The organism is Ahrensia kielensis DSM 5890 (assembly GCF_000374465.1).
GTDB lineage: Bacteria > Pseudomonadota > Alphaproteobacteria > Rhizobiales > Rhizobiaceae > Ahrensia > Ahrensia kielensis.
Window position 1 is genome coordinate 396,117 of sequence record NZ_KB894530.1, and the last position, 57,671, is coordinate 453,787.

Below are 57,671 nucleotides of genomic sequence, written 5' to 3' on the forward strand. Positions count from 1 at the left end.
TTCATACACACAAATGCTAGGTCAATATTTTCTAGCGCGCGCATTTCTGGCGTGTCTTCGGTGTCGCCGGAAATATAGATCGTAAAACCATCAAATCTGAGTACATAACCATTGTCGCGGCCCTTTGGGTGAAATTGAAGCCGCTCTTCAGTCGTATTATAGGCTGGTATCGCTGAAATTTTGAGACCGTTAAACTCTGTATCCTCGCCATTTGCGATAGCAGATGCTTTTGATTTCAAATCATCAGGCAACATATCCAACACAGCGGGATTGGTGATCAGTTTCGTTTTGTCGGTCGCCAACGCGCTAAGTGTTTCAGCATTATAATGATCGCCATGTTCATGGGTAATCAAAATCAAATCTGGCGATGGAAAATCAGCATAGGCTGAAGCGTCATCAACCGCATCGACATAGATCGTGCCAACTGGCGTTTCCATAACGAAAGATGCGTGCGCAACGGGATGGACGATAATATCGCCGGCGTTCGAGTTAAACACATCGCTTGCATGGCCAGCGGCACGGGCAGCATAGGGCAAAAATGTCACCGCCGCTGTCATTGCAGCGCTACGGTGAATGAACTGACGTCTTGAAATGGACATGAAGAGCTCCCTTTGGTGTTGATCTTGATGATATGGCGCAGCTCTTTGAAAAGACAACGCGACCCAGTTCAACTCTTCGAGAGCTTATCGCTTTATATTTTAAGACTCTTGCGGTTTCGCCTTAAAATCTTTTGCCAATAGATAGAGCTCAACACTTTCAGACCGGCTCGATGGCGGCTTAATATGGGCAACGGTTTTGAAGTTGGCTTTCAGCAAATCAAGCAGCGCTTTCTCGGTGCCGCCCTGAAAGGTTTTTGCCAAGAAATGCCCACCCGGCTTTAACACTTTGATTGCAAAGTCTGCGGCAACTTCAACAAGATACATTGTGCGCATATGGTCGGTATTTCTGTGCCCAACTGTTGGCGCTGCCATGTCAGACAATACGATATCAGGTGCAGCGCCGAGCGCTTCTATCAGCGCGTCCGGTGCATCATCATCCAAAAAGTCTTTTTGAAAAACGTGGACACCTGGCATTTGGTCCATTTCAAGAAAATCGATAGCAACAATAGATTTATTCTCATCTGACGAGCCACATCTATTAACCGCCACTTGGCACCAACCACCCGGAGCAGCACCCAGATCGATAATCTTAGAGCCTTTTTTCAAAATCTTATGTTTGTCGTCAATCTCAATCAGCTTATAGGCCGCACGAGAGCGCATGCCTTCTGCTTTGGCGCGTTGAACATAAGGGTCATTCAGCTGGCGCTCAATCCAACGACGTGACGAAGGTTTAAGCTTCTGCCCTCTTTTGACATGAGCATTGATAGACCGACCGCTAATTGACGCCGCACGGCGCTCGCTTCCAGACTTCTTTTTCATCGGTTTGGCCCCTGCCTATTCTTTGATTTCCAATTGCGGTTATAACCCCGATTGCGTCTGCGCCAAGCGCCATCTGATGCCATCATCTCGGTCAATATACCTTCGCGTAACCCACGATCTGCAACGCGCAAGCGCTCTGAAGGCCAAGCTTTGCGAATTGCTTCTAAAATTGCACAGCCCGCCAAGACCAAATCTGCGCGGTCTGAACCTATACAAGCATTGGCCGAACGTTCCGCAAAAGTCCAATTGAGAAGTTTATGATTAATCGCATCCACCTGGTTCGATGACATCCACAATCCATCAACACGGCGGCGATCATAGCGCGGTAAATCAAGATGAATACCCGCCAAAGTGGTTACGGTTCCTGATGTGCCAATAAGGTGAAAATCGTCGTCAATAACACTTCTTGCGCCAAATGAGCTACTTGCCATGAGATCGGCATCGCCATGCTCATGGAGCAGGTTCAATGCATAGTCGACCATATCATCAAACTTGGCGTGGGTGACATTTTCACCGCCAAATTTTTCCGCCATCGTGACCACGCCAACGGGCAGCGATGTCCACGCACGGATATGATTGGCAAGGCGGCCACCACGGTGATTTTCAGCGTTGACCAGTGCTATCTCAGAAGAACCGCCACCAATATCAAACAGGATGATAGATTTTGCGCTTCGGTCAACCAGCGACGAACAACCCGATACGGCTAGGCGCGCTTCCGTTTCCCGATCGACGACTTCAAGCTTTAAGCCTGTTTCCTGTTCGACGCGCAAAAGAAAATCACCGCCATTGACCGCAGATCGGCAAGCCTCCGTTGCGATCAATCGCGCCTTTTGAATTGGCCGTGCATAAAGCTTGTCGCGGCAGACCTTTAAAGCTTCAATGGCTCTATCCATTGCCGCATCAGACAAGCGGCCCGTTGCGCCAAATCCCTCGCCCAAGCGTACAATGCGCGAGAATGCATCAATCACGCGAAAACTGCCCGGCTTGGTTGGAACAGCAATCAACAAGCGGCAATTATTTGTGCCCAGATCAAGTGCCGCATAAGCGTCATTTGAATGATGGACGATAGGACGCGCTGCGTTTGGATGTGCTTTACCATTATGAAGGTCAGCTGCCCCATTACCAAGCTTTGCACCACCAATGCTTGCTCCACTTTCAACGGCACCATTGGATGATTGCGAAGGTTGATGACCTACGTTAGCGCCACCACGTCTTCTGCGACGTTTGCGTCTCCGCTTCTTTGACTTTTGTCCGTCAGACACGTCACTGCCGGTATCTGGCAAACTAGGTGCAGGCCTCTCATTGTGAGAACGCACCTCTTTTGCCTGACCCGAGCCATCTGCAGAAGAGGCCACTTGGCTCTTACCTGCAACAGCTTCGGGACGCCGAGCTTGTCGATCAGCACTGAAATTTTCAGATACTGATCCCGATGACGAGGCTGACATATCGGGGATAGACCCCGATTTGCCAGTATTAGTCACGTTCATACCTCTCACGCGGTGCAGCCATAGGCGCAACACACGTTTAATGTTCAAGTTGATAAGAGGGTAACAGCCAAGGCGTGAATCGCCAATATGAAATTTACAAATAAGATATTTGCATTTCGATATTAAGATGACTATATCACGCGGCGTTGAGCATCTGATTACTCATGCTCTTGGGGAATAGGTTAACGGTAGACCCGCAGACTCTGACTCTGTTAGTCCTGGTTCGAATCCAGGTTCCCCAGCCAACAAATTAAAGCAACAAAATCAATCACATAGTGACTTTATAAAGATGCCTTTTGGGCGCCTGCATGTTACATTATGTTGCAACTGGCTCCCCTTGGTTTTCAAGGATTTTCAATCAGTCCCCGCAAATCCATGCGACATATACGCGACATAGAATAGATCGAAATTCAGTGTGTGCTAAGCCAAAGCTTGCCAGATCGAATTAAAGCATTACGTTTGGTCAAATTTTCGCATGAAGAGAAACAAACGTATGAGTGAATACTTCCACGTCGTTATTACCTTGAAGTCTGATAAAACTAGGGCAATTTGTTTATTTAGTGATCTATCGATAAGAGAATTAAAAAGTTGCTTCCTGCGTCCTTATGCAAAGAATTCGACAATAATTTCTGGAAATAAACTTTTTGCGTTTTCAGATATCCATTATATTTATATTGTGAAGACTGAAAACGACAAAGAAACTAGCTTGCATCAACTTCAAAACTCTAGCAATGAATCCATTGATCGGCTGAACAGCGAATCGAAGAGTGCCTATTTTCTTTTAATGGGTTACGGATATAAAGATGAAGACCTTATCTATACGGGTGAAGACGTCACTAAACAGTATATATCAGAGCCTCCAGGCAGTGGAACAGCACTTTCCAAACTGATGAACGTTTTGCAGAACCCGTAGATTGTTGCGCTGGAGGCCGGGCTGATACTGACAATAATAGCAGCGCTTTTCTGAGCATAGGCTTTCAGCTGGAGGATGAATGAACAAATACACGAAGGGCGCATCCGTAGTCACAGTTATTTATGTTGGAGCCATATACTGTTGATTTTCAGCAGATTTTGACCCATTTTTTCATTTGAACCTGTCCCACCTAAGCAGGTGCAACTAGCTACGGGTAAAAAGCTTTTCGCATTGAAGGTGGATCAGGACGTAACGGCAAACTGGATCAATCTCACCCGACAATCAACACCTAGTAGGCAGATGAGGGATTGTATTTGAAGCTCTAATGCCCATTTGCAACGAGGAAGCGGCGGGCAATGCGATCTGCTGCTTAATGCACAAAGGATTTAGAATATGAAAGCCGCTGTTTTTAATACATATACAGGCCCAGTCGAGATAATTGATGTGCCGGTCCCTGAACTTGCCGCGGACTCAGTTTTGATCGATGTACATGCCGCTAGTATAAACCCGATCGATAATATTTTACGTGAAGGTTACCTAAAGGATATGATCCCGCTGACGTTTCCCCATGTGATGAGCTACGATGTTAGCGGTGTTATCACTGCTGTTGGCACTGATGTAACGGGTTTCAAGACTGGCGATGCAGTCTTCGCGCGCGCCCACCAAGAAGATGCAGGTGCACTTGCCGAAGTTGCACGTGTCAAAGCCAGCGCACTAGCACTCAAACCTGCTAACCTTAGCCACTTAGAGGCTGCGTCAATTCCGCTGGCAGGTCTGACCGCTTGGCAGGCATTGATCGACAAGGCAGATCTCAAACATGGCCAGAAGGTGCTGATCCACGCAGGATCGGGCGGCGTTGGCACACTGGCTATTCAGATCGCTAAATACTTAGGAGCGCTTGTTGCGACAACTGTTAGCGCGCGCAATTCAAAATTGGTAAGCTCATTGGGTGCTGATGTCGTGATCGACTACAAGGAACAGGACTTTACCGAGGTCATCGCAGATTATGATGTAGTATTTGACATGTCTGGCGGCGAAGTCATGGAAAACTCATTCAAGGTGCTCAAAAAGGGCGGACATCTTGTGTCAATCAAGGGGCAAGATACGGATGATTTAGCAACCAAATATGGCGTGTCTTTTGATTGGTTCTTTATGGAGCCCAATGGCGACCAGCTAACTAAGCTGGCAGACATGACCACTAAGGGCACGCTGAAACCGGTTATTGACAGCACCTATGCGTTTACCGACGCAGCGAAGGCCTATGATAAATTGGCTGAGGGCCATGCCGTCGGTAAAATCGTCATCGATATGAAAGCTGCCTGACCGTTACTGTAACTTTTTTAGTCTAAATTCGGTGCTGGCGCTAAGCTGGCACCGATCTTCATCGACGACTTTATCCGAGAATATTAAAGCTAAAGAGTGCTTTATCACAGGCAGGCCGCATAACGTTGCGGCCGGCTTCGCGCAGCACAACTCCTGTGCTTCCCAATATTGGGTCTCTGGAATATCCTTCGTGGTTAAGGCTCAAGCGAAAAATGTTCCGCTTGAGAGAATTATTAGTTATATCAATAACTTATCTTTAATCCCGTTATGAGATCGAATTTCTCGCAACTCTTAAATTTTCGCGTGTCCATTCGATTTCACGATCATAAACTTCTTTTGGACTACCCTCATAAGGTAACCAATGCTCTACGATGAGGCTCATATCGGACAGTTGATCTTTTAAAGCATCAAACACAAAACCTATATCCGTACGGCCTTGCCCAAGCGGACGTCCAGAAATGGTAAATCCAGCACCATAAAAATCCGGAATTATATCGTAATCTTTTAAATGAAGATTGATCGTGAATGGAGCCAGAAGCTTGATCGTCTCTTCTGGCCACTCTTTTGCGCAAATCGAATTTGCAACATCGAGGCAGACCCCAAGGCAATCGTCATTGACCGCTTCAAGTAATGTCACCATCCGTTGGGATGGATAGTTAAAGTGGTTTTCAATAGCGATCTTGCAACCAATTTCCCGCGCAGTAGCAAGCAGTGGCCGAAATGCAGCCGCCAAATCCTCTATAGAAGTCGCGGCATCTTCACCGTCCAGCGCTATGCGTAAAATGGGAGCGTTAATCCGTTTGGCAATATCCAAATACACACGAACTTGTTCCGCATCAAAAGACTGTGTGCCCAGCTCCAAAATCACATTGTGTTGACGCGCCTTTTCAGCCAGCGCATCAATTTCTTCAATGGATAGTTTATCTAACGGCAGATTGTCCGCATATTGCACAACAGCGCAACCTTCAGAAATACCAAAATCTAAAACATCCATCGCTGTCATTGGTTTTTCGGGCACACGATCTTTGTGCCCGATTGACCAACGGAAGCAATAAGTTCCAAGTCCTATTTTCATAGTAACGCCTTGATCAAATCACGATAAGTGTTCTGAGGACGGCCACCTTTAATAAGTTGCTGGATCTTGTCCTTACCAATTTTATCAAGAAGAGAATCGAGATCTTCCATGATCTCAAATGTTGACGCAATTGCCTCAACATTATCACCCGAACGCGTGAATACATCATACGCAACCCAGCCATCATAGCCAATTTCACGCATGTAATGCAGAGTTTCTAGCGTTTCCCAAAGGTGCACGGATGCAGGAAGCATATCCCAATCGGCACCGCGATCATTGTCATTAAAGTGAATGTAGAAAAGGCGGCCAGCTTCATTCGCCACTGCAATTTCTGCACCAGGGCTTTCACCAGCAATTAGTGCATGGCCGACATCCATCGTTACGCCAACGTGCTTGGCGCCAACCCGGTCACAGAAATGCAGAGTGCGGCCCATAGACGGCAAGATAATATGGTTCTTAGATTCATACGCTTTGTACTCGATGCAAATTTTAATGTCATCGCGATGCGCTGCAGCTTGTTGAAAGCACTCAATCATCCAACGCCATTGTTTGATATGATCAACTTGGAATGCATAATCCCAGCCATCAATAAGCGGGCACACTGTGATCATTTCAGCACCAAGGTCTGCAGCCAAATCCATAGCTGTGATCAAATATTGTGTTGCTTCTTGGCGAATAGCGGCATCAGGATTTGTGAAGGAACCATCGCGGAATTTGTCTTCTGTCTTCACGTTTACATTGACTGCAGATACAGCCAAACCGCTTTCCTTCATTGCTTTGGCACCAGAACCGTCATGCCCCAAATCTTGCGGGTAAACCGGTTCAACACCATGAGTACGTGGAATTGATTTAGCGATAGACAGACGCTCTTCGAAAGTGCGGTCTACCTGAAATTGGTGGAAGCGATCACGATAACCACCAATTGTGCCGAGAAGTATTGAGTTTTTATAAGACATAATAATCCTTTAGATGTCAGAAATTATAAAATTGTTTGGGAATGAACAGGACAATTTCAGGGAACAGAGTGATGAGCGTCAGCACAACCAACTGAACCAAGAGAAACGGGAAAATTGCCTTGCAGATCTGAGTGATCGATATATCAGCGATCCCGCTTGCAATGTATAAAGAGAGCCCTACAGGCGGCGTGACGGTGCCAATCATCAAGTTCACAGTCATCATCACACCGAAGAAGACTGGATCGATACCGAATGACGTAACCACTGGTAACAGCACCGGTGTGAAAACGATAATTGCTGAACCACCATCTAAAAAGCAGCCTGCTATAAGCAACAGAATGTTAATAACGAGCAATAAAATGAGAACATTGGTAATGTGATCTGAAAACCAATCAGACAAAAGAAGTGGAAGTTGCTCAATTGTCAGCACGTACCCTACGAGGTTCGCTACACCGACAATTACCATTACCACTGCCGTGTTAAGCCCTGCAGAATAAAACAGTTCAGGCAATTGGCTAAAGCTCAATTCACGGTACCAGAAGAGGCCAACGAGCAGTGCATATACTGTTGCCACCACAGCAGCTTCTGTAGCTGTGAAAACACCGCCTAAGATACCACCAACGATGATGATAGGCATCACAAGTGCGCCAGCAGCAGCAATAAAAGACTTCCATAAACCAGCGTAAGTAAATGGTTCAGCTTCTATGTCCCAGTTGCTTCTTTTTGCTTTTGTATAAATCAACACCATCAAGCCGATTGTCATCATAAGGCCAGGAATAATCCCCCCCATGAAGAGCGCGCCAATCGACACGCCGGACACGACACCATACAGCACCAAAGGAATGGATGGCGGAATGATCGGCCCAATCACACCTGATGCGGCTACGACTGCGGCAGAAAATGATGCGTCGTATCCACGGCGCTTCATCATAGGGATCATCGTTGAGCCAATGGCCGTTGTATCGGCAACTGCAGAACCTGATATCCCTGCAAATATCGTTGATGCGATCACAGCAACATGACCAAGCCCGCCGGAAATCCAGCCCACAAGGTAGGATGAAAAATTGACAAGCCGCCGCGAAATACCGCCATGTTCCATCAACGCTCCAGCCGCCATAAAGAAAGGGATAGCCAGCATTGGAAAGCTGTCTAAGCCTGCATAGACGCGCTGCATAACCAATTGTGGAGACAACAAATCGATAGATGCAAGAACCACCATGGCTGCAGCACCAAGACTGAATATAATTGGTGTTCCGAGAAGTAAAAGAACAAAAAAGACGCCAAAAAGTAGAACTAAAGAGCTCATGATTCATCACCTATAATGGCTTGGCGGGTATGCTTAATCATGACAACGAATAGCCAGATCATCATGAGCGTTACGGAAATGAGAATAATTCCAAAAACGACGCCCATAGGAAATTGTAAGCTAGGCGTGCGCTGATCCCATTCTCTTATTAGAGTAGCGTATCCGCCTCGCATCAAATAGTAGCTACAAATCAAGCCAACCAAGGAGGCAAGAACCGCAGCAACATGCTGCAGCCGCCCCTGAAGCATCTCCGTAAATATTGTTACAGTTAGATGCTGTTCGCGGCGCGCTAAAATAGCAGCTCCTAAAAAGACAATGCAGATAAACAGTAATCTTGCGACTTCCTCAGACCAGCCCAATGAGAATGAAAATATATAGCGGGATGTGATCTGTAGAAAAACGACCAACACCATTCCCGCCATTCCTAGAATGATAGACCATTTCATACAGGAGATGATCGCTTCTTCGACGCGCACGAGCGCGCCGAAGAATTTGTTCTTATTTAAAGAAACCATTGCCGTTAGCCATCATCGCGAACGGCATCAATAAGTTCCATCCAGCGCTTTGCGCCATCACCAAACTCTTTGATTGCATCTTCCCGCAATGGTGCAACTTTAGCAGCAAAAGCATCGCGGTCAGGCCGTGTAACTTTCATACCTTCTTTTTCTAATTCAGAAAGCAGAGAGGCATCGTCGGCAGCAACTTTTGCACGCTGCACCACAGCAGCATCAAGAACGGCTTGGCGAATAATATCTTGATATTCAGGTTTCACCTTCTCCCATAGGTCCTCAGAATAAAGAACCATGTGCGTTAGGTGAAGATGACCTGTCAAAGCCAGATGTTCATTTACTTCCGAAAATTTGGCATTGTAGATATTGGAAAGTGGGTTTTCTTGTCCATCAACAACACCCTGCTCCATTGCCGTATATAATTCGTTGAACGCCATTGGCGTCGCATTGGCGCCCATCATTTCTAGGGTACGCAAATGATAGGTGGATTTAGGTGTTCGAATTTTAAGACCTTGAAGATCGTCAGGACCATTAATGGCAGTCTTTGAATTTGTTAGGTGGCGCATACCAGCTTCAAAATAGCCGAGCAACTCAACGCCATGTTCTCCAACCTTGGCCGCAACCTCTTCTCCAAGTTCTCCAGCAAACGCGCGGAATGAATGCTCGCGGTCCTTAAAAAGATAACCAATTTCAAGCGCACCCATTTCAGGCACCCAAGAGCCGAAAAATCCGGTCGTAACCCAAGTCATTTCCAACGTACCAGAGCGCAACTGCTCAACCATTTCGCGCTGGTTTCCCAGCTGGCTATCGGTAAAAACGCGCACTTCAATGTCACCGTTAGAACGCTCTTCAACAAGGCGCTTAATTTCTCGTGCACCAACATTTTCAGGGTGATCCCCCGGCGAAACAGTACCGATCTTCATGACCAATTCTGCAGCGAATGCTGGTCCTGCCATTGCAGTTGCTGCGAGTAACGCAACACTAAATATCTTGAGTTTCATATCGACTTCCTCCCGTTAAATTGAAATTTGGATACGAATTATTGGCTCATATCCCAGCGCTCATTTTGAGCGTCGTATTCGCGAGACCACTTGTATGGTGCTCAATAATGGCGAGCATTTCCTCTGTGGTCCTATCCCAGTGCTGGCGATATAATCTCTCCAACGCTTGAGAATCTCGATTGAGCAGAGCTTCGTACATCTGCCGGTGCTCTACTGTGGATTGCATAGGTAAATCGCGGATATGCAGCACGAAATAACGTGCCCGGTCCGTTAGCCCCCGCTGCGCATGATACATATCGGCCAAGCGCTTATTCCCGCATTTATCAACGACAGCAAAGTGACATCGCGTATCAGCAAGCACCCAAGCATCGCGATCTTTAGCTTGCATCGCGCGCTCCATCTCTTCGACGGCGCCTTTTATGATAGCCAAAACCTCATCACGGTTTTCACTCTTGGCGATCAGCAGAGCCGCCTCCAGTTCCAAAGCTTTGGTAACTTGGTGAATATCGCGAACATCTTCCAAGCGTAGCGGCATAACTCTCATGCCTTTACGTGGAACGATCTGAACAAGCTGTTCCAACTGCAAACGCAAAATTGCTTCGCGAACAGGCGTTCGGCTGAGATCGAACTTCTCACATAACTCGCGATCAGACCAAAGCGATTCAGAGACGAGAACATTCGTCAGCACTGCGCGGCGCAGAACGTTATAGGCCTTATCGGCAAGGGAACTTGTATTGGTGATATCTGTTTTCATGTTTTATGTAATATATTACATAAAACATCGTGTAAACCCCCCATTAGGAATCCACATTCAAATTCCAATCAAGTCATTGTTATATCAATAGAATTTGTATTCCGTTATTTCTTTATAAGACATATCGGGGGTAAGTTTCGCGCTTGGGAAACTAACGTTATTAGGCGCATCAGGCCAATTTTGCGCTTCTAAACAAAGCCCCGAACACGGGCCATAGGACTGACCATCAAGGCCACCGCCAACAGTTGGGATTTTATATCCATTGTAGAAATGCAATCCGGTTTGCGTAGTCCATACTTCCATAGTGGGGCTATCTGGCGCCGACAGCCGAGCCGCGAAATGCGGCGTTTCTCGGCTTTTACGTGCCAAGGCATAGGTATGATTATACAGGTAGGGTGAAGATTGCTTGGCATCTGCAATTTGACGTGGATGCATAAAATCAAACGGCGTGCTCGCAACAGGAGAAATTTCACCCGTTGGCAACACCGACCCATCATGCGGCAAATAATGATCCGCTGCGATTTCAAGAGTATGGTCATTTGTATCACCATGCCCTTTCAGATTGAAATACGGATGATGGCACATGTTTAACAAGGTGGTTTTACTTGTTGTAGCTGTGAAAGTGAGCCGTAGAATATGCTCATCAACGATCTCATAGGTTGCGCTCACATTGAGCTCGCCAGGATATCCGCCTGCACCATCAGGGCTTTGCAATAAAAATTCGACGGATGAAGCGCTTTTGTTGCCGACCCTCCAGCTTTGAGATGAAAAGCCGTTGCTCCCGCCATGTGAATGATGAGGAGCGCTATTGGTTTCTAGCGTTAAGTTCTGCCCATCGACTTGCGTCTTACCAAGAGCAATTCGGTTCGCATATCGACCAACAACTGCCCCAGCAAAAACACCAGAGTGCACAGCATAATCTTTAGGATTGTTCCATCCATGAATGAGAGGTGCATCTATACCTTTAATACGCATATCAACCAACGTGGCACCGAACGGCATAACTACCACATGGAGATGCTCGCTATCGAGCGAAATTAAGCCAAAGGCATTCATAGTATTTCCGATCATGATAATTGATTGCTGTTCATGAAATGCTCATCATCAAGATTGATGAACAGAAAGCAGCTTTACTCAAGTGAGAGGCCGACTCATTTCTTGCGATTTATTATGTGATCTATTGGCGCTTTTGCAAGCGCCCCTCGTTGATTGAAAGCGCCTTACAAATATAGCCGCAACTCGGGCCTCTATGTTGCCCTCGTAGCGTCGGTCATCGGATCGGCAAGCTCACGAGCACTCGGCAGTCTACTAGATGGCAATAGGCCTGGCTGCCGTTCAATCATTCGGTGCACGACAGCTGGTTTACCTTCAATATGCAATCTGCGCACCTCCTCAAAGTTTTCTGCATCAGCCTTAGTGCGTCGCTGTGAAACGCACTCCCAAGAATGCGTTCACACAACTGATGCGCGTAAATTCGCACGAAGTTTAAAATGCATTTGGTCTTGATTTAGCACCAAATGGCCTACTGCCCATAAAAACTTCTCGGCGGCACCTCACTCCAAACATACACATTTAACTGCCACCCAGCTGACGGAGAGATCAAGTCCGGCGCAACTTAAGCTCATCAGAATCAAGACCTTACCCAACAGCCCCTGCTCTAATAACGACACATAAAGCCAGCGCCAGAAATGCGGGCTGTAACTCTGGCTTGATATTCATTGGTAGGATCAATAGAAATTGATTCGTCCTACCAATGGGAAATTCTGAAAAGCGCCATTGGTAAGAAGACACATTTGGGAGGCTGGTTTTGAAAGATAAGATTGGTTCATGGCGCTCTGGGGCTGCTTACGCCGCAGAAACTATTGGCACAGCAATTCTTAGCGGTGACTACCGTGAAGGTGAGCGCCTACCATTAGAAGCCGATCTGGCTGCAAGCCTAAGCGTCTCTCGCAACACGCTTCGCGAAGCTATTAAATTACTCGCCGCAAAATCCTTGGTTGAAGTCGCGCCGCGCCGCGGCACAGTCGTTTTATCAAAAGAGCAGTGGAACGTCTTGGATGAGGATGTCCTCAACTGGAGCGGGCCGAAAGTTGAAAGCGACCGGAGCTTAATGAACGAGCTAGCTCGTATTCGTTACCTCGTCGAACCTGCCGCAGCATTTGATGCGGCGACATGTGCCCGTCCAGAACAGGTCGCAAACATTATGGCTGCCTATAAAGCCATGGAAGAGCAAGCAGGTGAATCGCTCAGAAATGAAGAAGTATACAAACGCCGTGTTGATGTTGATGTGGCTTTTCATTTTGCCGTTGCTGAGGGGTCTAACAACCGCTTTTTAATCTCCATTACCCGCACCATAATTCATGCGATGCGTGCCAACTTTCGAGCACTCAACCGTGACACGAAACATTACCACGGCAACCTCGAAAACCACGGCCACGTTGCTGAAGCCATTGCCCGACATGATGAAAAAGCTGCGCATCAATTCATGGAAGATCTGATCAAGCGAAACCGCAAAGATACAAGAACCATGCTTGGGCAAGACCAAAGCACAGACAGTCACGATTAGTGCAATCAAAATTTAAATTTCAACAGGAGGAAGAACTATGAAACGTCGTATCCAAATAATATCTGCCGCGCTGGCCAGTGTCATCGCAGTAGGCACCATGCCTGCTTTTGCCGAATATCCAGAACGTCCAATTACACTACTTGTACCATGGTCAGCAGGCGGAGGAACGGATGTTGTGGGACGTATGATCGCCACCGGTCTACAGGAAGCATTAGGACAGCCCGTTAATGTCGTAAACCGTGCTATTGAAATCGGCACAAGAAACCCAAGCCGCGAGACGATTGCTCCCTCCCACTTGAATTTTGCCTTTATACCCTTGGTTTGAACCAGACGCAGTTGGACTGGTAGCGGCTTTGGAAGACTCATGCTTACCACTATGCGATAGAACCGTATTGATAACGCCAGGTGGGAGCGCGACAGCGGTAGCCTTGTTTAGCGCGTTAGACAACAACCTCTTCATTGATCTCAACTCCAAGACCCGGCCCTTGTGGAATTGGAAGGAAGCCATTTTTGACGCTAATTTTTGTTTGCGGTGACAGATAATCGTAAAAATCTCCAGCTTGATTGTAGTATAACAAACCGCATCAACTTGAAGAGACTCTGAACAGATTGATATGCCGCCTCCCGTGCCAATCATAATTGCCCTGCTGTTTAAGCGGTAAGGCGGGCGGCCGCTTTTTCAGATTGCGCCATACGCCATTGTCCGACGGCCACTGCAATGATGAGCAAAAGACCTTTGGCAACTAATTGACAGAAAGTTGGTATACCTAAGAGATTCATGCCATTTGACAATGTAGCCAAAAGCAAAACGGCAAGCATCGTTCCAACAACGGTCCCCTTACCGCCTGCCATTAAAGCACCACCGAGAACACGGCGGTGATGGCCTCTAACTCCAGACCTTGAGTTCCCGATGCAGGTTGCCCCGAACTGGTTCGCGCAGTCACTAGAACACCAGCCAATCCCGAAAGCGCACCAGAAATTGCGTAGATATAGTAGCGCATGCGATTAAGGTTGATCCCTGCCAAACGCGCAGCGGCAGGATTGCCGCCCATGGCATAAAGACTGCGTCCAAAAACTGTCGATTTGAGCACAAAATGACCAATAAATGCGACGGCAATAAGTAACGCTAGAGAAACAGGAATGCCTGGAAAATTACCGAATTGTAGAAAACGGCCTGAACCAAGATAGGCTAGATTTTGATCAATCACGCCAACCAGACATCCATCAGATGCAATCAAAAACGTAACTGTAGATATCTCGTTACCCTCAGGACATTTCCGTTAAATTACCAAATCTGGGAAAGAGGAGATGTTTATGAACAAGGATCAACGTGAAGTTCAGCGTAAATTACGCATTCTTCAGCATGCTGAGGAGATTGGCAGCGTTGTCAAAACATGTAGATATTTCGGTATCAGCCGCTCAGGCTTTTACAGATGGCGCGACGCTTACGCGAAGAATGGCGAAGCTGGCCTAATCAACCGCCCATCCATTCCCAAGCAACATTACAATAGGACACCAGTTGAAATCGAAGAAAAGGTTCTTCATCTACGTCGTAAATATCATCTGGGGCCAATTCGTATCGTCTGGTACATGCAACGATATCACGACATCAATATTGCCAGTGCAACCGTCTCCAGAATTCTAAAGCGCAATGGAATGAGCAGGCTTCCCAGAGGAACTCTGGCTTCGCAAAGTTCATACAAAGCGCTACAATAAACAGGTCCCTGGCCATCATATCCAGATGGATGTTAAGTTCCTGACATTCAAAGGGAAAAAGGTCAGAAAGTTCGGCGCTTTCAATATACGGCAATTGATGATGCTACCCGTGTAAGGGCCTTAAAAATTTATGAGAGACACACTCAGGCAAACGCCATAGACTTCGTCGATCGTATCATCGAAAAATTCCCGTTCTGTATCAAGGAAATCAGAACTGACTACGGCCATGAGTTCCAAGCTAAGTTCCATTGGCATGTCGAAGATCTGGGTATACGCCACGCATATATCAAACGCGTAACGCCGCAACTTAATGGCAAAGTCGAGCGATCGCATCGATCAGATGAACAAGAGTTCTATCAGCTTCTCAGCTACAAAGGTGATCTTGATCTCGAAGCCAGACTTCATGAATGGGAAAAGTTTTACAACTTCCATCGGCTGCATGGAGCATTCAATGGAAAAACCCCTTACGAAGCGCTCAGAGAGAAGCTACAATGATCAAATAAAATGTCCTGAGGGTTACAGCACCTTACAAATCGGGAAACTTCTAGGCCTGACACTTTATCGGTGCCAATGACTGCTATTGAGTATTCATGTAAGTAGTAATTTGATATTCGGAACTTCCTCTTTCCGCCCATACAGACTTCGGTTGGCTGTCTTCCAAAGAGTTCAATATCTGAGTGTCTCATTTCCTCAGAGGGATATTGTCTAAGCCCGAGCAAAGCCTAGTGACATTAATGTTTTTGGCTTGCAGTCAGTTAAGAGACAGGACCAGTACTGTCTGACGATGGAGAGACCACCGTTTGGTTCTTGCCTTTATGTTTCGCTAGGTAAAGAGCTTCGTCGGCTCGATTTATCAGCATCTGCGGCGTCTCAGCTCCGACCCTGAAAGCCAAACCAATGCTGACTGTCACTCGAAGTACAGTGTCATCCCCTTGGGTTACCAACCTTATTGCTTCTATGCATTCGCGAATGCGTTCGGCGACGGTGATAGCATTGGTTACGTTGGTCTTGGTAAGAACAACCAAGAACTCCTCGCCCCCATGGCGCGAGACGATATCGTCGTCGCGCACAATGTCACTGATCCTGCTGGCTACATTCTTGATGCATTCATCGCCGACAGCATGGCCGCAAGTGTCGTTAATCTTCTTAAAATCATCAATGTCTAGCATAAGGAAAGCAATTGACGTATTTTTGTCGGTGGCTTCGCTCCATATCTTCTCCATATCATCGTGTGCTGAGCGCCGGTTTTGAAGTCCAGTCAAAGGATCAAGATTAGCAACCAACTTCAATTCGGCATTGAGTTGAGCAAGTGCCTCTTGATCACGAAGTTCCCGAATTTTGGATTTGAAGCTTTTCCACTGGCTCCTGATAGTCGCCCTTCGTGTTGTGGCAAAGGATGCAATTGCGCTGCAATAGAAACAGCTAACAATAATTGCTGTTAGCGGCTCAGAGACTGGGCCGATAGCGAGCATTAACAATTGAAGAGCAGCCGCTACTGTCACTGCGACAATCGTCCACTTGAACTCGATTGGAAAAAACAGCACGGCTGTTGCCACAGTAAATAGACCCGCCGTGAGATAGCGTTCAAATAGGAATACACCGCCCATCGCGCCAAGAAAACCTGCCTCCAGCATTATGGTCACTGAGACCACAATCATTGTCATCCCTTGGACCCACCGCGCTTGCTGCCTTCCCCAGAGAATGTAAGCGCCTAATAAGACAGAGGTGCCTATGAGGCCGCGGACAATGAGTGATGCGACCAAGAGCGTGGGACTTACGAGGTAATCGAAAGATATCAGAAGGATATTAAAGACAAGAGCTGCCTGTAGCCAGGAACGAGCCTTGAGTGAATGTGCCGCCCAAGAATACCTGTCATAGACTGCAGCAAACTCGTGGGGAGTGTCGGATTGAAGGCTATCATGTGTCAGCAATGCATCTGGCAGCATGTCGCGATCAGTCATCGCTGTTTCAAGCGCCTCATTGTAGACGAGCTGGCTGTGGGTCCGATGGTCGACTTGATTGCATTTATTCATTATGATCGCTGGACTTGTCCCATTTTAATTCCGCATCCAGTTCTCGTTTAGACCATTTTTCGTTCGAAGTCTGCCGGTGATATTCCTCCTATTGCTGAGGGTGTTGTCAAGGGAAACTAAAACGGGAGTAAAAGACCACTCAAGCAATCATTATGCCGCGCACAAAATGCGCTAGTCGTTTAACGACTGATCGCGTAATTGTTTAAAATTTGGCCGGCTCACGAAATGGCGTTGATGGTTAAATTGGTTGAAAATGGTGGCATAAATAGACGAGAACTTTTACAAACTTTCCATTGACCGAAAGCGGCCCATTGCACGTTCTCGTTGTTAAAAATATAAGTGCGAACTCTCAACATGGTTATTCTTATATTTTCCTGTTTCGTAGCCATGACGAATGCCAAGGTCTTGCATGGCAGCGCCGCAAGAGCCAAGTTTATCCGTGACTATTTCAACGGGAGAACCGTATTTGGAAAGCAGTTTTCTTAGTACTTTCAGTGCAGCGCGGCGATCTCGACGTTTTGAAACATAGCTTTCCAACACAGTGCCTTTGTGATCAATGTCGCGCCAAAGATACAGTCTCTCGCTGTTGATTTTGACTAAGGCTTCATCAATGTGCCAGCGCCAGTTTGAGTGGATCCCTGCCAGATGTTCCCGAGCTTCTTTGGCAAAAAAGAACCAAAACGGTTTTACCAAGATCGCACTGTTTCATGACAAATGTCGTTTCCACGCTCGTGCAAAATATCTTCGACTTGCCGCAAACTGAGCGGAAATCGGACCTAATAGATTACCGCTAGCTTAAAAATTTCGGGCGAAGTTTTAAAATACTTGAGTGGATTTCTCGTTGTCACGGCTGAAAATTATCGTGCATTTCAAATCAAGGCAAGCTCCTCTGACAACACCGACGCCAAAGCGATGCGTGAAAGCGAAGCTAAAGGAAGATCGAGTTGATCCGGCACATACCAATCAGGTTTGGGCGATGACTTTGTCCATGATCAGTTACCTACACGTCGCAAGCTTCGTATTTTGACCATCATCCATACATTCTCACGGTATTCACCAACAACAAAAACCGCCATCAACCAATAAATCAACGCCGGTGCAATACGATGCGGCATCGGAAAGCAAAAATACCGCTGGGCCTACCATTTCATTGACATTTGCCATGCGCTGCATCGGCGTCTGGCTCTCGAACTCCTTCGTCTGATGAACCATCTCAGGGCGCGTATTCATCGGCGTTGCGGTATAGCCAGGCGAAATAGAATTAACTCTTATTCCACGATCCACCCACTCCATTGCCATGGATTTAGACATATGAATAACCCCCGCTTTGGAGGCATTGTAGTGCACTTGGCTCAAACCTTTATTGACGATAATGCCGGACATTGAAGCGATATTCACAATGGAGCCACCTTGCCCATGTGCGATCATGGCGCGCGCCTGGGCTCGACAAGACAACCAAATGCCTTTCATATTGATATCCATCAAGGTCTGGTACTGGTCTTCCTTCATCTCCTCGCAAGGATTGGCGTTTGCTATCCCCGCAGCATTAACTGCGAGTTTCAACGGGCCAAGCTTAGCTTCGGTACGGCTTACGGCTTCGGCCAAATCTGAACCAGATGTCACATCAGCTGCAATCTGTATGGATTTGCGTCCTGCTGCTTCTATAGATTTTTCGGTTTCAGCCAAGCCGTTATCTTCACGCCTATCGAGCAGTGCCACATCGGCACCGCATTGCGCGAGACCGATTGCGATCCTCTGCCCTATTCCACTGCCCGCACCAGTCACCAATGCAACGCGGCCTGACAAATCAAAGAGTGCCGGTGCGTTCAAAAACATTTCAGTCATAGGTATCTCCTGAAGTAGGAATCATCTGAAAATTAGAGCGTCGCCAGCTCTATTATGGAAACATCGTTCGCCGCATCGCGGTTAAGGATTCCTGATTGTTTTCCCTGCGCCATAACCATGATGCGGTTTGACACGCCAAGTACTTCTTCAAGATCAGAGCTCACCACAATCACCGACACGCCTTCATGGGCGAGAGCAACTATAATGTCATAAATTGCGGACCGTGCACCGACATCAATACCTCTTGTAGGCTCATCCAGAACCACCACTTGCGGATTGCGCGCAAGCCATTTTGCAATAACAACTTTTTGCTGGTTTCCGCCGGACAATTCGTCTGCACTCTGATGACCGCTACCTTTGACACCGAATTTTGTAATACTTACATCGGCAAAGTCTTTAATTCTGCCTGCGGTCATCCAGCCATTGGCCGCAACAGTATTCATATTTGCATAGGCAATATTCTCAGCAATCGTGTGGGGTAGTACAAGCCCCTGTAACTTGCGATCTTCAGGAACAAGCACCATGCCGTTTCGGATAGCATCTTGCGGTGTCCGGAGCTTAATTTCCTTACCGTTCAAAAGTATCGAGCCCTCAGAAATCGGATCAACGCCGACAATTGCACGCACCAATTCGGTTCGTCCCGCCCCGACAAGTCCGGCGATTCCAAAAATTTCGCCTTTGGCCACTTTGAAGTTAATGTCGGAAAAACTACCAGAAGGCGATTTCAGTTTTCGCACCTCCAAAACAGTTTCATCTTTCGGCATTGGAATGACAGGAAACATGCGTTCAAGGCTGCGTCCGACCATTGCCTCTACGATCGTGCGTACAGGTACATCAGCGCTAGCAAATTCCTGAACTTTCACACCGTCACGCATAACCACAATGCGATCGGCGATCCGTTTGATTTCTTCCAACCGATGCGAAATATAAATTATGCCGACCCCATCAGCCTTGAGGCTTTCAATCTGCTCAAAGAGTTTCGTGGTCTCCTCACCGCCAAGCGCTGCCGTCGGCTCATCCAAGATCAAAAGCCGTGCATTCAGCGTCAACGCCTTAGCAATTTCGATCAACTGCTGGTTTGCCGTGGAAAGTCCTTCGACCAATCTACGGGGCGAAACATTAAGTCCCAAGCGCCGCAAGCTTTCCTCGGCGCGTTCATCCATGGCCTTCCGGTCCACAGCTCCCGCTTTGGTAGGATACCGACCGACGAAGATGTTTTCCGCAATAGAAAGATGCGGCAGAAGCAGTAATTCCTGATGAATCATACCCACGCCCGCATCAATGGCTTCACGAGGATTGAAGGGAGCGTAAGGTGCTCCTCTCCACATCATTTCACCGGATGTCGGGAGAACCGTACCAGAGATAACATTAGAAACCGTAGATTTACCGGCACCGTTTTCACCCAGCAAAGCGACAACTTCTCCAGCTTTAACATCCAAATCTATCCCATGAAGAACTTCAATCGGTCCGTAGGACTTTTTGATATTCCGCAAGGATAGAATTGTACCTTCGCTGTCCGAAATCATAACTTTGCCTTTCGTGTCACAGTGCCGATAGTATGCTTGTTACGGATGTTTTTCGACGAATTTCGCAGCGTCACTACATGTGGTTAAGACCGCATTTGGAATTTGACGCGCTGGCACAGATGCCCCATTTGCAATAGCAATTGCTGAGTTGACCGCCAAAACACCCATCGCCTGAGTGCTCTGAGTTGCCGTAACAACAAATGGCGTGTCGCACGCAACGAGTGATTCCAATGCTGCTCCATCACCGTCATAACCACCGATCGTAACTTGATCGGACATTCCGGCAACTTCAACAGCTTTAGCCGCCCCCATTGCTAGACCATCAGCCTGACCAAAGATAATATTGATATCAGGATTGGCCTGAAGCATATTCTGAGCAATCTGGAAACCTTCGTCCGGTGACCATTGCTGGCTCCATTGCTGTGCAACAAGTTCGACACCTGGATTCTCGTCTATTGCGCGCTTACAACCTTCAAAGCGCAACACTTCAGGTGTTGTGCCTTTCTGGCCGTGAATGATGGCCATTTTGCCCTTACCTTCTGCCAAGCCTATGATGTGATTGCAGACCTCATATGCCGAGTTGATACTTTCACCAGCAATGAAGGTATCTCCTGGGGCGCCTTCAGGCTCACGATCAACATTGATTACCGGAATTTCTTCCGCACGGGCTAAGCGGGTGGGCACAGCAGCAGCGGCAGCTCCAGCAGGAATATAAATAAAGGCGTCTATGCCTTGCGTCATTAAATCTTGAACTTGGCTAACCTGCGTAGCGGTATCATTTTTCGCATCTACAACAATAACCTCGATGCCCAGTTTGCCGGCATAACCTTCGACGCCAAGTTTGATCTGGTTAAAAAAGTCAGCTTGCAGGTTTGGGACAGCGAGTCCGATTTTTTTGATGCCGCCGACACCTTCAGCCGTAGCGGATGATGCAAGCCCAACGACCGCTGTCGCTGCGAGCAGTGCTTTTATAGTGGATTTCATGGTATTCTCCTCCTTGTTTGTTGGCCCGATAAAATATCTCGGAACCTAGTGCGGCCCGAACATACGAACCAATTCGGCGGCGCAAGTAAGCATGACATGCGCCGATATCTTTAACGTCTCTGTTTGAAAGTTTCCGCTGCAACTGCCAGTACAATAACCATGCCAATAATGACGGCCTGCAGAAATGGTGAAACGCTAAGTAGGTTAAGTCCATTGCGCAGCACACCAATGATGAGAACGCCAATCAGCGTTCCGACAATACCACCGGTGCCGCCAGACAAACTTGTTCCCCCAATGACAACCGCGGCAATGGCATCAAGCTCATAAGCAACACCTGAACTCGGTTGCACAGAGTCCAGCCGTGCGGCAAGCAAAATGCCAGCCAAACCTGACAGCAATGCGCAGACAACATACACAAGCACTGTAGCAAGTTTCACATTGATACCTGCAAGGCGCGCCACCTCAGGATTGCCGCCGATCGCATATAGAGACCGACCCTCTTTGCGCAATCGCAAAAACAGCATGGCTACAACGAATACAACGAGCATAACTGCCACTGTCATAGTCAAGAAGCCGAAATGACGGATTATTGCGCCAAGATTGAACCAGGCCGGAAAGCCAATGATCTGCGAACCGTTTGTAATCATATTAGCCACACCGCGCGCAATAGACATCATAGCCAGTGTCGCAATAAAGGCAGGTACCTTGAACTCTGTTATAAGCAGTCCAGATAATGCACCACAAAATGCTGCAGCAATCAAAGCCCCAGCAATTGCAACAGCCATAGGCAATTCAGCTACAACATTTAAATAACCAAGCACCATCATGGAGAGCGCCAATACGGATCCGACAGACAGGTCGATACCTCCGATGAGTATAACGAAGGTCATCCCAACGGCCATTATCCCAAGCACTGTAATCTGATCTGCAATGTTCAAAAAATTGCGAAACGACAAGAATGAATCAGTTGCGAAAGACAAAAATGCGCAGAGCAGCAAAAGTCCAATCAAAGGCCCAACAGCCCCGCTAAGCGAGAAAAACTTCGAGAACCTCTCCATCAACTGAGACTCAGATGCCGTAGTACTTACCATTTCCTCCCCCTCGCATATTTATTCACTTACGATATTTAATGCTTACTTTATTGAAAGGCATCTGTCAACATCAGAAAACCTTGGATAAAGCTGGGCTGCAGAGCCTCTCCACATATAAACACCCAAATTGAACACCTTGACTAACTTCTTTCTGCATGTTTTATTAAGCGTGAATTTTTATACAGGAGTGATCATGAATTCCCACGACCTTCGTCTTATGGCCAACAAAATCAGGCGCCGAGATGTGCAAGCCGTGTTTGAAGCAGGGGCTGGGCATATTGGCGGAGAGATGTCTGTCATCGACCTCCTTACCGCGCTCTACTTCGATATTATGTCCGTGAACCCAGACAACCCCAACGATCCGAAACGTGATCGACTTGTTTTGAGCAAAGGGCATACAGCCCTCGCCTTGTATATCGTCCTGTCTGAAAAAGGGTTTATTGCGAAAGATGAAATCTCCACCTTTCTCAAACCACACTCTCGCCTAAACGGCCACCCAAACCGCACCAAAGTACCTGGCGTGGAAACGAATACGGGGCCTCTTGGTCATGGATTGCCTATCGCCGTCGGCATGGCCAAGGCGGCGCAAATGAACGACGAACCTTGGCGTACTTTCGTCATAACTGGAGACGGCGAAATGCAGGAGGGATCCAATTGGGAGGCCATAATGGCAGCTTCACAATTCAAACTCGACAATCTGACACTCATTATTGATCACAACCGACTGCAACAAGGCGCGCGTTTAGTAGACACGAATGACGTGGCTCCGCTACGACCTAAACTAGAGGCATTTGGCTGGGCTGTTGAGGAAATCAACGGCCATAACATGGACGAAATATGTTCGGTCCTTGCCGCTGATAAAGTAGTTAAGGGTAAACCCAAATGCATTGTCGCACATACCAACAAAGGCCAAGGCATTTCATTCATGTCCGATGATGTGGCATGGCATCACAAAGTGCCAAACGAGCAGCAATACAAGCAGGCCATGGCCGAGCTTGAGGAGGCTTCACAATGAACGCACCATTAGAAACCTCCAGCCTCTATGACTGTCGCGATGCTTTTGTCGCCACGTTAGAAGATCTTGCCGCCGCGAATGAGTCTATTGTTGCTGTATGTAATGATTCCGTTGGATCGTCCAAATTAGCAGGTTTTCGTGAAAAGTTTCCAGAGCGTCTGATCAATGTTGGTATCGCGGAACAAAATATGGTTGGCGTCGCAGCTGGGCTGGCCAATGCCGGCAAAATACCGTTCGTATGTGCAGCGTCACCGTTTTTAACAGGGCGCGCTCTGGAGCAAATCAAGGCAGACATCGCTTACTCTGAGACCAATGTTAAATTGGTCGGCATCAGTTCAGGAATGGCTTATGGGGAACTTGGCGCGACGCACCATTCAATTGAGGATTTTGCTTGGATTCGTGCACTGCCGAATGTACCAGTTATTGCTCCTGCAGACAGGATTGAGACTGCGTCCGTGATAAAATGGGCAGCAGAACATCAAGGTGGGTGCTTCCTCCGTTTGAGCCGTGTCGGCGTTCCCGATCTTCTGCCCGAGAATCATGTTTTTGAGCTTGGCTGCGCAAACATACTGCGTGATGGTTCTGATGTGACGATCATTGCCAACGGCACTTTGACATATCGAGCAATGATGGCGGCTGCAATTCTGGATAAGCAAGGTATATCGGCACGCGTTATCAATATGGCCTCTGTGCGCCCAATCGATACTCAAGCTATTGTGGAAGCTGCACAGGCAACCGGCGCAATTATCACCTGTGAAGAACATACGATATTCGGTGGCCTTGGCAGTGCTGTCGCAGAGGTTGTTGTTGATGAAAGTCCTGTACCGATGAAACGTCTCGGCGTTCCGGGCATATTTGCGCCAACAGGTTCTGCGAATTTCCTTATTGAGGAATTTGGTATGTCGCCGAGCGGCATAGCGGACAGCGCTACCAAATTGATAATGCGGAAGAAATAATCGTGGCAACAAAAGCTATCCTGGCGATTGATGAAGGCACAACCAACTCAAAGGTCGTGCTGGTCAATGCGATGGGAGAAATCATTGCAAGCGGTGCAGCACCGGTGCCAATTGAACATCCAAAATCCGGTTGGGTTCAGCAGGACGCCAACGAGATATGGTCCGCGACTAAGCTTGCGATAAAGAGCTGCCTTGCCAAAGCGAACGATATTGAAATCGTGGGATTGGGCATATCGAACCAACGCGAATCCATACTTATCTGGGATCGTAAAACTGGCACACCACTTGGCCCAATCATTAGTTGGCAATGCCGACGTACGGCCGCTAAATGTGATGCATTAAGGCAAGACGGCTATGAACCGAATGTAATCGCCAAGACCGGATTACCACTTGATCCAATGTTCCCACCGACAAAGGTTGCGTGGCTACTGGAAAATCACGGCAAGGACACGGCCGATATATGCGTTGGAACCGTGGACAGTTGGCTCATATGGAAGCTCTCCGGCGGAAAAACACATGCGAGTGATCGTTCAAACGCCGCACGTACTCAGCTTTTCAATCTTGCCGACGGCCAGTGGGACAAAGAACTTTGCGCTTTATTCGGTATTGATATAGACACTCTGCCCGCCGTTTATGATTCATCGCATATCTTCGGTGAAACGCACGCCACAGGCGTTTTGCCCGACGGCATTCCGATCGCCTCAGCAATTGGCGACTCCCATGCAGCGCTGTTCGGGCATGGAGCTTTTCATGACGGTGACGGTAAGATCACATTCGGAACAGGATCTTCCGTCATGACGACGCTTCCTGAATTCATAACACCGCCAGACGGAATAACAACAACCATCGCTTGGTCATTGAACGGTCGTTCGACCTATGCATTCGAAGGTAACATTCTTGTAAGTGCAGCCATTTTTCCATGGGCGGCCGACATGCTGGGCCTTTCCGGTGTAGAGGAGTTGATTGATTTAGCTCAAACAGTTGAAGACTCAGACAGTGTTTGCCTCGTCCCTGCACATGTGGGCCTTGGTTCACCCCATTGGGCATCGCAGGCACGCGGATTGGTTTCAGGCCTGTCATTCAACTCAAAACCAGCTCATATGGCACGTGCGGCAACAGATAGTGTGGCCCATCAGGTCGCCGATGTTCTTGAAGTTATAAAGCATACTGAAAGATGTATCGGACGTCTTTTTATCGATGGTGGCCCGAGTAATAACAAGTTTCTGATGCAGTGTGTGGCAAACAGCATTTCGCACAGCATTATCCCTTGCCGCAATACCGAAGCTTCCGCTCTTGGTGCGGCACATCTTGCAGGACTGAGCACAGGATTTTGGCCAAACCTCGAAGCGGTGGCAAGCCTTGCATCACATGGAACACCTTATAAACCGAAGATGCCTGCAGAAAAGCTGCTTTCACAACGAACGGCATGGCGAGAGGCCGTTGCACGCACTGTGCTTCGCGTATAGTGAATATTTATTCGTGCATATCGGAAAGTTAACCTCATGTCCCGTCTAAATGAACTTCGAATGATCGCCCGCGTAGCGCAAATGTATCACGTTGAACATCAACGTCAGTCTGACATCGCAAAGCATCTTCGCATATCGCAAGCAACAATATCACGCATGCTCAAACGTGCATTGGAAGAAGGCATTGTGCGTACGACAGTCTCTTCACCATCCGGCACATATGCCGAACTAGAGACCGAGCTACGCGCAAAATTCGCGATCGACGAGGCCATCGTTGTGGAATGTTCCGAAGACCGCGAAGGCGCGATCATGGCACGCATTGGAGAGGCTGCAGCCCATTTCATTGAGGCGACACTTCAGCCGGGCGAAGTGATCGGCGTTTCCAGTTGGTCAGAAACTATTCTCAAAATGGTGGATAACATCCACCCTATGAAGAACAATATGGCAAAATATGTGGTCCAAACACTCGGTGGCATGGGGGATCCGACAGTCCAAATTCATGCCAACCAGCTGACCACACGACTGGCTAAGCTAACCGGAGCAGATGCTCACCTTTTGAGCGCACCAGGTGTGGCACAATCGCGGGAGGCTAAATTGGTCCTCCTGAGCGATACTTATGTGCGCGAAACAATGGACTTATTTGGCAAGATTAGTCTTGGAATTGTCGGAATCGGCGCTATCGAACCTTCTGGCATGCTGGCCCGCAGCGGAAATGTGTTTACCGCTCGTGAATTGGCAGAGGTCGAAGAGGCCGGCGGTGTCGGCGACATAAGCTTACGTTTCTTTGATGCTGAAGGTCGACCGGTGAAAACACCGCTCGACGACCGGGTAATCGGTATGACACTGGACGAACTTGCTAAAATCGACCGTGTTATTGCATTGGCAGGCGGGCAATCAAAAACCGAGGCTATCCGAGGCGCACTTCAAACCGGCGCTATTGATCTTCTTGTAACCGATAAATTCACAGCGGAACGTCTCGTTTCAACATAACAACAATGCATTTGAGGAGTAAATTGCATGTCCCGTTTTTCAGGAAAAACCGTCGTTATCACCGGTGGTAACAGAGGTATCGGTTACGCAATGGCTGAACGCTTTGCTTCAGAGGATGCGAACGTAGTCATCGCCTCTATTGAAGAGCACGTTTATGAAGCAGCCGATGCTTTGGTTGCAACCGGCGCGAAGGCTAAGGGATTTGTGTGTGATGTAACCAACATTTCGCAGGTTAAAGAGCTGTATGAATTTGCAGCTAAAGAATTCGGCAGCGTAAATATATCTGTTCAGAATGCAGGTATTATTACCATCGCAAAAGTTGAAGACCTGACTGAAAAGGAATGGGATGCAACGATGAATGTGAACACCAAAGGTGTATTCCTGTGCTGTCAGGAAGCTATACGCCACATGCGCGGTAATGGCGGCAAGCTGATCAATATGGCATCCGGACAAGCCCGCGATGGGTTCATCTACACACCGCACTATGCTGCATCCAAGTTTGGAGTTATGGGATTGACCCAAAGTCTTGCCAAGGAAGTTGCACTGGACGGGATCACTGTTAATGCGATTTGCCCAGGTATTATCAAAACGGATATGTGGGACTATAATGACCGTGTCTGGGGCAAAATGCTCGGTGACTTCGGTCCCGGTGAATTGATGGAAAGTTGGGTTCAGAATATTCCGATGAAGCGTGCGGGTGAAGGTCGCGACGTGGCAGGACTTGTCTCCTTTCTAGCCAGCAACGACGCTGACTATATTACCGGCCAAACCATCAATGTGGATGGCGGTTTGATCATGTCGTAACCGTTTGCCGGGCGATATACCGCCCGGCATGTTTTTACAAAGAGAGCGGCTAGGCAGCCTTTATTCCAGCATGAAGCTTCGTGACTTCGAAAGCAGCGTCTGCCGCCTCTCGCCCCTTTTTTATGAAGTGCCCGCCAAAGAAGGATTGATGTTCATCAGAAGACTGGAAGTGATGCGGCGTCAGAGATACGGACAAGACCGGAACGCCGGTTTTTAGTCCCACCTCCATCAAGCCTGAAACGACGGCTTGGGCCACGAAATCATGTCGGTATATTCCGCCATCAACCACGAGCGCAGCAGCCGCGATAGCCGTATATTCACCCGTTTGCGCTAACTTTTGCGCGATCAAAGGCATTTCAAACGCGCCGGGCACATCGAAGATATCAATATGTGCCTCTACCTCGAGTTCATTAAGTCTTTGTTGAAAACCTTCCAACGCTTGGTCGACAATGTCGGCGTGCCAGCGTGCTTTTATAAAGGCAAATTTGGGGGATTTTGTCATAGCTCTAGATCCTTTCCACATGACAGAATCCCAGAGCGTCAGAACGCACGGCTCAATAGCCCGCACGCTCCATTCTCTACCATCCGGACTATGACCGTCGGCCCCGGATTTTCACCGGTGTCTGCTGACCTGCCCCGAAAGGCAGCGCTCGCGGGCTATAACCGCCGGTGGGGAGTTTCACCCCGCCCTGAGAATATATTTCGTTTACTTAAGTTATGTTTCGAAGTCAAAATACAAATCGAGAATGCTGCTAATATCTTAAGTGGCCCTCTCTTTAGACGTCCGGCTTGCCCATTACTGTCCCATTGTCTCATTTACAGAATACAAGATATCTACAACTCTAGGGACAACGCAGTCACTAAAAGAAACAACAGAACTACACTAAAGTTATTTAGTCTTAATTGGATTTTAGGTAACTCTTACTCACAGGCGTTCGAATACAACCTCTTGCAAAGAATAATGCCTGAACACGCATTGGTTTATGGATCTTGACGATGCCGGCGCAAATGGAGACTTGGTGTGTAGACTACAATAATATTCGGCCAGACAGCGCAATCGGAAATGAGGCGCCGATATCGCTCAAACGAACCAATTAACGCTTGAGTACTAACCTCGGAAATACTCCAACCATGTGGTCCAGAGTTGGGGAGCAGCTCACTACCCCAACAACAATACGCCTGTAGTTCAATCGCTCAGCCTCTGGCAATTGCATTATACGACTCTTAAGCTCGTGATTAGTTAGGATAATGCTAGAAGACCGACTAGCGCCGAAATACCATAATGCATTACCCCGAATGTCATAATCTCGAATTAAAGTGACTTACAAGCTCAGGGGTCAGCCCGACGTGCTTGCCAGCTCCGCAATGCGACAACTCCTATGAAAATAAGGCCTAATACTGTCTGCTGCATGAATGATGAAAACCCAGTGACTCCCAAGCCATTTTCTAAAATCCCTAGAATTAAAGCGCCAAGCAGAGAGCCTATGATGAGCCCTCTTCCACCAAACAGCGAAGTTCCACCCAACACAACAAGTGCAATGACATGAAACTCAATACCTGTAGCAACGGATGCTTGAGTGGAATTTAGTCGCGCAACCCAGACGATCGCCGCCACTCCACTAAGCGCTCCCATCAATACGTAAACTGTGAATTTCACTCGGCGAATGTTAATACCTGACAGTCGTGCTGCTTCCTCATTTCCGCCGACAGCGATCACACGTTTGCCGAAACTTGTGTAGTTGAGCATTACGAAGCCGAGGATAACAACAAGTGCAGCCAAATAGACTGATGGTGCTAGACCTAAAATTCGTCCACGAGCGATCCACAAAAGCGCGTCAGGATAGCGAAATAGAATGTCATGCCCGAGAACGATAAGTGCCACTCCTCGAAACACAATCATAGTACCCAAGGTCACAATAAGCGCTGGAACGCGTAAATTCGCTACGCAATAGCCGTTTGCAACACCGCAGAGACTGCCTGCTGCGACTGCTGCAATTAGCGCAAACCAGACAGGGAAATCGTTGTTCACGAGAAGCAAACCCAACATCATGCCGCTTACCGCCACAATCGAACCGATGGACAAATCTATCCCTTTAATGGCAATCACCAACGTCATACCAACGCCTAAAATAATATAGGCTGCAGTTTGATTGAGTATAATACTGATATTTAGCAGGCTGATAAAGCGCTCATTCACCCCATAAAAGATGGCCAGAAGGGCAAGCAATATGAACGCGGTGGCGGTTGTCGAAGCTGCGTCTGGATAAGCTTCTTTCCAATCGAGCAGCTTTTGCATCACGCTGCGTGGTTGATCAGGTTCGGCGTGTTTAGATGAAAAACTCATGTTTTTCCCTCCGCCGGTTCTCTTGAAATGCGGACAGCGACAACCGCAATCAACAACCCACCTACTGCGATCAGTTGCCAGAAATGAACAACGCCGGATAACAATAGTCCCGTTTGAAGGATACTCAGAATCAACGCTCCTAAAAGGGAGCCAAGGATTACACCGCGTCCGCCAAAAAGTGATGTGCCGCCAAGAACGACAGCCGCCAGAACCTGCAGCTCAATCCCCTTGCCCATCACGGATTGGGACGCATCCATTCGTGCCACAATAATAATCGTAGCCAGTGCGCTCATGACTCCCATGATGAGAAAAGCTATAATTTTACAGATGCGCGTATTAATGCCGGCCAGTCGTGCGGCTTCGCCATTCCCACCCACAGCCGTAAGATGCTGGCCAATTCTGGTATGTTTCAGAAACAGGTACCCCCAAAGCACAGCAATAAAGGCGATCCAAATCGGGACCGGAATTCCAACCAGCGAGCCAGATCCGATCCAAACTAGAAATGGCGGAAATTCGACCATTACAGTTGAACCGCCCAAGAGGTAGGCCAGCCCTCGAAAGAAAGTCAACGTACCTAGTGTCACGATGATCGAAGGCACCCGCACTACTGCGGTTAGGAAACCATTCATAAAACCGCAAAAGACACCGACTATAAACGTCGCCAAAAGTCCGACGCCAATCGGGTAGCCCCATGTTATCACGGTCATACCTAGCACCGTAGCGGCAAGTCCGATTATGGAGCCCATGGAAATGTCGATTTCCCCAACTGTAAGCACAATGGTTAACCCCACCCCAAGAATGATATAGATCGATGTTTGTGTCAGTATGTTGCGCAGAACGGATAGGCTGAAAAAATTCTCCGCTGTGAACGAAAATACCAAAATCATCAGCAACAGTAGACCAAAGGTTGCTATCAACAGCGGGGCATCGGGGGCGGCATCTAGTCGTTTGCGCAATGCAACGGGAACCTTAATCATTGCTTGCTCAATCATGCGAGACTCGCCCCAGTGATTAATCCAACCACTTCTTCCCGAGTTGTGTCTTCTATGCGAAGGTCGCCGACCTTGCGGCCACCGCGCATAATGATCACGCGGTCAGCAACTTTGAAAATGTGGTCCATGTTATGCGAGATCATGATGAAGGAAACACCATGTGTTTCACGAATCCGCTCGATCAATGCTAGAACCGCCCGCTGCTGATCAACGCCGATATTATTGGCTGGCTCGTCGAGAATAATGATCTCTCCTTGCCAATAGGCAGCGCGCCCAACCGCAACTGACTGTTGTTGCCCGCCCGACAGGTTACGAATTGGGGCTGACAAATTGCGCACTTTGATATTAACAGTTTTCAACAGATCAACGGTTTCGCTCCGCATTTTCCGCCGATTTATGAAACCAAAAGCCTGACCAAGCCAGCCCGACTGTATCTTTTCGCGCCCAAGAAATAGATTGGACGGGGCATCCATTACTTCGACCAAACCAGACGCCTGATACACAGTCTCAATTCCCAACTCGCGCGCTTTGCGCGTGTTTTCGATCTCGACAGAGTTTCCATTCAGAAGTACATCACCGCTACTTTTGCGATAGGCACCTGTCACACTCTTGATGAGGGTGGATTTTCCAGCACCATTGTCACCGACAATTCCTAGAATTTCGCCCTTGTTCAACTGGAAGCTGACATCATCAAGGGCTTTGATTCCACCAAAATTTTTGCAAATATTTCGTGCTTCTAAAGCAGGAGCACCCCCCTGCGACGCTTGCACAGTTGTTTCGATAAACAAATACGTCCCCTCCCTAAAAATTTCAAAAATTCGGCAGCGCAAATTCTTGCGCCACCGAGAAGTTGTCCTGCGGAGCTATTTCACAGGGCGGGGGAATTCCAGGTCCATTGAGGTGTAAATAACCGGGTTGACGTGCGTGTTGATTTTTTCAACCGAGTCAATCATGTGGATCGGCGAATTAAATATCGGCTCAATTTCAGCGTTTGGATCAGCGGAATGGGCAATGATCATCTCACCCACGGCTTCGCCCATCGCAACAGGATCACGAATCCAGGCTGCTGTGAGCAGGCCATCCTCAATGTAACGTAGCTCTTCCAAGGTGCCTCCGGCACCATAGATCGCGTATTTGCCTTCTACGCCATTTGCCAATGTTGCCTCTACAGCTCCAACTGCCATTGAACTTGACGTTGCAATAACCACCTCAACATCGGGATGGACGGACAATATGCGTTCCATCTTATCATACGCCTTGATCCGATCAAAATCGGCGTGATCCTTGTAGACAATATCAAGACCAAGGCTGGTTAATAGCTCTTCATTTGCACGGTCATCAGTGATTTGCCCGGGGATACCGTGAATAATCGCTATTTTAGTTCCGGCCCCATGTTTCTCAACAAGGTAATTGGCTAAAATGACGCCAGCGTCTTTATGGCTGTACCCAGAAAGCATAGTTGGCTGAAATCCCCATTCTTCGGGGAATGGAGTTGAGTAATTGCCCACAATCAGCGGCAAACCAGCCTCCAGAACTTTTTCATATGTAACGCGCTGCACTTTTGCGTCTGCGGGATTAATCAAAATATAGTCGATGCCCTGAGCAATAAAATCTTCGACGATGCCGAGTTGCTCTGTTTGCGCGGTCTCAACAGAAGGCGCACGAATAAGGAACTCATAATCCACACCGGCTTTGTCGAGCGCAGCTTCAACACCAGACCCCATCATTCCGTGGAAATCTGATGGATCCCACGTCGAAGGCGCATAACCGATCTTTAATGGCTCCGCTTGGGCTGATATCACTACAGACATTGTGGTCGCCAGAATACTGGCTGCGAATAATCCTACCTTCATTTGCATACTCCTCCCTGAGCATTTTTCCAAAGTCCTAGACTAGATTTCCCTCACCACGAGACGATTTTAATTATTTCCCCCAACTCGCTGGTTAGAAATTTGATCCAGAACGGATTACAGTATTCGATCAATTCATCATAATGTCAACAGGTATGATGAGTATGTCGTCATAAGTGTTCAAACTCACCACCTGCCATCAAATTGAAAAATTGAACAGAGAAAATTTCTGGTTCATTTCAATTTATATAAAATGGCGATGGATAAGATTTCTAAAAAAATTCAATTATTGCCAACATAAAGGTAATCAAAAGACTACGATGAGAGACACGGAATACCTTTTGATTGAAGGAGATGATCAGCGTCACTTTGGTCTTGCCAGAGGAACTTAAGTCCGGTGCAAAGAGCCTCAAAAGAAATCATTGTGCTGCGCACAGAACACGCCATTCGCTTAGCGACTGGTCGTGGAAATATTTAATTTTATAACGACTTAGAAAATGTCATTCATGGCTAAATTGGTTGAAAACGGCAGCATGAATAGACGAAATTTTTGGTATAATTGAGCCAAATGGCTTCCACCAAGAACGCAAATTTTCATGAAAAAATGTCAAATCCGCGTTCATGCAAAGCATCATCGACTAAATCGGAAAGCCAAAGACAGGCAATCCCCTATAGTAAAGCCTGCCTTCATTTATGTGCGATTATTATACAGTAACGATGTCGTTCAAAAGACGAAGTCGCGAGAAAAATTCGTCGCGGTCGACATAACAGCCGTGCAGATGCCGCCCCCATTGTCAGGCCGAAGGAACCAAGAGAGCACGCGTATCCTTGAGAAACCGCTTCGCCGCCTCCAGATCACTTGCTTGCTGGCTGGCTGGGGCAATCCTTCCGGTGAACTCGACATGGCATCCCGACGGGAATTGCCCTTTTTTAAGAATGAGATCATCCACAATGACCCGAGCAGATTTCTCGGGCGAACTCACGCCTTCAACGAAATAGCGCAAGACCGGCATCACCCGTTTCCAGACGAATTGGACTACGGCACTTTGTTCGCGGGCGAGCGAAGTGCCCGGCATAAGCCCGGGGTCAAAGCAGTAGATACGAGCATCCGCGAAGCTGTGTTCAGTTGCGGCGGCTGTCGCGTGATAGATCGCGCAAAGCTTGGAGGTGGCATAGCGGTCCAGTGCCTTTCCTCGCTCATCCCGATCTTGGCGGCTACTTTGGCCTGTCGCCGCAGCCCTCGCATCCGTGAAGTCAGCGCCAAGAAATCCGGCCCTTGCCGCCAGCTTGTTGGCGGGATCGTGGGTGCCGCTTCCGATGGTGATGATCGCGGCCTTTGGGGCCAGATGATCACGAAGACCATCGACAAGTGCGATATGGCCAAGAACATTGGTACTAAACACCTCGTCAAAGCCGTCGGGCGTAATACGTCTTGGCCCGAGTGGTTGAAGTCCTGCGGCACATATCACTGAAGCGATCCGTTCATTTCCGATGCGTTCTACGACCTGTGACACGAAAGCCCGAACAGATGCCAGCGACGACGTATCAAGCGCTAGGACCTCAATCTTGTCAGCCTTAACGGCGAGCCTCAGGTCTGTCGCGTTCTCTGGGCGTCTTGCGCCTGCGATGATAAGATCACCTGTTTTATTGGAAAGCAGGCGAGCGACTGCGAGTCCCAGACCGGATGTCGCTCCGGTGATAATGTGTATTGACGGCATGGTTTGATCTCTCTGGCTATTGCATAGAGAGAATATAGTACGAAATTCGGATAGTTCAATAATCGTTTTGTGAAATTTTTCTAAACAGCTGGATGAACAGATCCTGTTCATCTGGCGAAAGCTTCTCAAGCATGGACAGGCAGTGATCCGTCTGTACCTGTAAAAGCGCAGATACATACGCCTGACCCGCAACAGTCAGCGACAAAGAAATCACCCGGCGGTTTTTTTCAGGACGTTCACGCGAAAGGAGCCCCTGACGTGTCAAACGGTCAGTCGCTGAGGATATCGTCGTCGCCGCAACCAATAGATGGCGCGCCACTTCGGCGGCCTTGCAGGCCGGGTGGTCGGACACGAACAACAGAATCTGCATATCCAACGGGTTGAGGAGTTTTCCCGACCCGACCTCAGCTTCGGCGCTTTTGAAACGCAGCGACAAGGCGCCGATAGCGCGGCGCAGCTCTGCAGCCTGTTTAATGATGTTCGTTGACATGCGACTCATTTATACGAATCTTTCAGTGCTTTCCAGTCTCGGCTAGATCATATGCCTCGCGGCTGCGCCTCAAGCTCGCTGATCTCCATTATCGAACACCACTCCTTACATTTGTTGCTAGCTTGGAGGTACGGTAAAAGCCGACTGAAAAGCAGCGATGGGTCGAAAGCGCAGCCAGTTTTTTGTATGTCGCGTTGCATCATACTTCTGTTTAGATCCATCTTTATCATATTCCTGCGATGGAGCTAATGTCTGCTATGATGCTAGTGCCAAATTTGTCATTAATTGCTTAGGTTATGAACGTTATTTGTGGGAGCCGAGAGTTGGGCCGTTTATGACCATTCCCAAAAGAAGCGTTTTTGCAACGTAGTAAACGGTTGTGGGACTAGGTGGGCCAACCTATGCTATTTCCGACCAAAAATTATACTCGTTTGGAAACAAACACATGTCATATACAGATGGCCGTCAAACGCTAGATCATCTCGTTCTGTGGTTTATAGGACTGATCCTGTTATATTCGGCTACTATCTTTTTTGCTGCATATTTCTCAGGTGCTGACATGGGTGCGTGGGTTTGGGGACGACATCAGAACCAATTTTCATGGTATTCGCGCCCGCTTTTCATAATCCCGGCAGCCTATTTTGCTTACCGTCGCAAGGTGTGGCATGTCATAGGATTCATGGCTCTTCTGGCTACTAGCCTATTCTGGTTTGATGCACCCAATACGGTTTCCCCTTCTGTCCGTGAATATCTGCAATGGGAAAAGCAGTTCTTCTTTACGAACAACAATAAGCTGCCCTTAATCGTATTGATTTTTGGTGTTTTTGTATTTTTAGGACTGTTGTTTTACGCGTTCTGGCAACGAAATCTTTGGTATGGGGTAGCACTTATTAACGCCGGAACACTCCTAAAAGTTATTGTCAGCGTTACCATTGGTCAAGATGCAGGAATGGCGGCAATTGTGCCATCATTTAGCAGTTTGCTCGTGATAAATTTTCTGGCGTGGTTCATATGGCGACGCAAACGTATCGGCTGAAATTGACAGGATGCCCTTAAGGAAAACTGCTTGGCAGTATCCGTTCATCGGACATTGCCGCACATGCAATGGATGACGATTTTCGTCCGTATTATCCTCCGAAGATAGCTAACCTCAAGGGCCTTCCTTTGGCGTCTACAGCCGCGTGAACCTTATGCCAATTGGGCTGCAACGAAGTGAGGTTGCATGCTTGAGCTTTAAGTATAATGGGCAAAAAATGCAAAAGAACCATTTAACTTTAACGATAGACCACGTGTAAACATTACAAATTAGCGATAGTATAGTGATTGTCCGTTATGAAAAATTTGTACTTTTTCCGGCGGGGCAGTAACCCGTATTTTTTTGTCCCTTAAGCCGCTGCGGATTCCTGGCAATTTGCCAATCAGACCGTCATCATTGCCAGACTTTTCAAAATACAAAAGAGTTACCTCCCCCAACGCTTCTTGAAATTTCACTTTGCCTTCGTGAATAAAATTGCCTTTAGTCTCGATCAAATCTTCAGGGCGAACGCCGATATTTACTTTAAGCCCTTTGTCATCAGCCTTTGTTGGAACTGAAGAAACTGCCGTACCACCGCCGTCCAATTTGATGGTTGTTTCCTTGCCGGTTTTTGTAATCTCACCCGACAAAAGGTTCATGGCGGGGGAGCCGATAAATTGCGCAACGAATTCATTTTCCGGGCGTTCATAAAGTTCCAGAGGCGTGCCTATCTGGGCAATGCCTTTATTTGCCAGCACAACAATTCTGGATGCCAAAGTCATGGCTTCCACCTGATCGTGTGTCACATAAATCATTGTCCGTTCCGGCATCGCCTCTTTTAATTGGGCAATCTCAATGCGAGTTGCGACGCGCAAAGCTGCATCCAAATTGGATAATGGTTCATCAAATAAATATACTTTCGGATCACGAACAATCGACCGGCCAATCGCGACACGCTGTCTTTGTCCACCTGATAGCGCTTTCGGCAAGCGATCGAGATATTCCTCCAACTGCAAGCTTTTGGCGACGCGGGCAATGACTTCATCAATTTCTGAATTGGACTTTTTAGCCAGTTTAAGCGCAAAGGCCATGTTATCACGCACAGTCATATGTGGGTAAAGAGCATAGGATTGGAAGACCATTGCAATGCCACGCTGAGCGGGAGGGATGTCATTGACAACCATTCCGCCAATCTCAAGCGTGCCTTCGGTGATGCTTTCAAGACCTGCAATCATTCTCAATAATGTTGATTTTCCGCATCCTGACGGACCGACAAAAACAATTAGCTCGCCCTGTTGAATATCGAGATTGATATCTTTCAAAACGACAACTGACCCACCGTAGGTCTTCCCTACATTTTGTAGTTTTACATTTGCCATAGCTCTACCCTCCAGTTGCCAATTTTATTGCTTAACCCTAAGGCAAATCTGCCAAGGTCCGAGATGTATCAATCCGTCTTCAGAGATTTGAGCACTTCCCAATTCCATGCCTATTGGCTGCCAGTCCCCGCTAGGCAGCGCAAAATCAGATGGTGTTTCGCTCACATTGAATGCACATAGAATTACCTGATTGTCCAAATGGCGTTCAAACGAAACTACATCACCATCGTTTTTTAACTTGTCGTGTCCGCCAATCTCTAGCGCAGGGTGAGCGTGTCTGAATTGAATTGCTTTACGGTAATGATGCAGAATCGAACTAGGGTCATTTTCCTGCGCCTCAACTGACATTGCCAACTGTTCAGAGGCTACCGGCAACCAAGGCCGCCCTTCGGAAAAACCGCCATTTTGATTGTCTGAAACCCATACCATGGGCGTGCGGCAACCATCGCGTCCTACGTATTCTGGCCAAAACTCAATGCCATAAGGGTCTTGCAAATCATCAAATCCAACGAATGCTTCAGGCAGACCAAGCTCTTCGCCCTGATAAAGGCAAACCGAACCCCGCAAGCACATAATTAAAGTTGCAAACATACGCTGCGCAGATGGTGGAAGGTTCCAGCGTGACGAGTGTCGTTCAACATCATGGTTTGAGAATGCCCAGCACGGCCACCCGTCTTTTGCCACCTCATCTACTTTGCGTAAAACACTCACAATGCGTTCGGCGGTCGGCTGATCCTTTGCAAGAAATTCAAAGGCATAACACATGTGCATCAGATCATCGCCAGCGGTGTATTGACCTAGAATTTCCAAACCAAATTGCGCATCCCCAACCTCGCCGACGGCGGCAGCGCCAAAAGGCTCCATAACAGCTCGCAAACGGCGCAAGAATTCCAGATTTTCCGGGCGGTTCTTATCGTACAAGTGAGCCTGATGATTATAGGGATTTACCGAAGGCGCAATTGATGCGTTTCGCTCTTCAATTGGCAACGGTGGATTATCTCTTAGTTCCGCATCATGAAAATAGAAGTTAATTGTATCCAAGCGGAAACCATCGACACCTCGATTGAGCCAAAATGTTGCAACATCTAGTAGCTCGTCTTGCACTTCCATATTATGAAAATTCAAGTCCGGTTGCGACGTTAAAAAATTATGCAGGTAATATTGCTCACGGCTAGCATCCCACTGCCACGCTGAACCGCCAAATATAGAAAGCCAATTTGTCGGCGGTGTGCCATCTGGTTTTGGATCAACCCAAACATACCAATCAGCTTTGTTGTTTGTTCTGTCGCGGCTGCTTTCTTTGAACCAGTTATGTTCTTTACTAGTGTGGCTGAGCACAAGATCGATCATCACCCGAATACCGGAGCGATGAGCGGCATCAACGACAGCATCAAAATCTGCAAGTGAACCAAACATCGGGTCAACGTCGCAGTAATCACTGACGTCATAGCCAAAGTCTTTCATCGGAGAAACAAAGAACGGTGATATCCAAATCGCATCCACCCCCAATGAGGCAATATATGGCATGCGGTTTACGATCCCCGCCAAGTCGCCGATGCCATCGCCGTTGCTATCCTGATAGCTTCGCGGATAAATCTGATAGATGGTGGCACCACGCCACCAATCCAAGTTTGCTGCATTGTCTAATCGTTGTGCTGTAGCAATTGTCATAATTCTTTTTCTAATTTCTATTTTACGGAACCGGCCAGCAGACCGCGTACCAGATATTTTTGCATCATAAAGAATACGAGTAGTGGGACTGCGATAGAGACAAAAGCAGCGGTAGCCAAAATCTCCCAATTGCCCCCTCGTGTTCCAAGTAACTCAACGATCTGATTGGTCATGACCGTTGTCTCTCCTGTCGCGTCAATAAGGAAAACTTTCGCGACTAGCAGATCATTCCAAGTCCATAAAAACTGGAAGATGGCGAAAGATGCCAAAGCCGGAAATGAAAGTGGCAGGATGATTTTTGTGAAAATTTCAAAATCGCTGGCACCGTCAACTCTAGCATTTTCGATAATGTCTCTTGGCAAGCCAACCATATAATTTCGCAAAAGATAGATGGCGAGAGGTAGACCAAAGCCGGTGTGAGCAAGCCACACACCCAAATAACCTTTACCAATTCCAATGCCTAAATGCAGACGTAGAAGTGGAATTAATGCAAGCTGTAAAGGTACAACCAAGAGTCCAACTACAATCGCAACCAGGATTGCCCGACCAGGAAAATTCATCCAAGCCAAGGCATAGGCTGCAAAGGCCGCAATGACGATAGGAATGATCGTGGCCGGAATTGTAACCGTAAGCGTGTTAAAAAATGCCTTGGCCATACTGTCCGTACTGTCACCGCTAAAAAGCACATTTTTATAATTATCAAGCGTAAATTCAGGCGGCGTCGTTGCTGTTGCGAATACACGCTGCCCGCGCCCTGATATTTCCGTAGGAGCAGACCAAACATAGTCGCCATTTTCTTGAACAGTAATTGTCTCACCGTCATTAAGTTCTGCGGTATCGCCTGCTTTATAAATATCAATTTCGCGCGATGATGTTCCCCACACGCTGATTGTAGCCTCACTGCCAGCTTCAAACAGATTTCCGTCTATAACGTAAACTCCATTGGTCTGCACTTGCACCCCTTCATCGTCCGGGTCAGCCGTACGCAAAGTTAAGTTCTGTTCTGTAGGAAACAATGCACGCCACCATCCGGACTCAGAAATTTGATCGGAAGTTCGAAACGAGGAGACAAGCAACCCCATCGTCGGGAAAAGCCATAAAAGAACAAGCGCTGTTACAGAAATATGTACTGCCCAAGTCAGACTCGATTTTGATCCAGCAATCGTAGCCATCACTTCATCTCCTTGCGCGCATTATAAACATTCCAAATTAGGATCGGGCTCACTAAAAGCATGATAATCATCGCGGAAGCGGACCCCACACCCCAGTCGTTTGCACGGAACAATTTATCGAACATGTAATTGGCCAAAACCTGTGTCTCCCACTGGCCATTTGTCATGGCGAAAACAATATCAAAGACCTTCAGCACCACTAAAGTGATAGTTGTCCAAACAACCACGATTGTACCTGTGATTTGCGGCAACTTAATCTTGAAGAAAACCTGAAAAGGATTAGCGCCATCAACAATGGAAGCTTCAATTGTTTCTTCTGGAATTCCACGCAAAGCTGCGGAAATAATAACCATTGCAAAGCCTGTTTGTATCCAGATGAGAACAACCATCAACAAGAAGGAATTCCAACCCGGTGTCGTCAACCATGTTTGCGGTTCGCCATAAGGATGAACGGACGTGAGGGCCCCAACCCCGAGTGAAAGAAACGCAATAGCAATCAACGCGAGCACCAGAATACCGATACTGCGCAAGATCACGCCGCCTTTTTTATGCATGGCGTTAAATAGGCCATAAGCCGTGTAAACAGATATGGCTGCGCCACAAAGCATGAGAAGAGCAGGCAGCAGGCGCAAGATCAACCAAGATCCGACACCGCCCTCAAATTGCAACCAAACGGCGTTCATAATACCAATCTGCGCTTGATCGGCAGGACGCGTGTCATAAATTAATTTGAAAATAACAGCAGCACCAACAAATGAAATTGCCATGGGCATGAAAATCAGCGACTTGGCGATCGATCCCCATCTGATGCGATCAGTCAGTTGAGCAGCCATCAGGCCGAATGCAGTGGAGGCAGCAGGCACAATGATGAGCCATAACATATTGTTGCGCATTGCTTCCCAAAACTTCGGTTCATTCATCATCTGCTGGTAGTTTGCCAGACCGATAAATGCCCCGCCCTGATTTCTATCCGTTACCGAATACCACAAGGTCGCGACGACAGGATATGCAAGATAGAGCCCCAAAGCGACCATAGCTGGCATTAAAAACAACCAGGGACGGATCATATTTGCACGGTTGATATTTCGTCCTGCATTATCTCCCTTTGCAGGGTACAAAACTTTGTCCAGGAACTGGTTCGACAGGTAATAATATAGAAGGCATCCTCCGACACCTAAAAATATTGTTAGTACTCCCTTATAAGCCGCTTCCATTTTACGCCCCTCCCCGAGCAATAATGTAAAACACCGTTTCCAAAAGGTGGGATCGCAGCAGCCCAAATAAATGGGCTGCCACATATTCTAAGCCTACTTAATAGCGTCCCAGCTTTTCTGAATATCTGAAGCTACAGTCTGGGCATCTTTACCACCTGCGTAGTCCACCATTCCTGTCCAGAACGAACCAGCGCCAACAGCACCCGGCATAAGATCAGAGGCATCGAACCTGAAGGTTGTTGCTCCAAGAAGGATTTCGTTCATCTTTGCTGCTGATTCACTTGAGAATTTGGCCAAATCAACACCTTTGAGTGGTGTCAAAAACCCACCAAGACCCATGAATATTTCGTGGGCAGGCACGGTTTGCAAATACTCGATCAGATCATGAGCCGCCTGATTTTCGTTTGTAATTGTCCACAAAGTGCCGGCACCCAAAACTGGAGCTCCCAGATCTTTGTCCGCATAGGCAGGGAAGTAAAAGAAGTCTGCATCTTCGCCAACTTCAGTTCCTTCTGGGAAGAAGGCAGGTATGAACGATGCCTGCCTGTGCATATAACATTGCGGCGGTGAAGAGAACATACCCTTCGGGCTGTCACGGAAATCTGTTGATGCAACCGCACCGCTGCCACCGGTAACATATTCGTCGTTGCGTGCAAATGCACCGAATTCCTCGATTGCCGCAACAACCGCAGGATCGTCGAACTTAATTTCGTTAGATACCCATTTATCGTAAACGTCTGGGGCTTGCGTGCGAAGCATCATATCTTCAACCCAGTCAGTTGCCGGCCAACCGGTTGCACCGCCTGAACCCAAGCCAATGCACCAAGGTGTTCCGCCGTCAGCAACGATCTGGTCACTCAGAGCTTTCAACTCTTCCATTGTCTCAGGAATTTCATAGCCTGCATCTTCAAAATTTTCAGGGCTGTACCATACCAAAGACTTCACATCTACTTTGTAGAAGAAACCAAACAATTCATCGGCACCATCTTTATTCTTGAACGTTCCAAGATCAACCCAGGACTGGCCGGCGGCGTAGTTTTCTTTAATCCAGTCACTCGTGCCTTCTTTCAACGGGGCCAAGAACCCTCGCTCAGCCATACCTGAAGCCAAACCCGGCTGCGGGAAAACAGCGACATTTGGCGCTGAGCCAGCCTCGGCATCAATTACGATCTGCTGTTCAAAGCTATCGGAGCCAACATATCGAACATCGTGACCGGATTTTTCTGCGAAATCTGCAAGAACCGTCTCGATGTTCTTTTGGTCCGGCCCAAGCCAAGGACCAAATACAGTGAGCTGCTCTGCGTGAGCAATTGAGCCTAGTGCCATTGATGCGACACCGGTAAGCAATATACGTTTTATAACCATATTCATAATTTTCCTCCCATTTACACACTGCCAACCACTTAGCAATGCAAGCATTAAACTTATTCAAAGCGCTTTGGATTCTTTAATCTAACAGAGAACTACGGCATCCTGTCAAGTGCGAATTATTAGCAAACAAATACAGTAATTTAAATCAATGCCTATCTTGTAATAGGTGTTAACCACCGACATAAGAAACAATATCTTTATTGTTTTTTTGAAGCGCTTTGAATACAACACTTAAATGAACCTGAAAGAACTCTCTGAACTCCTAGGACTAAGCCAGACAACTGTCAGCCGTGCGCTCAACGGTTTTCCAGAGGTTTCTGAGCGCACGCGCGAACGTGTTCAAAAATATGCTAGCCAACATAATTATGCCCCGAATAAATCTGCGCGTGGCCTGGCAACAGGACAGACCTTTAATATTGGCCATGTCATATCGACATCAAATCAAAATGAAATGCTCAACCCTGTTTTTGGGGACTTTGTAGCAGGCGTGGGTGAAATATATTCTGCCAACGGTTACAAGATGATATTATCCATTGTACCACCTCACGAGGATGAATATCAGGTTTATAGGGATATGAAGGCGCAAAGTCTCGTTGACGCAGTGGTTATTCAAAGCCCAACTGTTAACGATGGCCGCATTCCATTTCTGAAGGATTTAGGTTTGCCGTTCATTGTTCATGGTCGCTCTACCGAGTGTGATACACCTTATGCTTGGCTGGATGTTAACAATCGGTCGGCGTTTAAAAGAGCAACCGATTTTCTGCATGACCTCGGCCATAGACGAATAGCCTTATTGAACGGGTTGGAGCACATGGACTTTGCCCACAGGCGAAGAGAAGGATACGAAAACTCTCTGCGGTCACGTAACATCACGTTGGACCCATATCTCGTATCTGCAAGCGCAATGACAGAACACGATGGCTTCAATAGGACCATGAAGCTAATGCGGCTAAAAAATCCACCGACAGCTCTTCTAACCTCTTCAATTCTAACTGCTTTTGGTGCTTTGAGAGCAATTCAAGAAGCCGGCAAAATTGTTGGTCGTGATATGTCGATTATTACCCATGATGACTGCCTTTCCTATTTCCGAAACAATGAAACGGTGCCGATATTTACCACAACACAATCATCCGTACGGGAAGCAGGCAGGAAGTTGGCAACTATGCTTTTAGACATTATTGCAAACCCTGACGCTACACCTCCAGAAACTCTACTGGAAGCAAAGCTTACGGTTGGACGGTCGACTGGCCCTGCACCGAATGAATTGCACAAAGAAAAATAACTGGACTTGTCACGGTTTTGTTCCGTGTCTGACGACGAACAGATTTCTGATGCAGCAGTACTGTCTGGGCAAGTGTTTTCTGGCGAAGTTCTGAAATGTTTCAAAGGATTTTTCGTTATCGTAAAAAGATATTATCGTAGCTCTTTAGAAACGAAAAGCTCCAGTAACAACACTTCTGCAACGCGCGTGCAGCCAGAACTAGCCGAATAGCCCTTCGCAGGTACACGCTCCGTCCCAAAGTCAGTAAGATTATATCTCGTCGATCACAAAGTTAGGGACAATGCCAGAACGCTTGATTGCTTTGTCTGCATCAAATCCTGAGAGCAAGCCGTGTTTCATTACGAGCGCGGTATCAAACCCCATCTGGCTGCCACCAAGGATATCAGTATGCAATGTATCGCCTACCATCAGCACCCGTGATGGCTCCAGTTTCAGTGATTGCCTTGAGAGAGCCAAATCATAAATCTCTTTAAATGGTTTTCCGATGAAACGCGGCTTGACGCTGGTCTTATCGGCTAATCGGTGCGCGAAATAGCCCGGTTCACGTGACAGCCCCCCTTCCCGCGGAGCAACCATATCTGGATTACCGACGATAACAGGGCGCGGGTTTTTGCGTAACGATCCCTCTAACATTTCTTGGCGTTCATCACTCCATGCATCTGCACCGAACAATAAAAATCCATCAACCGCATCATAGGTGGACGGCTCATCCATTAAACATTCTGCATTCACGCTATCTAGATCGCTGATACCATGCGAGGCATTCAGCATCATGCCCCATTTCATAGAGTTAAATTGCTCAATATATTGCACCAAAGCCTCACGGCTTGTGACGACTTCAGATGGTGTGAAATCAAAACCAAGTCGCGCATATCGCTCCATCATGCGCGGCTTTGGGTATGCGGCCGAATTTGATACGACCATTACCTTTTTGCCACATTCACGTAGTGCGGCAATGCGTGATGCTGCGCCTTCAATGGCGACTTCCCCCACATTCAAAACACCATAAGCATCGAGCATTATGACATCATAAGGCTCAACAATTGTTTCTAATGTTTTCGCTTGCACCCATGACGTCGGAAATTCTGCAAACGGCAAGCGATCACGTACCGATATATAGGCACTGAATGCGTTATGTGCGTCAGTGCCTATCATTGATATTATAAAATACGGCTACGCAGAAACGCGGCAATAAATTCACCGATTACTACCTGTAAGGTGCTGTAACCCTCAGGACATTTTATTTGATCATTGTAGCTTCTCTCTGAGCGCTTCGTAAGGGGTTTTTCCATTGAATGCTCCATGCAGCCGATGGAAGTTGTAAAACTTTTCCCATTCATCAAGTCTGGCTTCGAGATCAACGTCACCTTTGTAGCTGAGAAGCTGATAGAACTCTTGTTCATCTGATCGATGCGATCGCTCAACTTTGCCATTAAGTTGCGGCGTTGCGCGTTTGATATATGCGTGGCGAATACCCAGATCTTCGACATGTCAATGGAACTTAGCTTGGAACTCATGGCCGTTGTCAGTTCTGATTTCCTTGATACGGAACGGAATTTTTCGATGATATGACCGACGAAGTCTATGGCGTTTACCTGAGTGTGCTTCTCATAAATTTTTAAGGCCATTACGCGGGTAGCATCATCAATAGCCGTATATTGAAAGCGCCGAACTCTCTGACCTCTTTTCCCTTTGAATGTCAGGAACTTAACGTCCATCTGGATATGATGGCCAGGGACCTGTTTATTGTAGCGCTTTGTATGAACTTTGCGAATCCGAATTCCTCTGGGAAGCCTGCTCATTCCATTGCGCTTTAGAATTCTGGAGACGGTCGCATTGGCAATATTAATGTCGTGATATCGTTCCATATACCAGACGATACGAATTGGCCCAGATGATATTTACGACGCAGGTGAAGAACCTTTTCTTCGATTTCAACTGGTGTCCTATTGTAATGTTGCTTGGGAATGGATGGGCGGTTGATTGTGCCAGCTTCGCCATTCTTAGCGTAAGCGTCGCACCATCTGTAAAAGCCTGAGCGGCTGATACCGAAATATCTACATGTTTTGACAACGCTGCCTATCTCCTCAGCATGCTGAAGAATGCGTAATTTGCGATGAACTTCGCGTTGATCCTTGTTCATATACATCTCCTTTTTCCCAGTTTAGAGAATTTAACGGAAATGTCCTGCGAGTAACGAGATATCTACAAATAAAGTGCCGAAAATCGGTCGCCAAATCGGACTTTATTGAACCAGAACACCCATACTCATATTAAGTAATCTGAGACAATGTTTTGATCCAGTTAGACGGTCAAGCTCAGCCTGTCCCACGATCAGAACAGAAAGTAGATTAGGATAATTACAGGAATTGGAATTCCGATTGCCCATAAAAGAATTGAACGCATTGAACTCTCCTTTGTGATGTTACTTACATTACAAACGCAATCAGGGATAATTGGTTCCCTACACAGCGTGATTTCAAACAAGCAGTCACCTTGAAGTCACCCGCTATCAAATCTTGAATGTTACTTCACGTATATTTGGAAAAAGCGATGAAATTTGGCCCAGCTCTCGAATGCTAATGAATAAACTAACATTTATATAACCTTTTGAGTGGTACTTATATCCTTACAGATTTTATAGGAGCTACAGCTGACCATGTCTTTTACACAACCAGCATTGCGCGAACATCAAAATGGCACTCCAATTGGTGATATTTTATCTGCGCGCGGTTCCGAAGCGGAAATCGGCCTACCTGCGCCTTGGCCAGATGGTGATGATAGAGCAACCGTTGGTAAATTTGTGTCGATCAAATTGGGCAATGTTGAATTAATCGGTATGATTACTGAAGTTTCAGCGCGCAGTTCTGAGCGCCGCGAGAACTTGAACATCAAGGCTGTTGCGAAGATTGCTTTAAAAGGCGAGATCATATCCGATAATGAGGGCAAGCTGCATTTCAAGCGCGGCGTTTCTGAATATCCCGCGATAGGCGATAAAGCTAATTTGGTGACTGGTGAACAGTTAAGGCTCATCTACAGCCCTGACGATCAGCGTACGATCAATATTGGAAAACTAAACCACGACCTCTCGATTGATGCGCATATCGACGTGGATAGCCTAATTTCAAAACACTTCGCTATATTGGGGTCGACAGGTGTCGGTAAGTCCAGCGGTGTTGCTGTAATTCTTTCCGAAATTCTTCGAGCCCGCCCCGATGTTCGCATCTTTCTTTTGGATGGTCATAATGAGTATAGTGGTTGCTTCGGAGAAAAGGCCCACGTCATTGACCGGAAGAACTTTAAGCTTCCATTCTGGATTTTCAATTTCGAGGAATTGACAGACGTGATCTTTGGCGGCCGCCCGGCCGTGCCAGAGGAAGTTGAGATACTTGCTGAACTCATTCCGATCGCAAAGACTACATACCTCAATTATAAATCGAGCTCTAGCGGCGTTGGCATCAAAAAAATCGATGCAAAACGTTCAGGGTTCACGGTTGATACGCCGGTCCCATATCTTCTTCAGGATCTATTATCACTCATCGATGATAGAATGGGCAAGCTTGAGAACCGTTCCTCAAGAATGAACTACCACCGATTGCTGATGCGCATCGAGACCATTTCCAATGATCCGCGTTACGGTTTTATGTTTGAGAATGCCAGTGTCGGTGGAGACACAATGGTTGATCTTCTGACCCAGCTTTTCAGACTTGAGCCAGATGGCCGCCCTATCTCTATCATGCAGATGGCAGGTCTTCCGGTGGAAGTTGCTGATGCCGTTGTCTGTGTGTTGTGCCGCCTTGCATTCGGTTTCGGTCTTTGGAGCGACGGGGCAATGCCGTTACTATTCGTGTGTGAAGAAGCCCACCGCTACGCGGCGGCCAACCCTTCGTCCGGATTTGGACCAACGCGGCACGCACTCGCTCGAATTGCAAAGGAAGGCCGAAAATACGGCGTCTTTCTTGGCCTTGTATCACAACGCCCAGCGGAACTTGACCCTACGATCATTTCTCAGTGTAATACACTCTTCGCGATGCGCATGGCTAATGATCTCGATCAAGCTCTTTTGCGGTCAGCCGTGGGAGATTCCGGCGTCGATCTCTTAGACTTCATACCCTCACTTGGAACAGGCGAAGTTGTCGGATTTGGTGAAGGGATGCCCGTACCAGCTCGGCTAACGTTTACGAACCTTGCACCAGACATGTTACCGCGAAGCGAATCCAACGGTCCTTCTTCTTCAAAGCCCGTAAATACCTTATTGGATAGAGATTTTGTCAAATCTGTTGTCGATAGATGGCGCGGCACGACAAAAGAGGCCGACAACATTGGCGAGAATAGAGCTGGATTGTCTTCCTCTAGGACCAGTCAAGCTTCAACTGGCGAAGACATTTCGTCTTTGCTAAACGATGCTCGCCGCCAAATTCTCAAACGGTAACGGCAACCTCATGACCAACAACAACCACAATGTGGAGCGTCACGTAAATGACGAACTCCACACGTTAGTCGATGAGCTTCCTATCGGAATTACAGCTGTCTCGACGTCAGGCCTGTTTAATTACACCAACAAAGCCGGAGTGGTTCACTCTGGTTTGCCTGCCGATCAAGAGATTGTTGAGCTGGAGGGGCGCGTCCTTCAAATTGCGCAAGTGACAGTGCCTATCGGTGCAGATGAGTGCCATGTAAAGTTATCCTACGACATAACAGAGCAACGTCAGCTAGAAGATGACCTCTACCGGAGAGCTTATTTCGATGAGCTAACAGGGCTTCCCAACCGCAGCATGATCGAGCGTACAGTCGCTGCAGTGACCGGCGCTGAGAATGCAAGCTTCGCGCTTGCTTTTATTGACTTGGACCACTTCAAAGACGTCAATGACTATTACGGCCATACAATTGCAGACCAGCTCTTAACCAAAATAGCTGATAGGCTCTCTGCCGAGCTAAGGCCATCTGATATGCTCGCGCGTGTAGGCGGAGACGAATTTGTCCTGTTGCTCTCTCCTGCTACAAACGCAGATGAAATAGCTCTTTTGGTTCAGAAATTTAGTTCACGCCTAAAGCAACCATTTTTTATTGACGGCTATGAAATCCTAACATCTGCGTCAATTGGAGTAAGTATTTATCCTGATAATGGTGCGTCTTTCGAAGAGCTCTACTCCAAGGCCGATCAGGCCATGTACGATGTCAAGAATGGAGCCAGAGGAAGCGCACAACTCTTTGACTCCAATACGGATAAAGCCTCCAATGAGCGAATGAAACTGGAGCAAAGGCTACGGCTGGCCGTTCGCGATCAGCGACTCTGCTGCGCTTACCAAGCTAAAGTAGATTTTAGATCTGATGAAATAGTCGGCATAGAAGTGCTTTTGCGGTGGCGAGACGAATATGGAGACATCCAACCTCCTGGCGACTTTGTAACCTTGGCTGTTGAGTTGGGGTTGATGGACGAGATCACACTTCTTGTTTTAAGTGAAATTGCAGCTGCAAGAAACTCGATTGATGAAGCATTTGGCCCCGAGGTTAGCATTTCAATCAACGTTGCTGCTCGGCAAGCAGACAAGCCTGATTTCATGCGCAGTTTTCTTGAAGCAATTGTTGCCACCGGCATGGCAAAACGATTTATCATTGAAGTAACCGAAGAAGCATTTCTGCAAAAAAGCAAATTTCAAGCGGAAGTTTTGCCCATGATCCGAAACATTGGCGCGCGCGTTTCTATCGACGACTTTGGAACCGGATATTCCTCCCTTTCAGCATTGGCTGATATCACCGCAGACGAAATTAAGGTGGATCGTTCTTTTATAACTGACATCCATTTACGGCCGCGAAGCCAGAGTGTTTTAAAGGCAATAGAGTCACTTGCCGACGCGCTCGATATGTCAATTATTGTTGAGGGCGTGGAGACATTCGAAGAGCTTCTTTACCTACAAGCCTCTACCCGCATTCGGCTTGCCCAAGGATATTACTTCGCTAAACCGATAGTTCTAGAAAAAGCAGTCATGAAAAGCGAACGAACTAATGAACTACGCAAGCCAGCTGAGCCTACACGTGTGGAGCAAAAAAGAGTGAACTATTCGAGATCGTAGTAACGCGATCTTTGCAAGTTTATCTACACATGTTTCGTTCAAATTCTCTTAAAACCATATTAATTACACTCCATGACTGACCACCCAAGGTGGCGCGAAGGGCGAACTTATTCCGATAGAGGCTTTGGCAAAAGCGCTTAGTGTTTTTTGCCCTGCCTTACGACAGAGTCTTAAATCCACACACCAAGAAGAATGCGTCGCCTCCCTGAACGACTTCAGAAACTATTTAAGCAAATGAAACTGAATAAAGCGACGCAAGACATTTAATTGGTTGACTATAGCTTTTACCTAACTGCTTCGTAAGTGATGTTCCATTGAATATGCTATGGGTCGATGGAAGTTGTAAAAAGCGCTCCCATTTATCAAGTTTTTCTTCTAGGTCGACATCCCCCTGTAGCTGAGAAAGATGAAAATGTAGAAATATGGATAAGCTTATGCGAACGATTTGTTTTGATAGTTCAGCCCATAACTCCTAAATAATACACAAAGCGTAGTATTCCTCTAGCACCAAAGAATATGCTAACGATGTAAAAATCCTCTAAGAAACAATTTCTGGGAGGAAAATATGAGCGGCAAAAAAATTCTTATGCTGTGCGGCGACTTTGGTGAAGATTATGAAACCATGGTGCCTTTTCAAACGCTTTTGGCTGTGGGGCATCACGTTGACGCTGTTTGCCCAGACAAAAAAGCCGGAGATACCATAGCAACGTCTATCCATGACTTTGAAGGCGATCAGACTTACACCGAAAAGCGTGGCCATAACTTCGCATTAAACGCAACATTTTCTGACATTAACGTTGCCGATTACGATGCGTTGGTAATCCCCGGTGGGCGCGCACCAGAATACTTGCGTTTAAATGACACACTAATTGCCATGGTAAAACACTTCTTCGACGACAATAAGCCTGTTGCAGCGGTCTGCCACGGCGCGCAAATTCTTGCCGCAGCCGATGTTCTATCGGGGCGAACATGTTCTGCATATCCTGCATGTGCACCTGAGGTAAAGCTAGCGGGTGGCACTTTTGTAGATATCCCTGTCACAGAAGCACACACAGATGGAAACCTCGTTTCGGCTCCTGCGTGGCCAGCACACCCTGCGTGGATGGCACAATTCTTAGCTGTTTTGGGCACGACAATTACCCACAATTGACACCACTGCTTCAATATGTGGCGCTAGTGTGCAATATGCATATAAACTGGCGCCACATAAACTCAATTTCGATATGGGAGGAGCAGTGATGTGCAAGTTATTTATTGGGGCCGACTCCGATTTATGGCAGCCAAACACACGATCTATTCGCATTGATGGATTTGTGACTTCGGTTCGCTTAGAGAGTTTTTTTTGGGGCACTTTGGCAGACATTGCGCGACGGGATGGCTTGTCCCTCGGACGCTTAATTTCACGCCTTTACAATGAGTCTATTGAAGAAGGACATGACATCGAGAACTTTACGTCTTTCTTAAGGGTGTGTTGTAGCCGATATTTGTCTTTGCAACTCGCTGGCGAAATACCTCGGGACATTAACACGCCGATTGGCTCACTAGATGCCGACGGCATACTTTCCCGAGAGCGAAAAAGACACGCGAAACCTGTGCACTCATCCGCGTTGTAAAATTCATGTACTCTTTTTATGGCTCGCTTTATGGATCTCATCGCGCAGTAAAGTTACGCGAAATTACAAAAGCACTTACCCAACCAAACACATAATCATGAAATGAACAGTAACAGTTTCAGCTTCGTTTGGCTGTTACCATTTTTGATGCATAACTGAGCGCAGACAGCATATTTGTGTGATTAACGATGTTTTTTCCTGCTATGTCAAAAGCCGTGCCATGGTCAACAGAACAGCGGTCAATCGGCAGGCCGAGCGAGACATTCACAGCAGTATCAAAAGCGACGAGTTTGATCGGGATGTGACCCTGATCGTGATATTGTGCAACAACCAAATCAAACGCACCCTGATATGCACGGTAATACAAAGTATCGGCAGAAATAGGCCCAACAACATTGATGCCTTCGGCTTGTGCAGCCTCTACTGCAGGATGCAACCTTTCATCATCATCCGAACCAAACAGACCATTCTCACCACAATGCGGATTGATGCCAGCCACAGCGATGCGCGGGTTTTCAATTCCCATACGTATTAAGTGTTTATGGCCCGTGCGGATTGTTTCCAAAACACGCTCAATTGTCGCGCGTTCAATCGCATCGCGCAACGATACATGGGTGGAAACATGCACCACTGAAAGCTTCTCGGATTCCAAAAGCATCCATGATGATTTTGATTTTGTTAGATGCGCCAGCATGCCTGTATGACCGTCATAGTGGTGACCAGCAGCATTCAGTGCTTCTTTGTTGATTGGCGCAGTCACGATACAACTGCCAGGTAACACGCTGGTTATCTCAACCGCGCGTTCAATGTAGCGGAAACTCGCTTCGCCGCACGCCTTATCAAGAATACCAAACTGGCGTGGAAGATTGGCAATCTCAATATGCTCAACACAAATGCCGTCGCCAGCCTCATCAGGCCCAATAATCGGAAGCGTAACACCACATATAGACGCCGCAAGCTCTATCGTCGGACGATCACCGATGATTATAGAGCGGGCGCGGTTCTCAGCACTAGACTCAGCCAAAGCTTTTACTGCAACTTCAGCGCCCACACCTGATGGATCGCCCATGGTGACTGTAAGGTGCTGTTACATTCACAACATAGCAATTGCTTAAAGGGAATTTCGGCTCATCTTTACCGACATAAAATAAAATCCCAACATTCAGCATCGTTTTCACTCAACCTCTCCTGTTAGCATCACTCAATTACTCCAATCTAAATTGATTTAAATGACGATGTATCGTCAGTTCTAACTAGACCATTCCTTTAAGCAACGCCTGTAATTCTTGGTGACTGAAAACAAGTTGATTTGCACCAAACTGCCTTAGCTTTTCACCATATTCAGTTTCGTTATGGGGAAGATGCTCGCCGCCCAAAAAGCCGATGCATCGCATTTGCGCAGCGTTCGCCGCCTTCACACCAGCCACCGCATCTTCGATCACAATACAATCTTGCGGGCGTACTTTCATTTGCTGCGCAGCATACAGGAATAAATCTGGCGCAGGCTTACCGCGTGCCACCATTTCTGCACTGAAAACATTATCATTAAAGAGGTTTGTAAACCCGAGGCACTCAAGTGCGAAGGCAATACGATGGGGCGCACCGCCTGAAGCAATGCAATAGGGAATATTGGCATCGTTCAGTTGGTCAAGCGTGCTTTTAGCACCTGCAACCGGCTTTAGCTCTTTGGCAAAACGCACGAAAAGCCGCTCATGCCAAACATCTGGGAAATCCTCGCCGCAAGGTTTTCCCGTTTGCTCGCTAACAAAAGCCATGTGATCACGGGTTGACGCACCCAAAAACAACGCACGTGCAGTGTCATAATCAGCAACCGCACCACGCACAGTCATTTCCGCAACGAGTTCTTCAAGTGCAATACGCTCGCTATCGGCAAGCACACCATCAAAATCGAAGATTACAAGTCTGGGTGCTGCCTGTTCAGCAGCACCCGTTTTGTCATTCACCATAAGGAAGCCAGATCGTTTTGATTTGTGTTGCACGGCGCAGAAACTCACGGCCCTGCCCTTGGCTATCATCACGCCAATCGCGTTCAAATCCGCCATCGGTCCACACAGCTTTCAAATTGCCGATAGAAGCCTCTTCCACCATTTTGACGTTCTCGTTGCTGCCACAATACCAAAGGGCGGCGACCTCATCATGCTCGGCAAGTGTTTTGGCAAGCACGTCTCTTTCACCCGTAATCAAATTGATCACACCGGCCGGTACGTCTGATGTCTCCAAGACTTGATACAGGCGCGATGCCAAAAGCGGATGAGCTTGTGAAGCAATCACGACAGCTCTGTTACCCATTGCGACTGACGGCAAAATCAATGACATCATCGAAAGCAGCGGCACTTCATCCGGGCATACGATACCCATGACACCCCAAGCTTCTGGCATTGCGAGTGTGACATGTTTAGACTTCGTTGCGTGCACAGCTCCATCGAATTTATCAGCTTGTGCCGCATACCAGAAACAGCGACGGATTGTCTGTTCGACTTCAGCTGTTGCAGCCTTTGTTGATGATCCATTGCTGGCTGATAAAAGTGCTGCAAATTCATCGCGGCGCTGGGACATGTTTTCGGCCAGATAATATAAAATCTGCGCGCGATTATGCGCTGTCACACCCGACCAGCCGCCAGCCTTAGCCGCAGCTTCCACAGCATTACGCACATCCTTACGATTGCCCAAAGCCGCCTGTCCGATGACACCGGATTTGCCCATAACATTGTAGCTTTGACCACCATCAGCGCGTGCCTGCTTGCCGCCGATATACATTTTTGCGGTTATATCGATCTCTGGTAGCTCGCCTTTGCCTAAGTTCGGCGAAACAGAAGCTTCCAATGGTGTCGCAGAGCGCGGTTTCCCTTTTTTGCCAGAAGTGGCAACCAGATATTCATGCAGCCCTTCGCGTGCGCCTTCACGCCCGAAGCCGCTTTCGCGGTATCCGCCAAAAGCAGCACCAGCATCAAACAGATTTGTTGCATTAATCCATACGATACCAGCCTTGACCTTTGCGCCTGCTTCAATCGCGCGGTCAATATTCTGGCTCCAGATAGAAGCTGACAATCCATAACGACTATGGTTGGCGATTTCTAACGCTTCTGACGGTGTGCGAAACGTCATCGTGCAGGCAATAGGACCGAATATTTCAGTTTCATTGACCGTATGTGCAGGCTCTGTTCCGGTGAAAAATGCCGGTGCGCAAAAGCTACCTTTTTTCGGAAGCTCTGCTGCCCATTGGTGGAGGACCGCACCTTCCTCTTCACCCTTTTTGACCAGCGCATTAATTCGCTTCAACTGGGTGTGGGATACAACCGCACCAACATCCATTGTCTTATCGAGCGGATCACCAATGCGGAGTTTTTGCAAACGCGCATCAAGCTTTCCAAAGAATTGTTCTGCAACACCTTCCTGCACGATAAGCCGTGTTCCGGCGCAGCACACTTCTCCTTGGTTGAACCATACGGCATCAACAACGCCTTCAATGGCAGCATCCAGATCAGCATCTTCAAAAACGATAAAGGGTGATTTGCCGCCGAGCTCTAGCGAAAGCTTTTTGCCAGAACCTGCAATCTGTTTGCGGATCATACGGCCAACCGCCGTTGAGCCTGTAAAGGCAACCTTATCAACATCGTCATGACCCGTGATGAGCGATCCGGTTTCCCCATCGCCATGCACCAGATTGACAACACCTGCAGGCAAACCAACATCGACGCAGATTTCGGCGAAAGCCTGCGCGGTCAAAGGTGTAAGGTCAGCTGGTTTCAGAACAACTGTATTACCCGCAGCAAGGGCTGGAGCAATTTTCCACGCAAGCATTAAGAGTGGGAAGTTCCAAGGAATAACCTGCCCGCAAACACCAACCGGCTGAAAGCCTGGATATTCGCTTTCAAGCAGCTCGGCCCAACCTGCATGGTGATAGAAGTGACGGGCAACAAGCGGAATATCAATATCGCGGGTTTCACGAATTGTCTTACCATTATCCATCGTTTCAAGAACAGATAAAAACCGCTCCCGCTTTTGAACATGGCGGGCAATGGCATAAAGATATTTGGCACGCTCATAACCTGGCAATGCAGACCATTTTGAAAATGCTGCGCGTGCTGCTTTGACCGCAGCATCAACATCGTCTTGCGTTCCTTTTGCCAATGTCGCGATCACGCTGTCATCAGCAGGGTTGATCACGTCGGTCATTGGCCCTGTTGGCGCCACGAATTTACCGTTGATAAAATGGCTTATGCCGCCTGAATGACTATCCAACCAGCGTTTCACATCAGTGTTGCTTTCGGGAGCAGGACCATATTCCATTGTTTCCATAATTTCCTTGATAGAAGGCATGTTTCGTCCTCAAGCCATAGCGTGGCGGTTGGAGGCCGAGTAACGGCCGGTAATGTGATGTTCTAACTGGCGTTCAATATCGCCAAGCAGTGAGCTGGCACCAATGCGGAACAGATCGTTATGAAGCCAGCGCGAGCCAAGCTCCTCTTTAATCAGAACTTGCCAAGCAATTGCGTTCTTGGCTGTTGAAATGCCGCCTGCCGGTTTAAACCCAACGATCTGGCCAGACAGATCCTTAAAATCGCGCAGTGCTCGCAGCATTGTAAGCGATACGGGCAATGTCGCATTAACGCTTTCCTTGCCTGTCGAGGTTTTGATAAAATCAGAACCAGCCTGCATTGCAATCATCGATGCCTTGTAAACATTGGTCAATGTTTGAAGATCACCAGTGGCAAGAATAGCTTTTAAATGTGCCTCGCCGCATGCTTCACGCATGGCGCAAATTTCATCATAAAGCGCCTGCCAATTACCCGTCAAAACATGTTCGCGGGTGATAACGATATCAATCTCGCGCGCGCCCTGCTCTACAGCATAGCGAATTTCAGCAAGTCGGGTGGGCAATGGTGTCAGACCAGCGGGGAAGCCTGTCGCAACCGAAGCAACAGGAATATTGCTGCCTTCCAACGCCTTTACCGCATGGCTTACCATCGTGGGATACACACACACAGCACCGGTGGTAATACCCTCAACGCCCAAGGCTTCGAGAATATCGCCGCGAACAGGACGCCGTGCTTTTGCACAAAGTCGGCGCACGCGGCCTGGCGTATCATCACCAGCCAGTGTCGTTAAATCCATGCATGTGATCGCTTTGAGAAGCCATGCAGCTTGCCATTCTTTTTTAACCGACCTGCGGCCAGACAGTGATGAGGCACGGCGTTCAGCAGCGCTAAAATTGACAATTTTTCCGTCAATCCATTCAGGCGTAAATGCTGTACCCGTCATTCGGGGAAAGTCATGTGTCATCGAAAATAGTATCCTTTACCTGTCACCCGCGTCCGCGGCGAATGTCGATGAAGCGATTAAGAAGAATCGCCGCGATAATAATAATGCCCGTAACGGTCATTTGATAGAATGAACCAAGGCCCAGCAAATTGAAAATGTTGCGTAGTACTTGAAGCAACATGACGGCAAAAGCTGTGCCTAGAATGCTGCCGCGTCCGCCAAAAAGAGAGGTTCCTCCCAACACAACGGCGGCAATAGCATCTAACTCTAGCCCTTGCGCTGCTGTTGGCTGTCCTATCCGCAAACGAGAAGTCAACAAAAGACCGCCCAGCGCGCTCATAATGCCAGAGACCGCAAAAACAGAAACAATAATGCGGCGTGTTGGAATGCCCGACAACCGGGCTGCTTCTGGGTTACCGCCCGTTGCATATATGTTTTCACCAAAAACAGTTTTGCTTAACAACAGGCC

General features: G+C 47.6%; 51 protein-coding genes, 1 tRNA gene, 4 pseudogenes and 1 riboswitch (2 of these 57 cut by a window edge). Of the genes and pseudogenes, 18 read left to right on the forward strand and 38 right to left on the reverse strand.

Annotated elements, in window-relative coordinates:
• The 3 genes from C504_RS0111335 to C504_RS17745 form a co-directional block, all read right to left on the reverse strand.
• Window positions 1–599: the 5' portion of an MBL fold metallo-hydrolase gene (locus C504_RS0111335; RefSeq protein ID WP_018689461.1), read on the reverse strand. Its footprint begins 175 nt before the window's first position; only the first 599 of its 774 coding nucleotides appear in the window; it begins with the start codon at window positions 597–599; the stop codon falls past the left edge of the window.
• Window positions 600–698: 99 nt separating this feature from the next.
• A complete protein-coding gene (locus C504_RS0111340) occupies window positions 699–1,418 on the reverse strand; it encodes an RlmE family RNA methyltransferase (protein ID WP_018689462.1) in 720 nt (239 codons plus the stop codon).
• Window positions 1,415–2,905 (reverse strand): Ppx/GppA phosphatase family protein, encoded by a 1,491-nt coding sequence (locus C504_RS17745; protein ID WP_156815926.1) that lies wholly within the window; start codon window positions 2,903–2,905, stop codon window positions 1,415–1,417. The genes C504_RS0111340 and C504_RS17745 overlap by 4 nt, the downstream gene beginning before the upstream one ends.
• Window positions 2,906–3,076: 171 nt before the next feature.
• Here C504_RS17745 and C504_RS0111350 point away from each other — a divergent pair.
• The 3 genes from C504_RS0111350 (at window position 3,077) to C504_RS0111360 (ending at window position 5,141) form a co-directional block, all read left to right on the forward strand.
• A tRNA-Gln gene (locus C504_RS0111350) sits at window positions 3,077–3,150 on the forward strand.
• A 248-nt stretch (window positions 3,151–3,398) separates the two neighbouring features.
• Window positions 3,399–3,818: a hypothetical protein gene (locus C504_RS0111355; protein ID WP_018689464.1), complete on the forward strand. Its 420-nt coding sequence runs from the start codon at window positions 3,399–3,401 to the stop codon at window positions 3,816–3,818.
• 393 nt (window positions 3,819–4,211) lie between these two features.
• The gene (locus tag C504_RS0111360) at window positions 4,212–5,141 is read left to right on the forward strand and encodes an NADP-dependent oxidoreductase (RefSeq protein WP_018689465.1); all 930 of its coding nucleotides are present in this window, start codon (window positions 4,212–4,214) and stop codon (window positions 5,139–5,141) included.
• 265 nt (window positions 5,142–5,406) lie between these two features.
• Here the strand turns inward: C504_RS0111360 and C504_RS0111365 are convergent, their stop codons facing one another.
• The 8 genes and pseudogenes from C504_RS0111365 to C504_RS19105 form a co-directional block, all read right to left on the reverse strand.
• Window positions 5,407–6,216, reverse strand: coding sequence for a sugar phosphate isomerase/epimerase family protein (locus C504_RS0111365; protein WP_018689466.1), 810 nt, complete (start codon window positions 6,214–6,216; stop codon window positions 5,407–5,409).
• Window positions 6,213–7,172: a sugar phosphate isomerase/epimerase family protein gene (locus tag C504_RS0111370; RefSeq protein ID WP_018689467.1), complete on the reverse strand. Its 960-nt coding sequence runs from the start codon at window positions 7,170–7,172 to the stop codon at window positions 6,213–6,215. The genes C504_RS0111365 and C504_RS0111370 overlap by 4 nt, the downstream gene beginning before the upstream one ends.
• 16 nt (window positions 7,173–7,188) lie before the next feature.
• Entirely contained in the window at window positions 7,189–8,478 is a 1,290-nt protein-coding gene (locus tag C504_RS0111375) for a TRAP transporter large permease (RefSeq protein WP_018689468.1), read from the reverse strand.
• Window positions 8,475–8,993 carry a TRAP transporter small permease gene (locus C504_RS0111380; protein WP_018689469.1) on the reverse strand — a complete coding sequence of 173 codons (519 nt, stop codon included), beginning with the start codon at window positions 8,991–8,993 and terminating at the stop codon, window positions 8,475–8,477. The genes C504_RS0111375 and C504_RS0111380 overlap by 4 nt, the downstream gene beginning before the upstream one ends.
• A gap of 5 nt (window positions 8,994–8,998) precedes the next feature.
• Window positions 8,999–9,988 carry a TRAP transporter substrate-binding protein gene (locus C504_RS0111385; RefSeq protein ID WP_018689470.1) on the reverse strand — a complete coding sequence of 330 codons (990 nt, stop codon included), beginning with the start codon at window positions 9,986–9,988 and terminating at the stop codon, window positions 8,999–9,001.
• A gap of 46 nt (window positions 9,989–10,034) precedes the next feature.
• Window positions 10,035–10,742 (reverse strand): GntR family transcriptional regulator, encoded by a 708-nt coding sequence (locus tag C504_RS0111390; RefSeq protein WP_018689471.1) that lies wholly within the window; start codon window positions 10,740–10,742, stop codon window positions 10,035–10,037.
• An 84-nt stretch (window positions 10,743–10,826) separates the two neighbouring features.
• Complete coding sequence (locus C504_RS0111395; RefSeq protein ID WP_026317420.1) at window positions 10,827–11,813, reverse strand: aldose epimerase family protein; 987 nt, start codon at window positions 11,811–11,813, stop codon at window positions 10,827–10,829.
• Window positions 11,814–11,989: 176 nt separating this feature from the next.
• Window positions 11,990–12,172, reverse strand: a pseudogene (locus C504_RS19105) (hypothetical protein); the annotation flags it as partial.
• Window positions 12,173–12,549: 377 nt separating this feature from the next.
• Between C504_RS19105 and C504_RS17750 the strand changes: the two are divergent.
• Together C504_RS17750 and C504_RS0111405 are read left to right on the forward strand one after the other, a co-directional pair.
• Window positions 12,550–13,308, forward strand: coding sequence for a FadR/GntR family transcriptional regulator (locus C504_RS17750; RefSeq protein WP_018689473.1), 759 nt, complete (start codon window positions 12,550–12,552; stop codon window positions 13,306–13,308).
• 37 nt (window positions 13,309–13,345) lie between these two features.
• Entirely contained in the window at window positions 13,346–13,633 is a 288-nt protein-coding gene (locus C504_RS0111405) for a type 2 periplasmic-binding domain-containing protein (protein ID WP_018689474.1), read from the forward strand.
• Window positions 13,634–13,959: 326 nt separating this feature from the next.
• On the opposite strand, the gene C504_RS18370 is transcribed toward C504_RS0111405, so the two are convergent.
• A complete protein-coding gene (locus tag C504_RS18370) occupies window positions 13,960–14,160 on the reverse strand; it encodes a hypothetical protein (RefSeq protein ID WP_018689475.1) in 201 nt (66 codons plus the stop codon).
• Window positions 14,160–14,546, reverse strand: coding sequence for an ABC transporter permease (locus C504_RS17755; RefSeq protein WP_018689476.1), 387 nt, complete (start codon window positions 14,544–14,546; stop codon window positions 14,160–14,162). The genes C504_RS18370 and C504_RS17755 overlap by 1 nt, the downstream gene beginning before the upstream one ends.
• 76 nt (window positions 14,547–14,622) lie before the next feature.
• On the opposite strand from C504_RS17755, the pseudogene C504_RS17760 reads away from it, so the two are divergent.
• Window positions 14,623–15,519, forward strand: a pseudogene (locus tag C504_RS17760) (IS481 family transposase).
• A gap of 260 nt (window positions 15,520–15,779) precedes the next feature.
• Here the strand turns inward: C504_RS17760 and C504_RS0111425 are convergent.
• Window positions 15,780–16,985, reverse strand: coding sequence for a GGDEF domain-containing protein (locus C504_RS0111425; protein WP_169385115.1), 1,206 nt, complete (start codon window positions 16,983–16,985; stop codon window positions 15,780–15,782).
• Between the two features lie 399 nt (window positions 16,986–17,384).
• The gene (locus C504_RS18945; RefSeq protein ID WP_245555170.1) at window positions 17,385–17,750 is read right to left on the reverse strand and encodes a transposase; all 366 of its coding nucleotides are present in this window, start codon (window positions 17,748–17,750) and stop codon (window positions 17,385–17,387) included.
• Window positions 17,751–17,946: 196 nt separating this feature from the next.
• On the opposite strand from C504_RS18945, the pseudogene C504_RS18950 reads away from it, so the two are divergent.
• Window positions 17,947–18,116, forward strand: a pseudogene (locus tag C504_RS18950) (IS3 family transposase); the annotation flags it as partial.
• On the opposite strand, the gene C504_RS0111435 reads toward C504_RS18950, so the two are convergent.
• The 4 genes from C504_RS0111435 to C504_RS0111450 all read right to left on the reverse strand — a co-directional run bounded on the left by C504_RS0111435 (window position 18,111) and on the right by C504_RS0111450 (window position 22,470).
• Window positions 18,111–18,902, reverse strand: a complete 792-nt coding sequence (locus C504_RS0111435; RefSeq protein WP_018689481.1) for an SDR family oxidoreductase — start codon at window positions 18,900–18,902, stop codon at window positions 18,111–18,113. The pseudogene C504_RS18950 and the gene C504_RS0111435 overlap by 6 nt on opposite strands.
• Window positions 18,903–18,934: 32 nt before the next feature.
• Complete coding sequence (locus C504_RS0111440; RefSeq protein WP_018689482.1) at window positions 18,935–20,428, reverse strand: sugar ABC transporter ATP-binding protein; 1,494 nt, start codon at window positions 20,426–20,428, stop codon at window positions 18,935–18,937.
• Window positions 20,429–20,467: 39 nt separating this feature from the next.
• Window positions 20,468–21,412, reverse strand: a complete 945-nt coding sequence (locus C504_RS0111445; RefSeq protein ID WP_018689483.1) for a substrate-binding domain-containing protein — start codon at window positions 21,410–21,412, stop codon at window positions 20,468–20,470.
• 110 nt (window positions 21,413–21,522) lie between these two features.
• Window positions 21,523–22,470, reverse strand: coding sequence for an ABC transporter permease (locus C504_RS0111450; RefSeq protein WP_018689484.1), 948 nt, complete (start codon window positions 22,468–22,470; stop codon window positions 21,523–21,525).
• 226 nt (window positions 22,471–22,696) lie between these two features.
• Here C504_RS0111450 and C504_RS0111455 point away from each other — a divergent pair, with 226 nt between their 5' ends.
• The 5 genes from C504_RS0111455 to C504_RS0111475 are packed head-to-tail and all read left to right on the forward strand — an operon-like array spanning window position 22,697 to window position 27,734.
• Window positions 22,697–23,518: a transketolase gene (locus C504_RS0111455; protein WP_018689485.1), complete on the forward strand. Its 822-nt coding sequence runs from the start codon at window positions 22,697–22,699 to the stop codon at window positions 23,516–23,518.
• Entirely contained in the window at window positions 23,515–24,474 is a 960-nt protein-coding gene (locus C504_RS0111460) for a transketolase family protein (protein WP_018689486.1), read from the forward strand. The genes C504_RS0111455 and C504_RS0111460 overlap by 4 nt, the downstream gene beginning before the upstream one ends.
• A gap of 2 nt (window positions 24,475–24,476) precedes the next feature.
• Window positions 24,477–25,940, forward strand: a complete 1,464-nt coding sequence (locus tag C504_RS0111465; protein WP_018689487.1) for an FGGY family carbohydrate kinase — start codon at window positions 24,477–24,479, stop codon at window positions 25,938–25,940.
• A gap of 36 nt (window positions 25,941–25,976) precedes the next feature.
• Complete coding sequence (locus tag C504_RS0111470; RefSeq protein ID WP_026317421.1) at window positions 25,977–26,930, forward strand: sugar-binding transcriptional regulator; 954 nt, start codon at window positions 25,977–25,979, stop codon at window positions 26,928–26,930.
• 27 nt (window positions 26,931–26,957) lie between these two features.
• Window positions 26,958–27,734 carry an SDR family oxidoreductase gene (locus C504_RS0111475; protein ID WP_018689489.1) on the forward strand — a complete coding sequence of 259 codons (777 nt, stop codon included), beginning with the start codon at window positions 26,958–26,960 and terminating at the stop codon, window positions 27,732–27,734.
• A 49-nt stretch (window positions 27,735–27,783) separates the two neighbouring features.
• On the opposite strand, the gene C504_RS0111480 is transcribed toward C504_RS0111475, so the two are convergent.
• From C504_RS0111480 to C504_RS0111515, 7 genes are all read right to left on the reverse strand, one after another.
• Window positions 27,784–28,236: a 6,7-dimethyl-8-ribityllumazine synthase gene (locus tag C504_RS0111480; RefSeq protein ID WP_018689490.1), complete on the reverse strand. Its 453-nt coding sequence runs from the start codon at window positions 28,234–28,236 to the stop codon at window positions 27,784–27,786.
• 67 nt (window positions 28,237–28,303) lie between these two features.
• Window positions 28,304–28,435, reverse strand: a riboswitch (FMN riboswitch).
• A gap of 629 nt (window positions 28,436–29,064) precedes the next feature.
• Complete coding sequence (locus tag C504_RS17770) at window positions 29,065–30,078, reverse strand: ABC transporter permease (protein WP_018689491.1); 1,014 nt, start codon at window positions 30,076–30,078, stop codon at window positions 29,065–29,067.
• Complete coding sequence (locus tag C504_RS0111490) at window positions 30,075–31,070, reverse strand: ABC transporter permease (RefSeq protein WP_018689492.1); 996 nt, start codon at window positions 31,068–31,070, stop codon at window positions 30,075–30,077. The genes C504_RS17770 and C504_RS0111490 overlap by 4 nt, the downstream gene beginning before the upstream one ends.
• Complete coding sequence (locus tag C504_RS0111495) at window positions 31,067–31,858, reverse strand: ATP-binding cassette domain-containing protein (protein ID WP_018689493.1); 792 nt, start codon at window positions 31,856–31,858, stop codon at window positions 31,067–31,069. Before C504_RS0111495 ends, C504_RS0111490 begins: the two co-directional genes overlap by 4 nt.
• A 75-nt stretch (window positions 31,859–31,933) precedes the next feature.
• Window positions 31,934–32,881, reverse strand: coding sequence for a sugar ABC transporter substrate-binding protein (locus C504_RS0111500; protein WP_169385117.1), 948 nt, complete (start codon window positions 32,879–32,881; stop codon window positions 31,934–31,936).
• Window positions 32,882–33,714: 833 nt separating this feature from the next.
• Window positions 33,715–34,638 carry an SDR family NAD(P)-dependent oxidoreductase gene (locus tag C504_RS0111510; protein ID WP_018689496.1) on the reverse strand — a complete coding sequence of 308 codons (924 nt, stop codon included), beginning with the start codon at window positions 34,636–34,638 and terminating at the stop codon, window positions 33,715–33,717.
• A 55-nt stretch (window positions 34,639–34,693) separates the two neighbouring features.
• On the reverse strand, window positions 34,694–35,128 hold the full coding sequence (locus C504_RS0111515) for a MarR family winged helix-turn-helix transcriptional regulator (protein WP_018689497.1): 435 nt from the start codon (window positions 35,126–35,128) through the stop codon (window positions 34,694–34,696).
• A gap of 445 nt (window positions 35,129–35,573) precedes the next feature.
• Between C504_RS0111515 and C504_RS17780 the strand changes: the two genes are divergently transcribed.
• Window positions 35,574–36,164, forward strand: a complete 591-nt coding sequence (locus tag C504_RS17780; protein ID WP_018689499.1) for a hypothetical protein — start codon at window positions 35,574–35,576, stop codon at window positions 36,162–36,164.
• Between the two features lie 269 nt (window positions 36,165–36,433).
• On the opposite strand, the gene C504_RS0111530 is transcribed toward C504_RS17780, so the two are convergent.
• From C504_RS0111530 to C504_RS0111550, 5 genes are all read right to left on the reverse strand, one after another.
• Window positions 36,434–37,522 carry an ABC transporter ATP-binding protein gene (locus C504_RS0111530; RefSeq protein ID WP_018689500.1) on the reverse strand — a complete coding sequence of 363 codons (1,089 nt, stop codon included), beginning with the start codon at window positions 37,520–37,522 and terminating at the stop codon, window positions 36,434–36,436.
• Window positions 37,523–37,546: 24 nt separating this feature from the next.
• A complete protein-coding gene (locus C504_RS0111535) occupies window positions 37,547–39,187 on the reverse strand; it encodes an alpha-glucosidase (RefSeq protein WP_425393378.1) in 1,641 nt (546 codons plus the stop codon).
• A gap of 23 nt (window positions 39,188–39,210) precedes the next feature.
• A complete protein-coding gene (locus C504_RS0111540; RefSeq protein ID WP_018689502.1) occupies window positions 39,211–40,365 on the reverse strand; it encodes a carbohydrate ABC transporter permease in 1,155 nt (384 codons plus the stop codon).
• A complete protein-coding gene (locus tag C504_RS0111545; protein WP_245555172.1) occupies window positions 40,365–41,408 on the reverse strand; it encodes a carbohydrate ABC transporter permease in 1,044 nt (347 codons plus the stop codon). Before C504_RS0111545 ends, C504_RS0111540 begins: the two co-directional genes overlap by 1 nt.
• A gap of 264 nt (window positions 41,409–41,672) precedes the next feature.
• Complete coding sequence (locus tag C504_RS0111550; protein ID WP_018689504.1) at window positions 41,673–42,950, reverse strand: ABC transporter substrate-binding protein; 1,278 nt, start codon at window positions 42,948–42,950, stop codon at window positions 41,673–41,675.
• A 235-nt stretch (window positions 42,951–43,185) separates the two neighbouring features.
• Between C504_RS0111550 and C504_RS0111555 the strand changes: the two genes are divergently transcribed.
• Window positions 43,186–44,232 (forward strand): substrate-binding domain-containing protein, encoded by a 1,047-nt coding sequence (locus tag C504_RS0111555; RefSeq protein ID WP_018689505.1) that lies wholly within the window; start codon window positions 43,186–43,188, stop codon window positions 44,230–44,232.
• Window positions 44,233–44,481: 249 nt separating this feature from the next.
• Here C504_RS0111555 and C504_RS0111560 read toward each other — a convergent pair whose 3' ends face one another.
• Both C504_RS0111560 and C504_RS17785 read right to left on the reverse strand, forming a co-directional pair.
• Entirely contained in the window at window positions 44,482–45,387 is a 906-nt protein-coding gene (locus C504_RS0111560; RefSeq protein ID WP_018689506.1) for an HAD-IIA family hydrolase, read from the reverse strand.
• 93 nt (window positions 45,388–45,480) lie between these two features.
• Window positions 45,481–46,375: pseudogene (locus C504_RS17785) on the reverse strand (IS481 family transposase).
• 516 nt (window positions 46,376–46,891) lie between these two features.
• Here C504_RS17785 and C504_RS0111575 point away from each other — a divergent pair.
• The 4 genes from C504_RS0111575 (at window position 46,892) to C504_RS18550 (ending at window position 51,919) form a co-directional block, all read left to right on the forward strand.
• Entirely contained in the window at window positions 46,892–48,664 is a 1,773-nt protein-coding gene (locus C504_RS0111575; RefSeq protein ID WP_018689507.1) for an ATP-binding protein, read from the forward strand.
• A 10-nt stretch (window positions 48,665–48,674) separates the two neighbouring features.
• The gene (locus C504_RS0111580) at window positions 48,675–50,306 is read left to right on the forward strand and encodes a putative bifunctional diguanylate cyclase/phosphodiesterase (protein ID WP_156815931.1); all 1,632 of its coding nucleotides are present in this window, start codon (window positions 48,675–48,677) and stop codon (window positions 50,304–50,306) included.
• Between the two features lie 565 nt (window positions 50,307–50,871).
• The gene (locus C504_RS0111585) at window positions 50,872–51,456 is read left to right on the forward strand and encodes a DJ-1/PfpI family protein (RefSeq protein WP_018689509.1); all 585 of its coding nucleotides are present in this window, start codon (window positions 50,872–50,874) and stop codon (window positions 51,454–51,456) included.
• A gap of 88 nt (window positions 51,457–51,544) precedes the next feature.
• Window positions 51,545–51,919 (forward strand): ribbon-helix-helix domain-containing protein, encoded by a 375-nt coding sequence (locus C504_RS18550; protein WP_083923176.1) that lies wholly within the window; start codon window positions 51,545–51,547, stop codon window positions 51,917–51,919.
• Between the two features lie 118 nt (window positions 51,920–52,037).
• Here C504_RS18550 and pdxA read toward each other — a convergent pair whose 3' ends face one another.
• The 5 genes from pdxA to C504_RS0111610 form a co-directional block, all read right to left on the reverse strand.
• Window positions 52,038–52,988: a 4-hydroxythreonine-4-phosphate dehydrogenase PdxA gene (pdxA, locus tag C504_RS0111590; protein WP_018689510.1), complete on the reverse strand. Its 951-nt coding sequence runs from the start codon at window positions 52,986–52,988 to the stop codon at window positions 52,038–52,040.
• Between the two features lie 184 nt (window positions 52,989–53,172).
• On the reverse strand, window positions 53,173–53,886 hold the full coding sequence (locus C504_RS0111595) for an HAD family hydrolase (RefSeq protein WP_018689511.1): 714 nt from the start codon (window positions 53,884–53,886) through the stop codon (window positions 53,173–53,175).
• The gene (locus C504_RS0111600) at window positions 53,876–56,260 is read right to left on the reverse strand and encodes an aldehyde dehydrogenase family protein (RefSeq protein WP_018689512.1); all 2,385 of its coding nucleotides are present in this window, start codon (window positions 56,258–56,260) and stop codon (window positions 53,876–53,878) included. Before C504_RS0111600 ends, C504_RS0111595 begins: the two co-directional genes overlap by 11 nt.
• 9 nt (window positions 56,261–56,269) lie before the next feature.
• Complete coding sequence (deoC, locus tag C504_RS0111605; RefSeq protein ID WP_026317429.1) at window positions 56,270–57,223, reverse strand: deoxyribose-phosphate aldolase; 954 nt, start codon at window positions 57,221–57,223, stop codon at window positions 56,270–56,272.
• Between the two features lie 22 nt (window positions 57,224–57,245).
• Window positions 57,246–57,671 carry the end of an ABC transporter permease gene (locus C504_RS0111610; protein ID WP_018689514.1) on the reverse strand. Its footprint extends 576 nt past the window's final position, so only the last 426 of its 1,002 coding nucleotides appear in the window; the start codon falls outside the window, past its right edge — the gene reads right to left on this strand; the stop codon is at window positions 57,246–57,248.

Coding starts and splice junctions, on each gene's coding strand:
- C504_RS18370 (WP_018689475.1), bottom strand. CDS start 14,160: ATGGCAGGCGGTAAGGGGACCGTTGTTGGAACGATGCTTGCCGTTTTG.
- C504_RS0111580 (WP_156815931.1), top strand. CDS start 48,675: ATGACCAACAACAACCACAATGTGGAGCGTCACGTAAATGACGAACTC.
- C504_RS0111555 (WP_018689505.1), top strand. CDS start 43,186: ATGAACCTGAAAGAACTCTCTGAACTCCTAGGACTAAGCCAGACAACT.
- C504_RS0111575 (WP_018689507.1), top strand. CDS start 46,892: ATGTCTTTTACACAACCAGCATTGCGCGAACATCAAAATGGCACTCCA.
- C504_RS0111540 (WP_018689502.1), bottom strand. CDS start 40,365: ATGGCTACGATTGCTGGATCAAAATCGAGTCTGACTTGGGCAGTACAT.
- C504_RS0111585 (WP_018689509.1), top strand. CDS start 50,872: ATGAGCGGCAAAAAAATTCTTATGCTGTGCGGCGACTTTGGTGAAGAT.
- C504_RS0111360 (WP_018689465.1), top strand. CDS start 4,212: ATGAAAGCCGCTGTTTTTAATACATATACAGGCCCAGTCGAGATAATT.
- C504_RS0111435 (WP_018689481.1), bottom strand. CDS start 18,902: ATGACTGAAATGTTTTTGAACGCACCGGCACTCTTTGATTTGTCAGGC.
- C504_RS17745 (WP_156815926.1), bottom strand. CDS start 2,905: ATGAACGTGACTAATACTGGCAAATCGGGGTCTATCCCCGATATGTCA.
- C504_RS0111450 (WP_018689484.1), bottom strand. CDS start 22,470: ATGGAGAGGTTCTCGAAGTTTTTCTCGCTTAGCGGGGCTGTTGGGCCT.
- C504_RS0111390 (WP_018689471.1), bottom strand. CDS start 10,742: ATGAAAACAGATATCACCAATACAAGTTCCCTTGCCGATAAGGCCTAT.
- C504_RS0111340 (WP_018689462.1), bottom strand. CDS start 1,418: ATGAAAAAGAAGTCTGGAAGCGAGCGCCGTGCGGCGTCAATTAGCGGT.
- C504_RS0111515 (WP_018689497.1), bottom strand. CDS start 35,128: ATGTCAACGAACATCATTAAACAGGCTGCAGAGCTGCGCCGCGCTATC.
- C504_RS0111500 (WP_169385117.1), bottom strand. CDS start 32,881: ATGTCTGTAGTGATATCAGCCCAAGCGGAGCCATTAAAGATCGGTTAT.
- C504_RS0111440 (WP_018689482.1), bottom strand. CDS start 20,428: ATGATTTCGGACAGCGAAGGTACAATTCTATCCTTGCGGAATATCAAA.
- C504_RS0111385 (WP_018689470.1), bottom strand. CDS start 9,988: ATGAAACTCAAGATATTTAGTGTTGCGTTACTCGCAGCAACTGCAATG.
- C504_RS0111530 (WP_018689500.1), bottom strand. CDS start 37,522: ATGGCAAATGTAAAACTACAAAATGTAGGGAAGACCTACGGTGGGTCA.
- C504_RS0111425 (WP_169385115.1), bottom strand. CDS start 16,985: ATGACTGATCGCGACATGCTGCCAGATGCATTGCTGACACATGATAGC.
- C504_RS0111490 (WP_018689492.1), bottom strand. CDS start 31,070: ATGATTGAGCAAGCAATGATTAAGGTTCCCGTTGCATTGCGCAAACGA.
- C504_RS0111550 (WP_018689504.1), bottom strand. CDS start 42,950: ATGAATATGGTTATAAAACGTATATTGCTTACCGGTGTCGCATCAATG.
- C504_RS0111455 (WP_018689485.1), top strand. CDS start 22,697: ATGAATTCCCACGACCTTCGTCTTATGGCCAACAAAATCAGGCGCCGA.
- C504_RS0111355 (WP_018689464.1), top strand. CDS start 3,399: ATGAGTGAATACTTCCACGTCGTTATTACCTTGAAGTCTGATAAAACT.
- C504_RS0111600 (WP_018689512.1), bottom strand. CDS start 56,260: ATGCCTTCTATCAAGGAAATTATGGAAACAATGGAATATGGTCCTGCT.
- deoC (WP_026317429.1), bottom strand. CDS start 57,223: ATGACACATGACTTTCCCCGAATGACGGGTACAGCATTTACGCCTGAA.
- C504_RS0111445 (WP_018689483.1), bottom strand. CDS start 21,412: ATGAAATCCACTATAAAAGCACTGCTCGCAGCGACAGCGGTCGTTGGG.
- C504_RS17770 (WP_018689491.1), bottom strand. CDS start 30,078: ATGAGTTTTTCATCTAAACACGCCGAACCTGATCAACCACGCAGCGTG.
- C504_RS0111545 (WP_245555172.1), bottom strand. CDS start 41,408: ATGCCAGCTATGGTCGCTTTGGGGCTCTATCTTGCATATCCTGTCGTC.
- pdxA (WP_018689510.1), bottom strand. CDS start 52,988: ATGGGCGATCCATCAGGTGTGGGCGCTGAAGTTGCAGTAAAAGCTTTG.
- C504_RS0111375 (WP_018689468.1), bottom strand. CDS start 8,478: ATGAGCTCTTTAGTTCTACTTTTTGGCGTCTTTTTTGTTCTTTTACTT.
- C504_RS0111475 (WP_018689489.1), top strand. CDS start 26,958: ATGTCCCGTTTTTCAGGAAAAACCGTCGTTATCACCGGTGGTAACAGA.
- C504_RS0111560 (WP_018689506.1), bottom strand. CDS start 45,387: ATGATAGGCACTGACGCACATAACGCATTCAGTGCCTATATATCGGTA.
- C504_RS0111510 (WP_018689496.1), bottom strand. CDS start 34,638: ATGCCGTCAATACACATTATCACCGGAGCGACATCCGGTCTGGGACTC.
- C504_RS0111595 (WP_018689511.1), bottom strand. CDS start 53,886: ATGGTGAATGACAAAACGGGTGCTGCTGAACAGGCAGCACCCAGACTT.
- C504_RS0111395 (WP_026317420.1), bottom strand. CDS start 11,813: ATGATCGGAAATACTATGAATGCCTTTGGCTTAATTTCGCTCGATAGC.
- C504_RS0111470 (WP_026317421.1), top strand. CDS start 25,977: ATGTCCCGTCTAAATGAACTTCGAATGATCGCCCGCGTAGCGCAAATG.
- C504_RS0111370 (WP_018689467.1), bottom strand. CDS start 7,172: ATGTCTTATAAAAACTCAATACTTCTCGGCACAATTGGTGGTTATCGT.
- C504_RS18550 (WP_083923176.1), top strand. CDS start 51,545: ATGTGCAAGTTATTTATTGGGGCCGACTCCGATTTATGGCAGCCAAAC.
- C504_RS17780 (WP_018689499.1), top strand. CDS start 35,574: ATGTCATATACAGATGGCCGTCAAACGCTAGATCATCTCGTTCTGTGG.
- C504_RS0111480 (WP_018689490.1), bottom strand. CDS start 28,236: ATGACAAAATCCCCCAAATTTGCCTTTATAAAAGCACGCTGGCACGCC.
- C504_RS0111380 (WP_018689469.1), bottom strand. CDS start 8,993: ATGGTTTCTTTAAATAAGAACAAATTCTTCGGCGCGCTCGTGCGCGTC.
- C504_RS0111405 (WP_018689474.1), top strand. CDS start 13,346: ATGAAACGTCGTATCCAAATAATATCTGCCGCGCTGGCCAGTGTCATC.
- C504_RS0111365 (WP_018689466.1), bottom strand. CDS start 6,216: ATGAAAATAGGACTTGGAACTTATTGCTTCCGTTGGTCAATCGGGCAC.
- C504_RS0111460 (WP_018689486.1), top strand. CDS start 23,515: ATGAACGCACCATTAGAAACCTCCAGCCTCTATGACTGTCGCGATGCT.